The 45539-nt window shown below is 47.8% G+C and carries 38 protein-coding genes, 3 tRNA genes and 1 pseudogene; 10 read left to right on the forward strand and 32 right to left on the reverse strand.

Translation table 11 applies throughout. The features are described from left to right. Positions 1–282: 282 nt before the first annotated feature. The 3 genes from B147_RS0116740 (at position 283) to B147_RS0116750 (ending at position 1945) form a co-directional block, all read left to right on the forward strand. Positions 283–370, forward strand: a tRNA-Ser gene (locus B147_RS0116740). A gap of 14 nt (positions 371–384) precedes the next feature. Further along, positions 385–476, forward strand: a tRNA-Ser gene (locus tag B147_RS0116745). Between the two features lie 200 nt (positions 477–676). Further along, a complete protein-coding gene (locus B147_RS0116750; protein ID WP_020588354.1) occupies positions 677–1945 on the forward strand; it encodes a hypothetical protein in 1269 nt (422 codons plus the stop codon). 25 nt (positions 1946–1970) lie between these two features. On the opposite strand, the gene B147_RS0116755 is transcribed toward B147_RS0116750, so the two are convergent. From B147_RS0116755 to B147_RS0116775, 5 genes are read right to left on the reverse strand one after another with little or no spacing between them, the layout of a single operon-like run. Then, the gene (locus tag B147_RS0116755; protein ID WP_020588355.1) at positions 1971–2603 is read right to left on the reverse strand and encodes a CDP-alcohol phosphatidyltransferase family protein; all 633 of its coding nucleotides are present in this window, start codon (positions 2601–2603) and stop codon (positions 1971–1973) included. Then, positions 2600–3706 carry a pyridoxal phosphate-dependent aminotransferase gene (locus B147_RS0116760; RefSeq protein ID WP_020588356.1) on the reverse strand — a complete coding sequence of 369 codons (1107 nt, stop codon included), beginning with the start codon at positions 3704–3706 and terminating at the stop codon, positions 2600–2602. The genes B147_RS0116755 and B147_RS0116760 overlap by 4 nt, the downstream gene beginning before the upstream one ends. Positions 3707–3714: 8 nt before the next feature. After that, entirely contained in the window at positions 3715–4539 is an 825-nt protein-coding gene (locus B147_RS0116765) for a phosphocholine cytidylyltransferase family protein (RefSeq protein ID WP_020588357.1), read from the reverse strand. Between the two features lie 15 nt (positions 4540–4554). Then, complete coding sequence (locus B147_RS30450; protein WP_169400721.1) at positions 4555–7206, reverse strand: cache domain-containing protein; 2652 nt, start codon at positions 7204–7206, stop codon at positions 4555–4557. A 9-nt stretch (positions 7207–7215) separates the two neighbouring features. Beyond that, positions 7216–9204 (reverse strand): ABC transporter substrate-binding protein, encoded by a 1989-nt coding sequence (locus B147_RS0116775; protein ID WP_020588359.1) that lies wholly within the window; start codon positions 9202–9204, stop codon positions 7216–7218. Positions 9205–9544: 340 nt separating this feature from the next. Between B147_RS0116775 and B147_RS0116780 the strand changes: the two genes are divergently transcribed. Together B147_RS0116780 and B147_RS0116785 are read left to right on the forward strand one after the other, a co-directional pair. After that, a complete protein-coding gene (locus tag B147_RS0116780) occupies positions 9545–10333 on the forward strand; it encodes a TIGR00266 family protein (RefSeq protein WP_020588360.1) in 789 nt (262 codons plus the stop codon). Further along, positions 10333–11382: a ChaN family lipoprotein gene (locus tag B147_RS0116785; RefSeq protein ID WP_020588361.1), complete on the forward strand. Its 1050-nt coding sequence runs from the start codon at positions 10333–10335 to the stop codon at positions 11380–11382. The genes B147_RS0116780 and B147_RS0116785 overlap by 1 nt, the downstream gene beginning before the upstream one ends. A 1-nt stretch (position 11383) precedes the next feature. Here the strand turns inward: B147_RS0116785 and B147_RS28690 are convergent, their stop codons facing one another. The 8 genes from B147_RS28690 to B147_RS32190 all read right to left on the reverse strand — a co-directional run bounded on the left by B147_RS28690 (position 11384) and on the right by B147_RS32190 (position 22563). Then, the gene (locus tag B147_RS28690) at positions 11384–13645 is read right to left on the reverse strand and encodes a CHASE2 domain-containing protein (protein ID WP_020588362.1); all 2262 of its coding nucleotides are present in this window, start codon (positions 13643–13645) and stop codon (positions 11384–11386) included. A gap of 18 nt (positions 13646–13663) precedes the next feature. Then, positions 13664–15859 carry a FecR family protein gene (locus B147_RS0116795; RefSeq protein ID WP_157237927.1) on the reverse strand — a complete coding sequence of 732 codons (2196 nt, stop codon included), beginning with the start codon at positions 15857–15859 and terminating at the stop codon, positions 13664–13666. A 9-nt stretch (positions 15860–15868) separates the two neighbouring features. After that, positions 15869–17191 carry a surface lipoprotein assembly modifier gene (locus B147_RS0116800; RefSeq protein WP_020588364.1) on the reverse strand — a complete coding sequence of 441 codons (1323 nt, stop codon included), beginning with the start codon at positions 17189–17191 and terminating at the stop codon, positions 15869–15871. Positions 17192–17304: 113 nt separating this feature from the next. Further along, the gene (locus B147_RS0116805; RefSeq protein ID WP_020588365.1) at positions 17305–17928 is read right to left on the reverse strand and encodes a class I SAM-dependent methyltransferase; all 624 of its coding nucleotides are present in this window, start codon (positions 17926–17928) and stop codon (positions 17305–17307) included. Next, on the reverse strand, positions 17925–20318 hold the full coding sequence (locus B147_RS0116810) for a DNA translocase FtsK (protein ID WP_020588366.1): 2394 nt from the start codon (positions 20316–20318) through the stop codon (positions 17925–17927). Before B147_RS0116810 ends, B147_RS0116805 begins: the two co-directional genes overlap by 4 nt. After that, a complete protein-coding gene (locus tag B147_RS0116815; protein WP_020588367.1) occupies positions 20315–21967 on the reverse strand; it encodes a ribonuclease J in 1653 nt (550 codons plus the stop codon). The genes B147_RS0116810 and B147_RS0116815 overlap by 4 nt, the downstream gene beginning before the upstream one ends. Positions 21968–21988: 21 nt before the next feature. After that, positions 21989–22321: a hypothetical protein gene (locus B147_RS0116820; RefSeq protein ID WP_020588368.1), complete on the reverse strand. Its 333-nt coding sequence runs from the start codon at positions 22319–22321 to the stop codon at positions 21989–21991. A gap of 74 nt (positions 22322–22395) precedes the next feature. Continuing rightward, positions 22396–22563, reverse strand: a complete 168-nt coding sequence (locus tag B147_RS32190) for a hypothetical protein (RefSeq protein WP_169400722.1) — start codon at positions 22561–22563, stop codon at positions 22396–22398. Positions 22564–22618: 55 nt separating this feature from the next. Here B147_RS32190 and B147_RS0116830 point away from each other — a divergent pair, with 55 nt between their 5' ends. Then, positions 22619–23530, forward strand: coding sequence for a proline dehydrogenase family protein (locus B147_RS0116830; RefSeq protein WP_020588370.1), 912 nt, complete (start codon positions 22619–22621; stop codon positions 23528–23530). A gap of 43 nt (positions 23531–23573) precedes the next feature. Here B147_RS0116830 and B147_RS0116835 read toward each other — a convergent pair whose 3' ends face one another. The 17 genes from B147_RS0116835 to coaE all read right to left on the reverse strand — a co-directional run bounded on the left by B147_RS0116835 (position 23574) and on the right by coaE (position 39980). Next, the gene (locus tag B147_RS0116835; protein WP_020588371.1) at positions 23574–24239 is read right to left on the reverse strand and encodes an endonuclease III domain-containing protein; all 666 of its coding nucleotides are present in this window, start codon (positions 24237–24239) and stop codon (positions 23574–23576) included. 4 nt (positions 24240–24243) lie between these two features. Further along, a complete protein-coding gene (locus B147_RS0116840; protein WP_020588372.1) occupies positions 24244–24939 on the reverse strand; it encodes a DUF554 domain-containing protein in 696 nt (231 codons plus the stop codon). Positions 24940–24948: 9 nt separating this feature from the next. Further along, positions 24949–25776 (reverse strand): phosphoribosylformylglycinamidine synthase subunit PurQ, encoded by an 828-nt coding sequence (locus B147_RS0116845; protein ID WP_020588373.1) that lies wholly within the window; start codon positions 25774–25776, stop codon positions 24949–24951. Beyond that, positions 25773–28775 (reverse strand): AIR synthase-related protein, encoded by a 3003-nt coding sequence (locus B147_RS0116850; protein ID WP_020588374.1) that lies wholly within the window; start codon positions 28773–28775, stop codon positions 25773–25775. The genes B147_RS0116845 and B147_RS0116850 overlap by 4 nt, the downstream gene beginning before the upstream one ends. Then, a complete protein-coding gene (gene rseP, locus B147_RS0116855; protein ID WP_020588375.1) occupies positions 28772–29854 on the reverse strand; it encodes an RIP metalloprotease RseP in 1083 nt (360 codons plus the stop codon). Before rseP ends, B147_RS0116850 begins: the two co-directional genes overlap by 4 nt. Positions 29855–29874: 20 nt before the next feature. Then, the gene (locus B147_RS0116860; protein WP_020588376.1) at positions 29875–31035 is read right to left on the reverse strand and encodes a 1-deoxy-D-xylulose-5-phosphate reductoisomerase; all 1161 of its coding nucleotides are present in this window, start codon (positions 31033–31035) and stop codon (positions 29875–29877) included. Next, the gene (locus B147_RS0116865; protein WP_157237928.1) at positions 31032–31850 is read right to left on the reverse strand and encodes a phosphatidate cytidylyltransferase; all 819 of its coding nucleotides are present in this window, start codon (positions 31848–31850) and stop codon (positions 31032–31034) included. Before B147_RS0116865 ends, B147_RS0116860 begins: the two co-directional genes overlap by 4 nt. Beyond that, positions 31847–32590: an undecaprenyl pyrophosphate synthase gene (locus tag B147_RS0116870; protein ID WP_020588378.1), complete on the reverse strand. Its 744-nt coding sequence runs from the start codon at positions 32588–32590 to the stop codon at positions 31847–31849. Before B147_RS0116870 ends, B147_RS0116865 begins: the two co-directional genes overlap by 4 nt. Beyond that, positions 32580–33137, reverse strand: coding sequence for a ribosome recycling factor (gene frr, locus B147_RS0116875; RefSeq protein WP_020588379.1), 558 nt, complete (start codon positions 33135–33137; stop codon positions 32580–32582). The genes B147_RS0116870 and frr overlap by 11 nt, the downstream gene beginning before the upstream one ends. Positions 33138–33139: 2 nt before the next feature. Continuing rightward, positions 33140–33874 carry a UMP kinase gene (gene pyrH, locus B147_RS0116880; RefSeq protein ID WP_020588380.1) on the reverse strand — a complete coding sequence of 245 codons (735 nt, stop codon included), beginning with the start codon at positions 33872–33874 and terminating at the stop codon, positions 33140–33142. 4 nt (positions 33875–33878) lie between these two features. Beyond that, a complete protein-coding gene (gene tsf / locus B147_RS0116885) occupies positions 33879–34475 on the reverse strand; it encodes a translation elongation factor Ts (protein ID WP_020588381.1) in 597 nt (198 codons plus the stop codon). Positions 34476–34615: 140 nt separating this feature from the next. Then, positions 34616–35485: a 30S ribosomal protein S2 gene (gene rpsB / locus B147_RS0116890; RefSeq protein ID WP_020588382.1), complete on the reverse strand. Its 870-nt coding sequence runs from the start codon at positions 35483–35485 to the stop codon at positions 34616–34618. Between the two features lie 154 nt (positions 35486–35639). Beyond that, positions 35640–36512 carry a peptide chain release factor N(5)-glutamine methyltransferase gene (gene prmC, locus B147_RS0116895; protein WP_020588383.1) on the reverse strand — a complete coding sequence of 291 codons (873 nt, stop codon included), beginning with the start codon at positions 36510–36512 and terminating at the stop codon, positions 35640–35642. A 17-nt stretch (positions 36513–36529) separates the two neighbouring features. Then, on the reverse strand, positions 36530–37591 hold the full coding sequence (gene prfA, locus B147_RS0116900; RefSeq protein ID WP_020588384.1) for a peptide chain release factor 1: 1062 nt from the start codon (positions 37589–37591) through the stop codon (positions 36530–36532). Positions 37592–37668: 77 nt separating this feature from the next. Beyond that, entirely contained in the window at positions 37669–37887 is a 219-nt protein-coding gene (rpmE, locus tag B147_RS0116905; RefSeq protein WP_020588385.1) for a 50S ribosomal protein L31, read from the reverse strand. 70 nt (positions 37888–37957) lie between these two features. Then, positions 37958–39205: a transcription termination factor Rho gene (gene rho, locus B147_RS0116910; RefSeq protein WP_020588386.1), complete on the reverse strand. Its 1248-nt coding sequence runs from the start codon at positions 39203–39205 to the stop codon at positions 37958–37960. 163 nt (positions 39206–39368) lie between these two features. Continuing rightward, positions 39369–39980 carry a dephospho-CoA kinase gene (gene coaE, locus B147_RS0116915; RefSeq protein ID WP_020588387.1) on the reverse strand — a complete coding sequence of 204 codons (612 nt, stop codon included), beginning with the start codon at positions 39978–39980 and terminating at the stop codon, positions 39369–39371. A gap of 144 nt (positions 39981–40124) precedes the next feature. On the opposite strand from coaE, the gene ndk reads away from it, so the two are divergent. Then, positions 40125–40544: a nucleoside-diphosphate kinase gene (gene ndk, locus B147_RS0116920; RefSeq protein ID WP_020588388.1), complete on the forward strand. Its 420-nt coding sequence runs from the start codon at positions 40125–40127 to the stop codon at positions 40542–40544. 62 nt (positions 40545–40606) lie between these two features. Here the strand turns inward: ndk and larE are convergent, their stop codons facing one another. Continuing rightward, positions 40607–41440: an ATP-dependent sacrificial sulfur transferase LarE gene (gene larE, locus B147_RS0116925; protein ID WP_020588389.1), complete on the reverse strand. Its 834-nt coding sequence runs from the start codon at positions 41438–41440 to the stop codon at positions 40607–40609. Between the two features lie 197 nt (positions 41441–41637). On the opposite strand from larE, the gene B147_RS0116930 reads away from it, so the two are divergent. Next, positions 41638–41711, forward strand: a tRNA-Gln gene (locus tag B147_RS0116930). A gap of 533 nt (positions 41712–42244) precedes the next feature. Beyond that, positions 42245–43954, forward strand: coding sequence for a tetratricopeptide repeat protein (locus tag B147_RS0116940; RefSeq protein ID WP_020588391.1), 1710 nt, complete (start codon positions 42245–42247; stop codon positions 43952–43954). Between the two features lie 67 nt (positions 43955–44021). Here the strand turns inward: B147_RS0116940 and B147_RS0116945 are convergent. After that, a protein-coding gene (locus tag B147_RS0116945) for an IS3 family transposase (RefSeq protein ID WP_425387034.1) occupies positions 44022–45184 on the reverse strand; the annotation gives its coding sequence in 2 pieces (ribosomal slippage) (positions 44022–44920 and positions 44920–45184; 1164 coding nt in all). Between the two features lie 73 nt (positions 45185–45257). Between B147_RS0116945 and B147_RS0116955 the strand changes: the two are divergent. Further along, a pseudogene (locus tag B147_RS0116955) lies at positions 45258–45536 on the forward strand (transposase domain-containing protein); the annotation flags it as partial. Between the last annotated feature and the right edge of the window lie 3 nt (positions 45537–45539).

Here is a 45539-nt window from a genome sequence, read left to right on the forward strand (position 1 = left end):
CGTTTTTAATCTGCCGACCACACTGGCTTATCACAGCGTTTTCTCCTCAAATGTAACGTTTCGATTGGTGGGTGAACTCACACACATCCACGTTACATTATCAAAAGACCTGCAGAGTGTCTATTATAATTTTGCGACAAAATAATTTTAGATGTCGCTCCGCCCCCCTGATATCATTGATAATAAATTTTGATGCGTCAGCGCTGATCTATACCGAGATTAAACATAATTTTTTAATTGACCCATCACAGATGGGGTGTTATATTGCTCGGGTTGATTTTTGGAGGAGTGGCCGAGCGGCTGAAGGCGGCGGTCTTGAAAACCGTTAGGTGTTAAAGCCTCGTGGGTTCGAATCCTACCTCCTCCGCCAAAAAGACAATTTGTGGAGAAGTGACCGAGTGGCTGAAGGTGCTCGCCTGCTAAGCGAGTGTATGGGGAAACTTGTACCGAGAGTTCGAATCTCTCCTTCTCCGCCAGTAATAAGGCTTTAAGAGGGGTTGACCGTCCGGTTTCAACCCCTCTTTTTTTTCTTTTTTTCCAGCATAATTGAGAACAAAGCGTTTTTCGCTACCCTTTCCCGATGATAAAACAATCATTCACAGCTAAATCGCTTTTTCCGGCACCGGACAAAATCCGGAAGCACTTCTAAAAAAATGAACCCAGTGGGGACCTGATCATGACAGAAAAAAAAGAGACGTTCAGGCAGAGTATAGTAAATGATGAAGATGAGTGCCTCGTCTTTGGGGCAGATAACCTGTCCCAGTTTACACAGCCGGCAGGTTGTATTGCAGACAAGTGCGAAAGAGCTCTGGCATGCGCAACCCAAAAAGATATTGTCCTGCTCAAAGGCGTGCTTGACCAAGGGTACCAGTCCTGGTTGAGATCCCTGGACTTGGGTACCGATCATGTGGTGGCCTATGGGGCACTTCGGTCTGAGAAACTGCTGTCAGAGCTGATCTTGAAAAATCCAGAGCCGGTAAAGAAGGCCATCCGTAAAACAGGGAAGCGGCCTGTCTATTTCCCATGGCTGTCCGATAAAACCGAAGCCCTGGCCGCAAAAGCCATGGGAGCTGACCTGTTTGGGGCCTCCCCGTCCCTGACCCTTAAGTATAACCATAAAGTCTCTTTTAAGCAGGTCTGCCGAGATCTGGAAATTCCCGTTATTGAAGGAACCTGTTTTAACCCCGGTAAAAGGTCCCATGAAAGTCTTTTCGCCCTTGGGGAGATTGCCGAACCATTTCTGAAAAAATACGACAGAATCATCATCCGGGCCGCTATGGATAACACAGGATTGTCAATGGTATATAAAACAGACGGAAATGACCTTTCACAACTCCATGAAAAGTGGCTGGATCTGGGCATTGACACCCTGATGATTGAACCCTTTTTAACGGCTGACTTCTCTCCCGGTGACCAATGGGTCATCAACAGGAAAGCAGAGATCATCCATAAGGGCATGCGGAACCAGATCCTTAATGGGCTGTGGCATAAGGGAAATATTCGGACCGATACCCCGCCTAAATTTGATTGCAGGACCATAAAAGAGATATCCCATAAAATTGTCACCCGAATGGCCCATGAGGGATATGTGGGAGTCGTGGGTATCGACTATATCCAGACAGGCCAGGGTATTTTCCCGGTGGAAAACAATGCCCGGGTAAACGGGTCAACCTATGTTAAGTTCATTGTTGAAAATATCCAGAACCTGACCGGCACGGTTCCCTGCTGGAAATCCCTGAAAGCAAAGACCGCACCCAATCCATTTCAGCATCTTGCCAAGACCTCGGCCGGCATTTTATATGACGGAAAAAAAAACTGCTCTTATTTCCCCTATAATTGCGATAACCTGGAAAAAACAGGGGCGTATGCCGTCATTCTCATGGCCCCGGACCTTGAAGCCCTTGAGGAACTTGAAGGGGAGATGATACGTGCAGGCCTGATCTAAGAACCGGTAAACAATAAATTCCCGATTAAAATATAAGAGCCCAGGTCATCATAACGCAGTAGACCCCAAGGACGGGAAACCAACGGCTGCTGAACTTCGATGTTTTTACCGGGGCCAGATTCAACCCGCTGAGCAGTAGGAAAAGCACTGCCAGCATCCATGTAAAAGTTCGGGGGTCAAAGCTGCCGCTGAAAAGGAAAAGGGGGGCTGCAATGAGAATATTATTATCCAGGGCAAGGCCGCTGTAGCTTCCATCTTCCGAGAGCCCGAAAACATTGAACCAACTCAGGCGGATAGCCGCTGCCCCGAGTATGATAAAGGCAGGAACGAACCAAAAGAAAGAGAACCCCCCGTAACCCATAAGAATCACTGCCGGACAGACACCGAAACTGATGATGTCGATCAGGGAGTCCAATTGCGCCCCATAAGCACTGTGAATATGAGTCCGCCCTTTGAGCCGCCTGGCAACGATTCCATCGGCCCAGTCGAAAAAAACAGCCCAGAGCAGGGCTGCAACAGCCAGATTAAATTGAGAGGTCACGACGGCATAAATGCTGAGCAAGGCAAAGAACAGCCCAGTAAGGGAGCAGAGGTTGGGAAGGTCCCGGACAAAGGAGAGCATGGAAGGAGGCTCTGTTTTTACCGGTTCTTGACTCATGCCCCCCCTCCCAAGGATTCAAGCAAGGAAAAGAACGCCTCTGTGAATACTTTATTTTCCATAGGCCTTCGGCTGGCAATCCGAAGATACCTGTCACCCTCGGCCATAGTTTTACCGGAACACTCTTTGACCAGAATCTGATGCCTCACAAAAAGCTGTTCAGCGATATCTGCTGCCGGAGGCGCCCAATCCGGCAGCCGGCAAAAAATAAAATTGGCATCCGGCCGGAAGACCTTAAGGTCCCGAATTTGTGAAAGGCCACGGTAAAAATCATCCCGGTCGTTGATCACACGGCGGCAACTGGTTTTAAAGGCGTCTTCAAACCTGGGAAGGAGACGGAGGAACTCTTCGGCAAATCCGTTGATATTCCAAATGTGAACACCGGCTTTAAGGATAGACAACAGCCGTTCATTCTCTGTGGCCAGATACCCGAGACGAAGGCCGCAGATACCATAGGCCTTGCTCATACTTTTGATGACAGCCAGGTTCGGATACCGGGACAAATGGGTTTCCATGCTACGCGCCGAAGCAGTGTCGCAAAAGTCAATAAAGGATTCATCCACAATGAAACAGATCTCTTTGTTCTGGAACCGCTCGGCCATCCAGTGAATTTTTTCCGGGGAAACCCCAAGGGATGTGGGATTGTTCGGGGAGACAATCACAGCCGTATCAGCCCCGGAGGAAACCGCCTGACTGACAAAGCGTTCAGGATCCAGTTCAAATTCGGGGGGATGAAGCATAAATTCAATAGCCCCTGCCCCGGGGGCCGCGTTAATATACTCATTAAATGACGGAACCGGGATGATCAGCCTTCGGGCGACCTGGGTAGAGATAATTTTAATCAATTCGGCGGCCCCGTTGCCCACCACAAGATTTTCACGGGGGATGTATGAAATTTTCTGGACCAGGCCGGCCAGGTCTTTCTGGGCCACAGGATAGTTCCGGACAAGGTTAAGTGTCTCTGCCTTGAGATGATCAATAAGGGCTTCGGGCGGAAAATACAGATTATAGAGGTAGGCGTGATCGGTAAGTCCATAGCGGTGATACCCACCGTGCTGGGTTCTGAGATGTGTATATAACGCTTTGGATGATGGGCGAGTCATTGGCATCCTCAATTTTCAATAAAATGATTGCCGGCAAAAGTTGACCGGCAGCCCCCAAGGCCTGCCCCCACTTCTGGGGTAACGGATTTTAAACAACCGGCAAAAAGCTTTTCCGCTTGGATAAGATCTTCAATGGTATCTATTTCATACCAGGCGGTTTTGTCAAAAAAGACTGGGGTCAACTCAAGTTGTTTTTGACGGACCAATTTACTGAACACATACTCATAGTAGGCCTGAAATTTTTTCTTTCTAATGGCCAGGTCCAGTTCCTGAATAACATACTGCCATGATTCCAGCGATAAACTGTAGATGTTGACGGTCTTATACAAAGGGAGGCGCTGCTCTGTCTCATGAATACCCAGGAACCGGTTTACCTTCCCGTACCGGTCCACAGAGACCATTGTCCCATCCATCCAGGGTTTTACCTGTGCGATGGCGATCCGGTCCGGCGTCAAAAGGGGGCCTATGCACTCGGGATCAAACACCAGATCGCTCTCAAGTAAAAGAAAGGGGTCTTTTATCTCATTTCTGGCCCGCCAGAGGGAATAAATATTATTTGTGGTCCTGTATTGGTCTGAATGAACAAAAGAGATTTCCATCCTTTCCGAATAGGGTTTCAAGAAGGATCGTATGCAATGGTCCATATAGCCGGTGACAACAATGAGGCGGCGGAACCTGTGACGGATAAGACTTGACATCAGGCGCTCCAGTATGGGAATCCCGTTCACCCGGGTAAGGCATTTTGGCATATTAGCGGTTAAAGGGCTCAACCGTGTTCCTGTACCGGCTGCCAGAAGAAGTGCTGTGAAAATTTGTTGATCAGCATGAGACATAATTAGCCCCCCCCCTTAGAGTAAAAGATATAGATTATTTCCGTTTTTAAGGCGGTGAATGATATCCCGCATCAGACCGGGAAGCCGGTCAAGATTATTTTTTATCCGTGTGATGTCGAAAACTGCGGCACTTTCCAAAAGTTCACGGCTGAATATGATTAGAAGGTTTAAATTATGTTTTTCTGCTGTGGCAAGAAGCAATTCTGCGTATTCTGTCACCCGGCTGATAACCAGGGAATCTTCAAATGCGTGGCAGCGTGGAAGAAATTCCGTTTCCAAAAGATGGGCCAGGGATTCAGGGTCGACAATCTCCTCTACACGAAGATCATCCAGAAAGTCCCCCGGCCTGGGAAGGAGGGAGTGATCAGGGGAAGATTCAGGACAATTATTTGCCCCGTATTCTATACTTGGAGCAACATCCTTGAAGCACACCCGAAAGCAACTGCCTTGTCCCGGCGTGCTGGTCACACTGATAATTCCGTTCATGGCGTGAACCAGCCGTTTACAGATATTCAGTCCAAGCCCGGCGCCACCATGCTGTTTGTTCAAATGACTGCCTACCTGCCTAAAAGAATCAAATATGATATCCTGATGGTGAGGTTGGATTCCAGGCCCTGTGTCTGAGACCAGCAGAATGAGGTCAAACCGGCCTTGAGTTTCCCCTGGCCTGGTGTTTGCCGCCAGCCGGATATGTCCTTTACGGGTGAATTTGATGGCATTGCCCACCAGGTTTAATAAAATTTGCCGGATCCGGCTTTCATCAAGTTCTAAATAGGCAGGCATCTCCTGTTCCAGATGCATGATAAATTTAAGATTTTTTTCATGGATTTTCCCCTTAAAAATGTGACCTATTTCATTGAAAAGGCGGTCAATACTTACCGGGCCGTAGCTGAGTTCCATTCTGCCGGCTTCTATCTTGGACAGGTCGAGAATATCGTTTATCAGGGTCAGCAGACTTTTGCCGGATATTTTGATGGCCTCTGTATAAGCATTGTATCTGGAATCCGTCATTTCATTGGCAATTAATTCGCTGAAACCGATTAATGTGTTTAACGGGGTCCTTATTTCATGACTCATATTGGCCAAAAACTCGGATTTTGCCTTGTTGGCAGCTTCAGCAGCCTTTCTCTCACGTTGGGCAATCTCGATCTCCCGGCGCTGGGTGATATCCACCACAAACCCCTCAAAACAGATATAGGGCTCTTCATCATTGAAAATTTTCCTAGCGGCAATGGAACACCAAAAGGGAGTTCCATCGGTTTGAACCAGTCTTGTTTCATAGCCGATGACTTCGTCATGGGCATCAAAATAATCGGACAATGCCTTCCGGGACTCGGCCGGCAGCAATAAAAGGCTGAAAATATTCTTGCCAAGCACCTGTTCAACATTTTCATACCCAAAGATAGTTGCCAGGGCGGGGTTCGCATTGATGAGCAGGCCCTGGTCCGTTATCTGGAATATGCCCTCAACGGCATTGTCAAATATACTCCTGTATTTTTCTTTGGCTTGGGCCAGGTCTGCGGTCCGCTCCTCCACCCTCAACTCCAATTCATCTCTTGCCTTTTTCAAAAGCCTGTTTTGTTCTTTTATTTTAAACTCCGACAATTCAATGTTTTCTGCCATTTTATTGAGGGCCAACCCTATTTCTCCAACCTCATCATCGGGCAGGCGGATGTTCAAACGAAAATCCAAATGGCCTTTTCCCATCAGTTTTAGGCCGGACACCATCTCTCCAATAGGCCTGGAAAGGGATTCGGCGATCACAAAAAGGACAATGGACAGAATAATAACCGCAACAAGGGTGATTATAATATTAAAGGTCTTCAAATTTTCCACCGGCGCAAAAATTTCCGACCGAAAGGCGCAGACCACGATGGTCCAATCCATTTCCCCCAATTTTTTATAGGAAGCAAATATGGGATTTCCCGAGAGTTCATATTCAATCACCCCGGCCCCCTCTGCCAGTATCTGCCTGCCAAACCGGAACTCGGAAATATCTTTACCGAAAATTTCTGTCTGATCGGGATTGGACACAATATGGCCGTCATGGGTAACAATATAGGCATAGCCGTTCTGGCCGATTCCGATGGGGTTGATAAAGGTTTTGGCAAAGGTGTCAACATCAAATACCGCATACAGAACCCCTGCAACAACACCTTTGTCCTTTACAGGCGCCGAAATTATAAAAACCAAGCCCCCGTCCGCCCGGTCTTTAATCACCTGGTCAGACATATAAACCCTCCCTTTCAGGGCCTTTTTAAAAAAGCGGGTTTGGCTGACATTGGCCCGGGGGGGATGGCCTTCCCAGGTAGTGGCAATGATATTGCCGGCGGCATCGGCCAGGAGGATATCCTTATAATATCCATAATCATTTTTAATTCGATTAAGCTGAGTGGCGGCAAAATCCCTTGCAGTAACCCCAAGAAATGAGGTGAGAAGCGCTTTCCTGTAGACCCCTTGCTGACTCCAATTACCCATATCCAGCCGCCGGTTGTAAAGCCAGGTGGACATTGAGTTTGCTATGGTCTGAGTAACATTGTCAATTTCATCTTCGATGATATTTGACAATGCCTTTTTTGCCTTAATATGGGCAAAAACAGATATCGTCCCCATGCCCATCATCATGATGATCAAGGTAGGAAGCAAAAATTTATATTTCAGACTCAAGCGCATTATCTATTTGAAATACCATTGGTCCGGCCGATAAGGATAAGCATATCCATAATAAAAAGAGTTGACCTTCCATTCCGGAACATTTGCCAGCTTATTGGACACGATGGTTATCAGCGGAACTTCGGAAAGGGTGCCGATAGCACTCAAATTTTTAAGATTCAGATCTATTATTTGCCTGCCAAGCGCATTATACCAGTCAGATCCCGGCACTAGGGTGACAAATTCCTCCCCCACTTCCCAAAGGCTCCTTACCCATTGAGGCGGTTCTTCCCCTGTGAGTCCGTTGCTTAGTTTCCATTGCCACCAGGCAATGCCGGTCACGGGATAGGCCGTCCCATAAGGCGGCATAAATGTATTGGGGGAGGCAAACAAGGTGGGCTCAAACGGGGCCACCCACTCATTGGAAATATCGTTGCAGTTTGACAACTGTTTTTCCCTGGCCTCTCTGGTGCTAACCTCCCTTAGGTTAACCTTGAAACCAACAGCATTAAGGTCCTGGGCAATATACTGGGGCAAGTCATGGGACCAGACATATTGAAGACTGTATTCCCAGTTTATAACTAAAATGTCACCGTCCGGACGAAGCCGGTAGCCCCCAGGCCCTTTTTTCAAGCCCATTTCATCCAATAGTTGACTTGCTTTTACCGGGTTGTACTCAGCCATGAACGCCTTATCAGCTTCAGTTACAAAGGAAAGGTTCTGGGGCAAGGCCTGCTGGGGTTTACACAATCCTAAAAACAGAGCTTGATTAAGCCGTTGGCGGTTTATAGCCAGGGACACAGCAAAATTAAATTCCGGGGTTCCGTAAATCCTCTTTTTTACATGATCCCTGTGGGTCTTATTAAAAAAAAGAACCGGTCCCAATCCGGTAATAGGAAGTTGAATGGTATAATTGCCCTTGTCTTTTGATGCCTGGAGCAAAGGGTAGAGATCCAGAGGCATATTCTGGGATTTCTGGTCCACGCGTCCCTGGATAATCTGCCTTGCCCACTCTTTTTTTTCAAGAAACCGCTCATGGTGGTAAGTAATATAGGGAAGCTGATTTCCGCCGGTGTCAATTTTAAAATAATAGGGGTTGGCTTCAAACAACCGGCTGCTCCCGGTGGGTTCCTGTTTGAGGATATGACTTTCCAGTGTCGGTACCTCAAGCCCTTCCGCCTTATTTACAATTGCGTCCTTCCACCGGTCCCAATAAAGTTTAAACCGCTCAACCCAATTTTTATAACCAAGTGACCGGGCTTGTTTGTCAGCATCCGGATTGTATCTGATATGAAATTGTTTGAGAAAATGCTTGGGGGCAAACGGATCGTAGTAAGACCCGTTCCCACCAAGGTAAAACAGCAGCGAGGTATAGGGCTTATTAAAAATTAGGGTCACACTGGTTTCGTCTATTTTCTCAATTCTGACGCCAAACTCGCCCCAGGGAGACGGTATCTTGTCATGGATGGCTTTATTGAGAATAATATCCTCCATATAAAAAAGCATATCGTCGGCTGTAAACGGCTCACCATCGGACCAGCGATGACCTTTCCTGAAAAAAAACGTAATCTGGGAATAGTCTTTATTCCACATCCAGGACTTGGCAACATTGGGCACAATGGTCCGGTTGTCACTGCTGAATCTGACGAGGTTGGCCTGCCGCCAGGAAAGGATTTCCGCGTTCCCGGTTTCATAGGAAAGGGACAGACCTTTCAGGGTCCCCCCGTAGGTTCCCACTGCGGTTTCCGGAATAACCACCAGTGGCTCTTGGGGAAGTCTGTCAGCCACATTTGGCAAACGCCCCGTCTTTACCCGGTCGGCGAATAAAGGATTCTCCTTGACCGTAAAATCCCGGCCCAGGAACCTTCTGAATTCATCGGCTTCCATTTGGTTCCGATACTTTGTTTTAAGGCCTTCTGCAGTCCGAATCGTCAACAAAGGAGCGCAAAAAGCCGGGGTTGTAATCCCCAGGAAAATAAAAAAGAATCCAAAGATGGCAGACAAATAGTTCATAAGAAGTCCGGGCCCCTGTTCCAAACGAAACGTATTCAAATAACAGCCATGGGCTGACCTGGTCCATCAACACCCAGTCTCAACCCACAACAAAACATGAACGTTATTTAAGAAGTTATTTAAGCTTTTATATAAAAGTTCTAATATAGCTAATTGATTTTTACGAAATTTACAAGTTTTTCGGCTAATGAATTTCTCATACGACCTAATGATATTTTGATGACTTTTTATTGGAAAAACAACTAACATATCTGATATACTGTATTTTAAAGTGAAAATTTTATCTACCTGTCAAAAAGACAAAATATTTCATTATACATACGTTTAAAGGAGATCAACGATGCAATGCCATGAAGTGGATTACGAAATTTTCGGGGATGACATGCAGGCCGTTGAGGTGGAACTGGATCCCGGTGAAACCGTGATTGCCGAGGCCGGGGCCATGAACTGGATGGAGCAGGGCATCGCATTTGAAGCCAAAATGGGGGACGGCTCTGAAGCAGACAAAGGGATTATGGGCAAACTCTTCAGTGCAGGCAAACGGGCGCTCACCGGTGAAAGCTTGTTTCTCACCCATTTTACCAACCAGGCACATGACAAAAGAAGAGTGGCTTTTTCGGCCCCCTACCCCGGTAAAATTATTCCCGTTGACATGGCTGCCGTCGGCGGACAGTTGATCTGCCAAAAAGATGCTTTTTTGTGTGCAGCCCTTGGCACAAAAGTTTCCATTACCTTTAACCAAAAACTTGGGGCCGGTTTTTTCGGCGGCGAAGGGTTCATTCTCCAGCGTCTGGAAGGTGACGGTATGGCGTTTGTTCATGCCGGCGGCACCATCGTTAAAAAAGAACTGAACGGCGAAAGGTTGATGGTGGATACCGGCTGCATCGTGGCCTTTTCCCAGGGAATTGATTATGATATCCAGCGGGCAGGCGGGCTTAAGTCCATGTTTTTCGGTGGTGAAGGGTTATTTCTGGCGACACTGGAAGGATACGGCAGCGTTTATCTGCAAAGCCTGCCTTTCTCCCGCTTGGCAGACCGCATTATCAGCCATGCGCCAAGTGCCGGGGGCTCATCTAAAGGGGAAGGTTCCGTTTTGGGTGGTCTTGGACGCCTTCTGGATGGAGATTAATGCAACGTCTGATTTATTTTTTAACAGGGTGCGTCTTTTGTCTGTTCTGCGGTTGTGCCACAACGTCCAAAACTGTCATGCGCGATGATCCGTTAATCGGGGCCCTGGTCAAAGGGGAGACCGGGGAACCTGTCTGCTTTGCCGATCTTGTGGACACTCTTATCCACAGCGATATAGTTTATCTGTCCGAAAAGCATGATAATCCCATGCACCATGCCATTCAGCACCGGGTTCTCCAGGCCATTATTGACCGGGGATACGCACCGGTACTTGGATTTGAATTTTTTTCATACCAGAACACTCCATTGCTGCTCAACCTGGTGGATGCCGGGAAAAAAGTGCATTCACCTAAGATGGAAAAAGCCGTTGAACAACGGATCAGGGAAAAACTGGGATGGAAAAAACAATCCGACACCATGTGGGGTTATTATTGGAATCTGATAAGGCTCGCGGTGGATAACGGGCTGCCTGCCGTAGGCCTTGATCTGTCCGCCACCCAGAAGCGCCGGATAACCCGCAAAGGACTTGACGGCCTGTCCCCCATTGAATTGCAGCAGCTGTTTTCCACAAAACTTTCAAATACAGCCTATGAATCGTACATGAAATCGGTTTTTGTATCGGTTCACTGCGGCATGGATCATGGCCGGATGACAGAGCGGTTGTATGATACCTGGATGACGCGCAATGACCGGATGGCCCTGTCCGTGACTGAACTGTTTAATGCCGTGCAAACCCAAGAGCGCGATGAGGCAGGACGAAAAACAGGGCCTGTCGTCATTATAATAGGCGCGGGCCATACCGAGTATGGTTTAGGTGTCTTGGACCGGGTGCATCACTTGAAACCGAATGCCACCCAAATAAATCTGGCCATAACGGAAATAGAAAGAGAACCGGCTGACCTGGCCCAGTATATAGCACCCCTGTCCCTTGAAGGCTTTGATCCGGTTCCCCCTGCAGACTTCCTGTGGTTCACCCAGCGGGTATCTTATGAAGACCCGTGTGAAAAATTTAAAACCGCGTTGGAAAAAATGAAAAAGCACAAAAAATAAATCACTTCGTGGTCAGTCTATTAACCACCGGCAACCGCTCCCGGCGCTCAACCCCATCCCAGTTCGGGGGAACGGATGCTTTCAGATAACCGTTGATACGATCCAGATAAGACAGATAAAGCCGGCAGGGATTGGTCTGGTCCAATTGTAAAAAAATCTTTTTTGCCACTTTAAAATCCGCCTGCTGAAAGGTGTCAACCCCCTGTTCAAATACACGAATCTCGTTAATAATTTCCTGGGAAGGAAAACCCAGGCACAAGGGTTCATACAAATCTTCCGGCTGTTGCCTGCCCTTAACCTGGACTTTATCAATAAACCGGCAGAAAAACTTATCTTTGATCAGTTCCCGGGTGGCCTTGGAAACCAAAATGGATGTACCGTAATTTTTATTTGCCCCTTCCAGGCGGGATGCCAGATTTACATTATCGCCCATGACAGTATAGTCAAACCGTTGCAGGCTGCCGAAATTACCGACACTCACAGGCCCGGTGTTTATGCCTACACCAACGGATATACCCCTGAGCCCCTTTTTCTGCCATGCCTGGGCCAAATTTTCCAATACACCTTTAAACTCAAGCGCGGTGCGAACCGCATGTAGAGCATGGTCAGGATCAGCTTTAGGTGCGCCCCAGAAGGCCATGACGGCATCTCCAATGAACTTGTCCACGGTGCCGCCGTTTTCCATGATTTTTTCACTCATGGCCGTAAAAAACCGATTCATGAAATGGCCTAACTCCTGGGGATTCATCTTTTCCGAAAGGGTCGTAAATCCCCGGATATCGCAGAACATTACGGTCAATATTTTTTCCTGGCCGCTCAAGGAAAGGGCTTTAGGGGTTTTGATCAAATGGTTAACCACATCCGGGGCCACATACCGGGAAAAGGCGCCCTGGATAAAACGCCTGGACTTGCCTTCCCTGAATGCCTTGAAAATACTCATGATAAGAAGAATGGCTGTCGAAGAAATCAACGGCATACTGATCCCCACATGCTGATGATTCAAGAAAAAATAAAAATAATTTCCCATTATGGTACAGGTTAGAAAGCCTGCCGTTGCAACGCCGCCGGCCACAGGCCCCAGGATACACAGAACAAGGGTCACGGCAAGCCCGCTTAGAACAATCAGGGTATAATTGAGCCCGATCTCCGTCATCCGGTCATAGGTAAACGGGTCTGACCGAATCAGATTGTCCACAATGGTGGCATTCACCTCCACCCCGGGAACCGCAGATCCGAAAGGGGTGGCTTTGAGATCCAAAAGCCCTGTGGCCGAAGCCCCAATAAAAACAAATTTATCTTTCAATTCAGGCACAATCTCTTTGTCCAAGACATCGACGGCACTGATATAACGAAATGTGCCCGAAGGTCCCCTGTAATTGACAAAAATCTGCCCGACACTGTCCGTGGGGATAAACCTGTCACCAAGGGAGATCCCAAGAACCGGCTGCCGGGCAGCTTTAATCCGGGAGGATGCATGAATGGTCATTTCAAGAATGTCCATGCCCACCCTGAACACCTCCAGGGCCAGGGATGGATAGGGTATATTGTCCATAACCATGACAAGGGGAACCTGGCGGGCAGTTCCTGAATCGTCCGTGAGCACATTGATGAACCCTTCGCTCTGGGATGCCGCCACGGATGGGTGATTGAGCACCGCCCTGAAAGCGGGGATCAAGGAGATCCGGTTAAATTGCAACGTTGCGGGCTCCAGGCGGATAACACCCGAGGGAAAGGGCTGGGCGTGGTTGGTTATCAAGCCGCTGTCCACAAACTGAAATCCATACCCCAGAATCGTGGGACCCCGGGAAAGTGCTTCGGCAAACACCCGGTCATAATCCAAGGCCGGATCCTTACCCAATGTGTGAACCAGGGTCTCGGGAATTTTAAGGGCTGTTTTTTTATCCAGATGGGAAATAAAATAGGCAGGAGAGGTCCGGTCCTGTTCGGCAAACAAAATGTCATACCCAACGGCGCGCACACCGCTTTGAATCAGATGGTCGGTAATTTTAGCCATGACGTTTCTAGGCCAGGGCCACTGTCCCAGATAAGAAAGACTTTTTTCATCAATGTCCACGATGAGCACTTGGCCGGAATCCGGACAGGCACCTCTGGCCCTGAACATGATATCCATGGTTCGGTTGTCAATGGCAGCAATCAAGGAAGGTTTTTCGCTGCCGCACATATAAAGGATTACACAAGTTGCGGCAATCAGGCTGCAACCGAGAAAAAAAGCGGGCCAGGAAAAAGACTGATCTTTTAACATGACGGCTTAAAAATACCCTTACCGGTCCCCGGCAAAAATACCAAGGTACTGGGTACCGCTGGCTGTGGCTGAAAAATTTCCCCCGACACCTTGTGCGTTGGAACCGTAAAAGGCGCCTGACACCTGGCTTGTCGTTGCGCCCTGAATTTGGCCGGAAAATCCCGAAGTCGTAACCGAACCGTTGGCAAGATCAAGTGTAATCTCATCAAACTTAATATACCCGTCAACAGTCTTGTTACCGAAATCAATGTCCAAGCTGGTGCTTCCATTGGTCAATTTCGTAAGGCTCATCGAACTGGAGAACATGATCCCCTGGGCCTTTCCTATATAAGTGGCGGTGAAACCACTCGTGATCAGATCTTGTACAGCACCGGTATCAGTGGCCGCACCGGCGATCCAGAAAGATCCCGGAATGTGGATGTGATAATCATTGGATGTGGCAGGATCAACATACGCGGCTTCCCAGTACCCCCACGTGGTGTGCGAAGACAATGGGGTTTCTCTGGACGTGACCATATAGTTACCATAAGACTTCAAGGAAGCGGTGCCGCCATTATAAATGACATTGCTGCCGGTCAGGGTGGCTGCCAGGATACTATCTGTTAAATAAGCCGAATGGGAAGCGTTCCCGCCGATGCCCATGTTACTTATGGTGGCAGACCCGTTTATATCGTCTCCTGACATGGCTCCCAGGAATGTTCCACCGTCCTTATCAATGGTAAAGGAAAACTTACTTTTATCATCATTTAGAAATACCTGACGGTCAGTGAAGGGGTCACTCATATCCTCTCCCACACCGGTAAAAAAGCCGGACCAGGTTGCAATACCGGAAAAAGAATTGGCGGTCTTATTTGAAAGTAGACCGGCCAGGGTGTCGGACCAGTAAGAGGTCTGGGTCTGATTCTGGATATTCACATCCGCGCCTTCCATGGCAAGGCCCACGGCCTCCTGGGCAGTGCCATAGAAAGAGCCGAATGTTTCCGTGCCGTCCAGTGCGAAGACAGGACCATCTGATGAATCCGAACCTAATACCACCACATTATAAATTTCTCCGTGATCCGAAATTTCCCCGAAACCGAACCCTATTCCCTGATTTGATGAACCGGTATTGAACTCCTCAAAAACCATAATGCGGCGGTTGTCCCAGTTAACAACAAATGTCATATCCTGGGCATCTTCCTGCTCCAAAGTGCTTTTCATGTTACCGGTGTATTTCCACAACCCGGTTGAAGGCACACTCGTGGACCTGGACCCCGTAAACCCAAGGGATTTAAGATGGTCAAGAACATCCTGGTTTTCTGTTGCGGCATAGGCGACTTCTTCCAGGGAAATCTGAGCAAAGGTTGATATTGTATCCGACACTACCGATGAACCTGTATCTGTGGAAAAGTAAGTATCCAGAGTATCTGAGCCCTCAACCAACAGGGAAGACGCCTCACTGTCCGATGCTGAAGTATCGGTCTCTGAATCCGACGTGCTTGCGGTTTCCTGGGTCCCATCCGGTTCCTGGGTCTGGGAATTTTCCGCCACACCGATTCCTTCCTCTGCCTGCTCACCCTGTTCCCCCTGCCCTGCCTGGTCTGACGATAAAAGGGTTTCAAGTTCCATCAAATCGGAAGTGGACATTCTGGCCGGAGATGCCGGGGCCTTATCCGCATGCGCTACCAGGGTGGCAAACCCCGGACGGCGGATGTCGACCCGGCCAGCCCGGTTCCGGACGTAAATACCCTTGCCGCCGTGAAACAGTACCGTCAACCGGGTGCCCCGAAGATTTCCGGCATACATGGAGCCCCGGATGCCAATGGTCCCGGACACTGATGTCGTTTTGAATTTTTCAGGTGCCATCCGGGTGATGGCACCTCCCATAATCCTGAAACTGCCTTCCCGGATCTGGGTTTCCATGCCTGCTTTTTTATTTTCAGGATCCCATTCATAGGCGGAAAGCTTCATCTTTGTATTACGGCCCAGGGTGATCAGGGTATTATCCTTGAACATGAGCTGAACGCGCCCGGTCCCTGTTTCAATAACATCCCGGCAAAATACCTGTGCGTTCAAGCCAAGATCTCTTTTCTGCCCGTTTTCCTCGACAGCCATCACCTTTCCCCGCACTGCCACAACTTTTCCGATAAATTCATCCTGACCGCCTATACAAAATACGGGAAAGGTCAGAACCAATAATACCATCAATCCGGTAACTCTATATTTTATCATCATCCTTTCCTTTTAAAAATTATATACAAGACAGGTTTGGACGAGATCCTGGGTATATTCATAAAGGTCCTGGTTTGAAAATGCCCAGATACGCTGGTAGTTCAGCCGCAGCTCAAAATACTGGTCCGGACGTCCGGCACGCTGCCACAATTTCCTGGACAAACCCAGGGAAAGCGTATGCCGGGTATCCTTTCTTCTATCCTCAAACAGATAGCCCGGTTCATCGTAATTGGTCACCCGAAATTCATACCTAAAATAGCCGTTTGTCCTGTTGAACAAAAAACGGGAAGCGGCAAAATTTAAGCGGAACCGTTTATATCCATATTCATCATCATCTGCATCTTCATGCTCCAGACCCACTCCCATGTCAAACCAGGTGTTGAATTTCAAAAAGACCAGGTCTGTGTGAAGGCTTAGGTTGTTGCTGTCCATGGCCGAAAAATCAGGATAATTTTTTTGTTCAAGGGTCGCGCCGGTACGCACCATGACAGAAGGAGAAAACACATAATCCATCGTAGCCCGGGCACCCATGCTGTCCATATACCGTTCATCATCGAGACCAATCTGCCGGGTCAACAATTTGAATCCAAGTTTGCGCCGGCCTGAAATATGTTGGGGGCCGGTTAATATTTCCGCATAGCGGATATCAAGGGCATGGGTCTTATCATACCACCCGGTAAAAAAAGAACCGTCTGTTTTCCAGGCCCATGGCGAACCAAGGAACCGATAGGCATGATCAAGGCTTAGCGCCGTGTAAAAAAACCAGTCTTCAGTCTCCTGGGCCGAAGGTCCGGTCAGCGTTACATCACCGATGACGGTATCAATGGTTTGACTGGATGGTGACGACCAGACATTATTATTCCAATCCATTCCAGCGGTAACACTGCCATGGAAAAAATGGGTCTGCTCGGATTTGTCAATCCTGGCCATGAAGGCCTTGATATTTTCCTTAACGGTTTCAGGCGGATCGCCAGCAAGCACCTGTCGGCAATATCGCCTGGCCGAATTGTTATCACCGATGGCATAAAATGCACGGGCCAGTTCAAGCTTGATCCTGTCATGGCCGGGAGAATAAATCAGAATGCGTTCAAACACCATAATAGCCATCTCAAAATGACCGGATTCAAAGGCAGCGCGGCCCAAATAAAAATTGAGCTCAGGATCGTTTGGAGCCCTATCCGACAAATCAAACAGCATCTGGTAAGCTTGCTCAAATTGCCCGCTTTTAAACAACGCAATACCCTGGGCAACACTGCCCGGACCCGAACCATCCTGCCCAAGCGCTACAGCCCGGCAAAAAAGAAAGACCACCGCAACAAGATAAAGCTTTTTCATGAATATAATCTTTCCCTGGGAAAAATTGAACTAACTGAATTAATAAAAAAAAAGATATCAATAATATGAACCAAAGTCAACGCGAAGATTTCGCCGGATACGACTTTGTTTTTTTACTTTTTTACCCTTAGTGCGCCTAAAGTTTTCGTCATTTCAAGCACATCATAGTTCCCTGTAGCCTGTGCCTGTTCATACACCTGACGCGGTGGCTGCCCCCCTTCTTCGGGATTGAAAAATATATCGTGGATGACCAAAAAACCCCCTGGGATGACATGGGGTGCCCAGGTCAAAAAATCCGTATGTGCCGCTTCAAAGGAATGCCCGCCGTCGATGAACACCATGGAGAGCGGTGTCTTCCACATACGGCCTGCTGTTTCTGAGGTGCAGACAATGGGCACCACCGTGTCTTCTAAACCTGCCCGGGAAATTGTCTGACGAAAAAACGGAAAGGTATTGACAGTTGAAACTTTCTCATCGTAGAGATCCGGATCAAAATATTGTTCATCCGGCTGCTGTTCTTCTGAGCCTGCATGGTGGTCAATGGAAAATAAAATACCGTTGTTTTGCTTGCAGGCAGACCCGATAATGGCAGCAGACCGCCCGCAATAGGAGCCGATTTCAAGTACCGGACCAACCCTGGAAGCCGTCAGGGAAAGATCATATAAACGAAGTGCCTCATCGTCATCCATAAACCCCTTGATGGTATTTAAAAATTCAAAATCAAGCGCCCGGCTCATGAAATTCTTTCCTCATCATAGCTTTTAACCAATATTTCCCTTGGCTTGGAACCGATCTGGGGTCCGACAATCCCTTCATGTTCCATCATTTCAATGAGCCGGGCAGCCCGGTTGTAACCGATTCGCAACCGGCGCTGTACATAGGAGATGGAGGCCTGGCGATCCTTGGTAACCAAGGCCACAGCCTCGTCGTATTTTTCATCATATTCGGATTCGTCAAACACCTTTTCCTGACCGTCGTCATCGCTTTGGATCACCTCTTCGTTATAATCGGGCCGGCGCTGATCTTTAAGAAACGAGGTAACCCGGGAAATCTCTTTTTCGGAAATAAAAGCGCCCTGGATACGCATGATCTTTCCTGTACCCGGCGGACAGAACAGCATGTCTCCGTTGCCAAGCAGGCTTTCCGGCCCTCCCTGGTCAATGATGATCCTGCCGTCAATCTTTGAAGAGGTCTGAAAAGACAGCCGGGTGGGGAAATTAGCCTTGATCGTGCCGGTAAGTACATCAGCGGACGGACGCTGGGTAGCGATGATCAGATGGATACCTGCGGCCCGGGCCATCTGGGCCAGGCGTGTCAGGGCATACTCCACGTCCTTGGAAGCCACCATCATCAAATCCCCGAGTTCGTCCACAATCACCACAATAAAAGGAAGGCGCTCCAGGGGCAGTCCGCCGGGAAGCACAACATCCTCGGGCGAGGTGTCAGGCTCAATATCCCGGAGCCGTTCGTCCACCATCTCATTGAACTGTGTGATATTTCTCAGGCCTGACAATTCCAATAACTCGTACCGGCGCTCCATTTCCCGGACAGCCCAGAAAAGGGCATTGGTGGCTTTTTTCATATCCGTAACCACAGGGGTGATCAGATGGGGAATATCATTATACACGGAGAGTTCAATACGCTTGGGATCAATCATGATCAGCTTGACCTCATCGGGGGTGGCCTTGTACAGCAAACTGATGATCATGGAGTTAAGTCCCACACTTTTACCCGTACCCGTGGCACCGGCAATAAGCAGATGGGGCATTTTATCCATTTTAGTGGCCACGGGCTGGCCCAGAAGATCCTTGCCAAGACCAAGGGTCAGTAAGGATTTGGACTGGACAAACTCCTTGGATGCAATCATTTCCCGTAAATTTACAAGTTCCCGCTCATCATTGGGAATCTCAATCCCAACGACATCCCGGCCCGGAATCGGTGCCACAATGCGAATGGAAATGGCGGCAAGGGCAAGAGCAAGGTCATCGGAGAGCCCTACGATCTTTGACAATTTAATGCCGGGGGCCGGACGATATTCAAAGGTGGTGATAACAGGCCCGGGGAGAATCTCCACCACCTCACCTTTGACATTAAAATCCTCCAGCTTTTTTTTCAAGATACTGGCCTTGTTCTGGAGTTCATTCGTGTCGATCTGTCTGCGGATTTTTAGTTTCTCATCCAGAAAGGACAAACCAGGCAGCACAAAGTCGGGGGTTTCCCGGATATCTTTTATTATGGTATCCGCCACATACTCTTTATCATCGGTTTCCACCTCCACAATTGTGGGGCCAAAGGATTTTTCGGGCTCGGATTTCTTTTTAGGCGAAGAGACATTGTTAGGGCGGGGTATGGAAACAACAGAATCTTCTTGGATCACATCCCCGTTTGTTTCCGGCGCACAAGAAAAATCGTTCGCATCCACAGCAGGGGCAACATCATCCCTTGCATTTTTTTCATTGAATCTTGGCAGGACGGTCAAGGCTTTTAATTTTTCAGCCCGGGCAAGCCAGGCTGCTTTTCTCTCCTGTCTTTTATTTTCCAAGGCCTGTCTTAAATATCCGGCGCCTTCGGCCATATCCCGGGCAATTGTCCGGAAAAACCGGACCAACCAATTCCAGCCCACGTGAAGCACTGATTTTAAAGAAATGCCGGTGATCAGCATAACGCCCAGAAGCACAAAAAAACATAAGAATATGACACAACCGGTGATATTGGCATATTTAATCAAAACCCCTGCAAGCCAACCACCCACTTTTCCGCCGGCAGAAATTGTGGTGTCGGATAATGCATAGGTTTCTTTAAACAGAAAAAAAACACTGCCCGTGGTCATCATCAGGATCAGTCCTCCTGCCAGGGTCAGCCAGATGACTCTCCGGGATTTTTTTCTGATAAGCCACAACCCCAAAAGACAAAGGATCAAAGGAACCCAGAGGGCGCCAATACCAAACAAGAATATAAACAGCCCGGCAACATGTGCACCGATCAGGCCGAACAAATTGTTCACCCGGTCAGGAAAAGTAAAAAAATGATTACCCAGGCACGGATCGCCGGCATGGTATGAAAATAGGCTGATTGATGTCAGAATAATCAGAAATATTAAGAAGATGCCGAGCAGTTCTTTTTTCATACTTCTATGATAATGGGTACAATCAAAGGCCTGCGGTTTATGGCAAAGGCAAAATACTGTTTGAGCGCCCGCTGCAATTTTTTTCGAATCAGTTCCACCCTCGAATCGATCCCGGCTTCAATCTCTTCAACAATCTCCAGGATGACGCACTGGGCGTCGTCCACAAGGTAGCCTGTGGCAGAGTCAAAAACAAACCCTTTGGAAATCAATTCCGGCCCGTACAGCACCACCCCTGTCTCCTCGTCAATGATCATGGTCACCACCACAAGGCCGCCTTCGGACAGTTCCCGGCGCTCTTTAAGCACGGAGCGCCCCACATCACCGATGCCTTTGCCGTCCACAAGTATCCGGCCGGTCTGCACCCGCTCCGCAATCCTGCCCCCGTTTTCCCCGTCAAAGGCAATGACCTGGCCGTTTTCAGCCACAATCACGTTTCTGCGGGGCATACCCAGTTTTTCGGCAAGCCTTGCATGCACCACAAGATGCCGGTATTCACCATGTATGGGGATAAAATATTTAGGTTTTGTCAGGTTGATCATCATCTTAAGCTCTTCCTGGTGGGCATGGCCGGAAGCATGGATCCGGGCGATCTTGGAATAGACCACTTCGGCACCCCTTCGGTAAAGCTTGTTAATAATGCCGGCAATGGCTTTTTCATTACCCGGGATATGCTTGCTTGATAAAAGCACGGTATCCCCTTTGCGGACAGTGATGTGCTTGTGAACGCCCGAGGCCATGCGGGCCAATGCGGACATGGGCTCGCCCTGGCTACCCGTGGTGATGATCACCACTTCATGGTCTTCAAGCTTATGAATCTGTTTAATATCCACCAGCATCCCCGGGGGACACTTAAGATAGCCTAAACGCATGGCCACATCCGTAATCTGTTCCATGCTGCGGCCATTGAATATGACCCGGCGGTTATTATGTCTGGCAATATCAATCACCTGCTGGATACGGAACACATTGGAGGCAAACAGCGCAACAATCACCCGTCCGGGAGAGGCTTCAACCAGTTCGCCCAAATTTTTTGCAACCTCCTGTTCAGACATGGCATAGCCCTCTACTTCCACATTGGTGGAATCGGAAAGCAGCGCCATGACGCCCTTTTCGCCGAACCGGGCAAAACTGGAAATATCGGTATTCTTCATGACGTCCGCGGAGTGGCTGATGCGGAAATCCCCGGTATGAACCACCACCCCTTCAGGCGTTGTGATGGCCATACCCACACCGTCAATGGTGGAATGGCTTACCCGGATAAACTCTATGTCAAAGGGTTCAATGGTGAGCACCTCCCCTGGGTTGACCAGGTTGAGATCCACATGGGTTATGAGATCAAACTCAATGAGCTTGTTGCGTACAATTTCCAGGGTAAAGGCCGTGCCGTATACCGGCAGACGAATCTCGCGCAAAAGGTAGGGTAACGCCCCGATATGGTCTTCATGGGCATGGGTCAGGATGATGCCTTCGATTTTATCCATGTTCTCCCGAAGGTAATCCATGGCCGGGATAACAATATCCACGCCCAGCATATGGTCTTCAGGGAACATGATGCCTGCGTCAATGATGAAGATGACATCATCATACTCCACCACCATCATATTCAGGCCTATTTCGCCAAGTCCCCCAAGGGGTATGAGTTTAAGCATTTAAATTATCCCGACCCGATATCAAATACAGATGGACAGCTTTTCAAGAACGGCGTCTGCCCAGTTAACCAGCCAGTTGCGCTGCTCAACCGTGGCATAGCCCATACAATCACACCGGATATTGGTTTTAATCCTTACCAACAACTCACAGGACAAGGCGTTCTCTTCCAGCATCAGGGCAAACACGTGGGGACCACAGGCCTTATGGGCGGCCTGGGTTTGAGTCAAAATATCCGGATCCAGTTCAAGCCAGTAGATCCCGCCCACAGTGGCAGCCTCAAGATACGTGTCAAAATACTGTTTTAACTCTGTATAATCCTTAAGCGTAAAGCCGTCTATCACATACTGTTTCATGCGCAATAAATTAACACAGAAGTCTTGAAGTATGCAACCGGAACTTATCTTCCATAAAATGGTTGCAAATCAAACTATGAATAGATTAATAAAGCAGTTGATGCCATGGATGTCTTCCAGAAAGCCAGGCAGAAGGGAATCTCTTTCATGCCCGGGGTGCTATGCTCCACCACAGACAGATACAGGCATTGTCTGCGTCTGAACTGCGGGATTTCCTGGTCGGACGAACTTGAAAGCAGCATTGCCCAATTGGGCCGTATTATTTGTACGATGCATAAATAATAACAGGAGAACAATATGCTACATAGAATAATCAGCCATGCCCTGCCCTATTTTCCACCCCAATTAATCTGGCAGTTTTCAAAAAGCTATATCGCGGGCGAGACCACCCAGGACGCCATTAACGCGTCAAAAGCCTTGAACCGGGAAAATGTTATGGTGACCCTGGACATCCTTGGTGAATTTATCAAAACCATTTCCCAAGCCGCAAAGAACCGGGATGCATACCTATCCCTTATCCGCACCATTGAAGCTGCAGGAATTAACGGTAATTATTCTATTAAGCCCACCATGTTCGGTCTTCTGATCGATAAAAAAATATGTTTTGAATATATGAGGGAACTTACGGCTGAGGCGGCGTCCCATGGTAATTTTGTCCGCATTGATATGGAAGACTCTCTTTGTGTGGATGATTCCATTGATATTTTCCGCCGGCTTAAGCAGGAATTTCCCCAGAACATCGGTCTGGTGCTCCAGGCCTACTTGAAACGCACCCTAAACGACCTTGAATCCATGCTGGATTTGCGTCGAGACGATGCAGCTTTGAATTTCAGACTGGTCAAGGGAATCTATGTGGAGCCGGCAGCCATTGCATATAAGGATTACCACGAGATTAATGCCCACTTTCTTGAAGACCTTGAATTCATGTTGAAAAACAATGTATATGCGGCCATCGCCACCCATGACACCCCTTTGATCCGGGGAGCACTTGACCTGATCGACAAATATCAGGTGCCAAAGGACAAATATGAATTCCAGATGCTCTATGGCGTAACCCCCAAAAAACGTTGGGAACTTGTGCAAAACGGTCACAGAATGCGGATTTACGTGCCCTTTGGAGAGCAGTGGTTTGGCTATTCCACCCGGCGGCTTAAAGAGAACCCGGCCATGGTCAAGCATATTCTAAAAGCATTGGTGTATAAGGAATAGCAAAACATAGGCTTAACCTACGGCAAAATTTCCAAATTTTCGTTCAGGCACTATTTGGCGCTTTTGCCGACTTCACCCCATTTTTAGGACAATATTTTTCAAGCACACAACGGTAACAATGAGGCCCAACAGGTCGGCAGGTGCCCTGCCCAAAGGTAACCAGAATGCGATTCACCTCTTTCCAGAATTTTTTTGGCAGTTTTTTTCTTAAGGCTTTTTCCGTATCAAGGGGGGTTTTCGTTTTCACGTATCCCCAGATATTCATGATCCGGTGTACATGGGTGTCCACACAGATGGCCTCCTTGTCAAAGGCTACCGCCCTGACCAGATTGGCGGTTTTACGTCCCACCCCCGGAAGTGTTACTAAATCGTCAATTTCATCGGGGACTTGTCCCTGGAAGGCATCCAAGGCCTGGGGAAGTTTTGATAAATATTGCGCTTTGGATTTATAAAATCCCACCGGAAAAATCAGTTTCTGAATCTGAGCAATGGAAAGCGCCCGCAATGCTTCAGGGTCCGGGGCCTGTTCCAGCAGCCGCTGTGCGGCCACCGCCGTCACCTCGTCTTTGGTTCTTGCGGACAGGATGGTAGCCACAAGCACTTTAAAGGCAGAACGGCTCTGGACGGCAATCAAATCCACCACCGGCACCTGGTAGGTCTCAACCTCCTGTTTAAGCGTCTCAAGAAAAAATGCAATATCAATGGCCATGACACTACTTGAACAGGGTAGTTGCAAAATAATAGATCAACGGCAGAAATATGGCCGGCAGCATGTTGCCCACGGCAATCTTTTTTTCCCGGATCATGTTCAATCCAATGGCTGCGATGAGCAGCCCCCCTGCCCCGGACATCTGACTAACCACCGAAGGAATCAAATAGGGTTTAATAAATCCCGCAGCAAGGGTTATGGCGCCCTGGTAAACCAGAACAGCTCCAGCGGAAAGTCCCACTCCGATGCCCAAAGACGCGGTCAGGATAATTGACGTTACACCGTCTAAAAAGGATTTGGCAAACAATGTATCATGGTTGCCGGTGAGCCCACTTTCAAGGGAACCCACAATGGCCATGGAGCCTACGCAAAATAAAAGGGACGCCGTAACAAAGGCCGTGGACATGGAAGGGGTTGTGGCGTTTGGATCGGTAAATTTTTTTTCCAAAAAATCCCCAAGTTTTTTCAAATGCGCTTCGATAGCTAAAAACTCACCGATAATGGCACCAACGGCGAGGCTGATAATGATCACCAGAATGTCCGGGCACCCCAAAGCACTTTTCAGCCCGATGAGAATGACGGACAGGGCAATGGCCTGGAGCACCGTGATATTGTACTTTTCAGGAATACCGTTTCGAAACAGCATGCCGATGGTTGTCCCCGCCAGAATGGCAAGGACATTTACAATGGTTCCCAGCATGATTAAGAATTACAGGCTTTGGATATATTTTACACCGTTTTCAAACAGCCTGATCCCGGTGGTGATGGTCTCTTCCATGGATTTCCCCTGGCGTGCTGCCGCAGCTTTCTGCCTGGGCCAGTCCGGGTGGTTGCCAAAATGGTTGTAGCCTTCGGGATGGGGCATCAGGCCGAATATGCGGCCTGTGGGATCACAGATTCCTGCGATATCATCCACGGCCCCATTAGGATTGGCTGGGAAGGCACCGTTTGCAGGCGCGCCGTTTTCGTCTGCGTACCGGAACACCACCTGACGGTTGGCAACAAGGCGTTCAATCACGTCAGGATCGGCAACCACTTTTCCTTCACCATGGCGTACCGGATAGTCAGATACACCCAACCCCTTTGTAAACACACAGGGACTGTCGGCATCGGGCACAAGCCGGACCCACTGGTCCCTGAAATTACCGCAGTCATTATAGGTAAGTGCCACGGATCTGCGGGTATAATCCTGGTCCAGTCCGGGCAAAAGGCCTAGGTTCACAAGGGCCTGAAAGCCATTGCAGATGCCAATGACCAGCTTGCCGGCATCCACGAAATCCAGTAAATCTTTGCCGATATTGTTCTTCAGTTTCAGGGCCTGGATCACCCCTGCCCCATGGTCGTCCCCCCAGGAAAAACCACCGCCGAATGCAAGAATCTGGAAATCCGCCAACCGGACATCGCCGCGGATCAGACTGTTAATATGCACCCGGTGCGCACCAGCGCCCGCCTTTTCAAAGGCAAAGGCGGTTTCATAGTCACAGTTCAGGCCAAATCCCGTCAGTATCAGCGCGTTTACAGCGCTTGCGCCGCTCATATTTTATCTCCAAAGGTCTTGTTGAATGCTGAATCAAGGGTTGCCACCGGCAAGTCAGCTACAGAATTGCCGCCTGATGAAATTTTGAGCCGGTCATGGCTGTCGGTTACCATGCCCAGGCATGCACAGGGCAGTCCCTTACACAATTTTTCAAAGGTTTGTTTTTTAGTCGGCTCCACAGTGACGATAAACCGCCCTGCAGACTCGGAAAATAAGGCTTTTTCACTGGAAAGCGGCAGATCATCCGTCAGGGGCAACCCTGCCAGATCAATATCAAGTCCAAGTCCGCCGGCCATCGCCACAAGACTGAAGTGAATGCCCAAACCACCGCGCCCCACTGCGTGGCAAGAAGACACCAGTTCTGTGTGAATGGCTTTTTCCAGGACCTTATACAAAGTTTTAAATTTTGAAAAGTCAACCTGGGGCACATTGATACCGGTTTTACCAAACATCTCGTAATATTCCGATGCCCCCAGTTCATCTCCGGTGCGGCCCAGCACATATAAAAAATCCCCTGCTGTTTTAGGTTCCAGGGTCACACAACGGCTGACATCGGTAACCAGGGAAACGGCTGAGAATTGAACCGTTTCAAGGGCAGACACTTTGATACGCTCCCCAAACGCCCCTTCCAGGTGGCCGTCCACATACATGGAGTCCTTGCCCGAGAGCAATGGAATGCCATAGGCCATGCAGGCATCTTTCAAGGCCCGACAGGCCCGGACAAGCTGGGCAGCCTTAAATTTCCCGTCCGGATTAGACGTGGCGTCATATCCGATGTCCGGCCAGCAGAAATTGTCCACACCACCGATGTGATCCAAAGAACCACCCACGGCAATCAGCCGACGGACCGCCTCATCAATGGTACAGGCCATCATTTGATACGCATCAATTTTTGAATACCAGGGCAAAATACTCTGGGAAAAGGCAAGCCCGCGTTCGCTGGTCAGCACAGGCCGGGTCACCGACGCATCCGTAGGGATATTCCGGTTGACGCCCACCAGGGGCTTGATCACCGAGCCGCCCTGGACTTCGTGATCGTACTGGCGGATGATCCACTCTTTACCGCAGATATTGGGTCTGCCCAACATCTGCTCAAGCAGGCCGTTAAAATTTGTTGGCGTGGAAATCACAGGCTCCGTCATTCCACGGCCGGCAGGCGGCGTCCATACCGCCTCAAATTCCCAGGCCGGGAACCCTTTGTCGAGAAGATCCATATCCACATAAGCACAGGTTTGATCGTTATACTTGATATGCAATTTGCCTGAATCCGTATATGTGCCGATGACTGTGGATTCCACCTCATGAAGATCAGACAAAGCCATGAACCGGTCCAGGTTTTCAGGCTTAACGGCAATGGTCATGCGTTCCTGGGATTCGGAAATCCAGATTTCCCACATGTCCAGACCCTCGTATTTCAAAGGGACTTTATCCAGCCAAACCTCACACCCATTGGAGAGCATGGCCGATTCGCCCACGGAAGAGGACAGCCCTCCGCCACCGTTATCCGTAATAAAGGTGATTAAACCCTCGTCCCGGCACACCAGCAAGAAATCGTGCATTTTTTTTTGGGTATACGGATCGCCGATTTGGACATGTCCGGCCGGGGTGTTCTCGGAAAAGCTTTGAGAAGAGGCCGTAACGCCGTGGATACCGTCTTTGCCCACACGACCGCCGCTCATAATGATCAATTCGCCGGGGGAGGTGGTTTTTTCATGGCTTGGCCGACCATTCACGGTTTTGGGCATAATACCCAATGCGGTGACAAAAACCAGGGCTTTGCCCATGTAACCCGGATCAAACAGGGTCTGCCCAAAGGTCGTCGGCACCCCGCTTTTGTTTCCCCCGTCCTTGACCCCTTCAATAATTCCGTCAAGCAAGCGCCGGGGGTGAAGGGGCGGCTTTAACGGACCGTCATAATTAATATCGCCCACGCAAAACCCGAAACTGCCCATGAACAATTTAGAACCTAAACCCGTTCCCATGGGATCACGGTAAACCCCAACGATTCCGGTAATGGCACCGCCGTAGGCTTCCATATTGGAGGGCGAGTTATGGGTTTCCCCTGTGATGACATAATTGCTCTGATCATCAAAAGATCCCACACCGGCATTATCCCACAACACGGAAACCACCCACTCTTTGGACTCTTTCAGGGCCAGGGTAGGTGCTTTGATATAGGTTTTAAACAGCGAATTTTCCACCGTGGTTTCACCGGTTTCCGTGTCCATATACCTGAAAATGCCGTTAAAGGTGTTGTGACAGCAATGGTCGGACCGGGACTGGGAAATATATTCAAGCTCCACATCGGTGGGTTTTGACAATCCCATTTGATTCCGCTCTGCCAGGACCTTTTTATCCAAAAAATACTCCCGGATCACAGGGATATCCCTGGGATTCAAAGACAGACTGCGCTCATGGGAAATTTGGGCAAGGATCTCATCGGTATCAATATCCATGGTATCAAACATAGGCGTATGATTTAAAATAACCTTGGCCGGTTTGACATCCGCGCCTATATTTTTGTCCCATTCCCCTTTGCTGAACACTTTGTACTGCTGGATGATACTGTTGGACAGAATCTGCCCGGCAATCTTTTCAGCATCTTCCCGGGTCAATTCAGCACCGCTTAGGCAATACCGTTTAGATGTATAAATATTTTCATGGGCCAAAAAATCTTTTTTAAGAAGATCCCTGACCGCTTCCACAGCCGTGGCCCCGGCATTGTCCCGAACCCCCGGACGAAACCCCACCCAGATGCAAAAATGAAAGTCAATATCTAAAGGGCAAAGACTGGATTCTTGAATAACAGGGTTGGTAAACACCTCCCGGCGTATGGTTTCCAGTTCATCTTGACCTAAATCAGACTCCACGGTCACGATATTGATGCAGCGGGCATCATCTATTTTAATACCGAAGTAGGTATTGGCCTTTTTCACCAGGGACTGGCCTTCGGCATCCCTTAAATCCTGCTTTAACGTGATTTCGATGTTGGAAATCATTGTAATCCACCGTTGAATAGTTTGACTATGTCGTTATAAAAAGCAAAAATCATTAAAGTCATCAGCAAAGCTGCCCCGACCTGAACCATTTTCTCACGCACCCGGGTACTGACAGGGCTGCCTTTAACTGCTTCAATGCTTAAAAACAAAAGATGCCCCCCATCTAAAACCGGGATGGGGAACAAATTAATGATGCCAAGATTGACGGAAATGAGCGCGACAAACCATACAAAGTTTTCAAACCCGGCTTTGGCCTGGTCCCCGGCCATCTTGGCAATCATAATCGGACCGCCCAGATTATCGGCAGACACGGCCCCTGTGAACATTTTCACCACGGACAAAATCGTCAGTTTCACCATCCCGTAGGTGTCGGATACGGAACGAATCGCAGCTTCAACAGGGTTTAAAGGATGATGAAAGGTTTCACCGGTGCCGATGATACCAATCACATACCGGGTCACGTTCTCCCCGAACAGATTTTTCTCTTCCCGGGTGCGGGGTGTAATTGTAAAGGCATGTACTTCACCTTCCCGTTCCACAAGAATATCCAAGGGCTTACCGTCACTTTTTGATACGATCCGGGAAATGTCTTCAAAAGACTGAACAGGGGCACTGTCAATTTCTTTGATGACATCCCCCTTTTTAATGCCGGCAGCCATGGCCGCAGAATTTTCCACCACCTGCCCCACCTGGGGCAGTCCCATGTACACGCCAATGGATTGATATAAAAAGTAAAAAATCACGATGGCCAAAAAGAAGTTGAATGCCGGTCCGGCAGCGGCGATCAACGCCCTTTGCCCCACAGTTTTATGGGTAAAGGAAAGATGACGGTCTTTTTCATCCAGAACCTGGGCTGCGCCAGGCTCTTCCCCGGTCATTTTAACGTACCCGCCCAAAGGAATGGCTGAGATACAATAGTCGGTCATTCCCCGTTTAATTTTGAAAATCTTTGGCCCAAACCCAAGGGAAAAAACCTCAACCCCCACACCGCAGGCCCGGGCGACAAGAAAATGCCCCAATTCATGGACAAAAACCAATACGCCAATAACAATGATAAATGCAAAAAGGGAGTACCCCATATCGATTTTCCTAAAGTTTGTTACACAAGACTTTGGATCAGAGAGTGTGCCTTCTCCCTGGCCCAGCAATCGGCTTCAATAATACCTGAAAGCTCAGGATTGTCAATGCAGGTATGGGCACCCATAACCTCACGAACCAGGGTGAAAATATCTGAAAACCCGATACTTTCTTTAAGAAAAGCGTCCACGGCAACTTCATTGGCCGCATTCATAACAGCAGGCAAAGTCCCGCCCCTGCGGCAAGCTTCGTAGGCAAATCCAAGGGATGGAAAGCGTTTTGTGTCAGGATCGTCAAAGGTTAATCCATTCATGGCTGCAAAATCAGGAAAATTCAGGTTAAGATCCATGCGATCCGGATAGGAAAAAGCATAGGCAATGGCGTGCATCATGTCGGGTTCGCCCAATTGCGCCATAACACCGCCGTCTTTGAATCCCACCATGGAATGGACAATGCTCTGGGGATGAATTAACACCTGGATCTGCTCAACACTGACATCAAAAAGCCAGACCGCTTCAATGACCTCCAGGGCCTTGTTCATAAGGGTAGCCGAATCAATGGATATCTTAGCACCCATATTCCAGGTAGGATGATCCAGAGCCATAGCAGGTGTAATACGCTTAAACCGGTCATGGGATAAATTTCTGAAAGGGCCGCCTGATGCCGTGAGAAAAATCTTTTTAAGATCACGGTTTCGGTTTCCCTGCAGGCATTGAAAAATGGCGCAGTGCTCGGAATCCACGGGCAGGATATCCACCCCTTTTTCACGTGCCCGTGCCATAACAATCTCCCCGGCCATGACCAGAGTTTCCTTGTTGGCAAGGGCCAGTTGCTTGCCGGCGTCAATAGCGGCAAGGGCCGGGGCAAGGCCTGCGGCACCCACCATGGCGGCAAGCACCATATCCGTATCGACATATTGGGCTGCGGCAATAAAACCGGATTCCCCCCACAGAATTTCGGGGCAGAACCGGCCTGAAAGCATTTTCTCCAGACGGCCGGCAGACTGTTCGTCCAGCACGGCTACCATAGCTGGCTTAAACTGTTTTATCTGGGCTGCCAGAAGATCAATATTCGTGGCACAGGTCAGACATTTGATGCTGAATTTGTCCGGGTGCAGGCCCACCACTTTAAGGGCAGATGTGCCTATGGAGCCTGTGGAGCCCAGTATGGTGAGCGATTTCAAAGGACAAATACCGTAAAAAAATAAAATGCCGGGATGGCCAGAAGCACCCCGTCGATGCGGTCCAGCATGCCACCGTGACCCGGCAAAATTTTTCCCGAATCTTTGATATGACCAACCCGTTTCATGGCAGACTCAAAAAGGTCACCGATCTGAGCGGCAACGGCAACGCACACAGCACAGAGTATACTCCCCAAGGCAAGGGATATATCCTGGAAAAAAATAAGATTAAATACAAGCCCGGCCGTCAAGGAGATCGCCAGCCCCCCCACAGCCCCTTCAATGGTTTTATTGGGACTTATTTTAGGCGCAAGTTTATGTTTTCCCTTAAACGTCCCCACATACAGCGCACCGGTATCGTTGGCAAAACAGACAATGAGGAACCAAATCACCCACAAAGCCCCGCCTTCTGTGTTCCGGATGAAAACCAGAAGGGCCAGAGATAAAGGGATATAGACAACGCCGAGCACCAGACGGGCCACCAGATCAAAAATATGGGGCAAGGTAGAAAAACGAACCAGTACAAACACACAAAGGGCCATCATATCCAGGGCAAGAATGAAAAAAAGAATCGGCCAGGATCCAAGGCATGCGCCCATGATCAATACCAGACAGGCCCCATAGGCGATCAATCGAGTGGTCTGGGAAATGGGTTCGGTATCATTGGCACAGATGATTTCAAGATATTCATGTATCGCAAAAATAGAAACCACACAGACCAAGACGCCAAATAACAGTATAGACCCTCTAATAATAGCCCAAAGCAATAGGGGGGTAAGAATTAATGCAGTGAGCCATCGTTTTAAGTGCTGCATCATACTTTCCCGAAACGCCGATCCCGCTGCTGGTAATCGATTAAAACCTGATAAAACTCCTGTTTGGTGAAATCCGGCCAAAGCGTCGGTATAAATGCGAATTCAGAATATGCAGCCTGCCACATCAGAAAATTGGACAGCCTGAACTCTGCAGAGGTACGGATTATAAGGTCCGGGTCCGGCATGCCGGCAGTATATAGGTGATCAGAAACCGTGTTATCCGTAATATCTTTGGGATCAAGGCTTCCGGACTTGACTTTAGCGGCAATCTGTTGAACCGCCATGGTAATTTCTTCACGTGCCCCGTAGCTGATGGCCAGATTTAGAATCATGGCCGAATTTTTTTCTGTGGCAGCCATGGCTTGTTCCGCTTGCTTTCGGACATCGTCAGGCAGCCGTTGAATCTGACCAATGAGATTAAGCCGAATATCCTTTTTTCGGAGTTCTTCGGTTTTATTTTTAAGGAAGCGCTTAAGCAGATGCATCAGGGCCTTGACTTCTTCCTTGGGTCTGGCCCAGTTTTCCGTGGAGAAAGCATACAAGGTGAGCACGTCAATGCCTATTTCTCTAGAAGCCATGACGATTTCTTCTACAGTTTGCGCCCCCTGCTCATGACCTTTAACCCGGTTCATCAGCCTTTTTTTTGCCCAACGGCCATTTCCGTCCATGATGCACGCCACATGGGCAGGAATCGCATTTAAATCCAGTCCGTCGGGTACCTGAATCTTAGAATCAGACTTCAAGGATCTCTTTTTCCTTGGCGGCAAAAATGTCGTCCAATTTCTTGATGGAAGCGTCGGTGAACTCTTGGACCTGTTTTTGGGCTTTGAAGCTGTCGTCTTCGGAAATATCACTCTCTTTCTGCAGATCCTTTAGCATCTCGTTGGCATCCCGTCGAATATTTCTGACGGCGACCTTGAATTCCTCACAGGTTTTGGCCACACTTTTTACGATCTCTTTTCTGCGCTCTTCGGTCAGCGGCGGGATGGAAATACGGATCAGCTTACCATCATTGGAAGGCGTAAGCCCAATATTTGCCTTTAATATTGCTTTTTCCACCTCATTGATCACTGAAGCGTCCCATGGCTTTACGGTGAGTAGCCTGCTTTCGGGAACGGATACAGTGGCCATTTGGGGAAGGGGGGTCTGTGTGCCGTAGTAATCTACCCTGACGTTGTCAAGCATGGATTGGGAAGCTCTTCCTGTCCGCACTTTGCCAAGTTCTGTTTCAAAGGCTTTCTCGGATTTGCCCATTCGGTCTTTGGTTTCTTCAAGCACCTCATTAATCATATTCACACGTCCTTTAAATTATTATAAATCCGTGTACCGATTCCCCCGCCCGTGGCCGCTTTATAAATATTATCGGCCTTGTGCAGGTTGAGTACCTGTAAAGGAAGATCATGTTCCATAGCAAGGGATATGGCTGTCATATCCATGACATGAAGCTGCTTTTCAATCACCCGCATATACGACAGCTTATCAAACATCACAGCATCATCATGGACCAGGGGATCCTTGTCATACACGCCATCCACCTGGGTGGCCTTGAAAAGGATCTGGGCACGGACCTCATTGGCGCGAAGAACTGCCGCCGTGTCCGTCGTAAAGTAAGGGTTTCCGGTACCGGCGGCAAAAATCACCACCCTGCCCTTTTCCAGGTGGCGAATGGCTCTTCTGCGGATAAAAGGTTCCGCCACCCTGTCCATACGGATAGCGGACTGAACCCGTGTGGGGATATCGTGCTTTTCCAGGGCATCGCACAGGGCCAGACTGTTAATCACAGTGGCCAGCATACCCATATTGTCGGCAGACGTCCGGTCCATGCCGGCAGAAGATCCCGCCACCCCGCGAAAAATGTTGCCGCCCCCCACAACAATTGAAATTTCCAAGCCCAGATGAAATACCTTGGCCACTTCACCAGCCACATAGTTTATCATCTCGGGCGTAATGCCGAAGCCCTGATTACCCATCAGGGCTTCGCCACTCAACTTGATCAGAACCCGTTGAAACTCAGGTTTCGTATCCAAGCGTTTATTCTCCTATCTGGAAGCGTGCAAATCTTTTGATCTGGATATTTTCGCCGATCTTGCCAATGGTTTCTTTGAGGATATCTTCAACGGTTTTCTGGGGATCTTTAATGTACTGCTGGCTTAACAGGCAGACTTCTTTGTAGAATTTTTCCACCTTGCCGTCCACAATTTTGTCGATGATATTTTCGGGCTTTCCTTCTTCCAGCATCTGGGCGCGATAGATTTCACGCTCTTTTTCAATAACGGACTGATCTACGTCTTCGGGAACCAGACCAGCCGGATTGGCAGCAGCAATGTGCATGGCGATATCTTTGGCAAAATTTTCAAAATCTTCATTCTTTGCCACAAAATCAGATTCGCAGTTCACTTCAAGCAGTACACCCAGTTTTGCACCGGTATGGATGTAGGAGTAAATAATGCCTTCGCTGGTTGAACGCCCTGCACGCTTGGCTGCTTTAGCCAGGCCTTTTTTACGCAGAAGCTCAATTGCCTTATCCATATTCCCGTCAGCCTCAGCCAGGACTCTTTTGCAGTCCATAATCCCCGACCCGGTGGCAGCACGTAGCTCCTTCACCATTTGTGCAGTAATCTCAGCCATTCTGTATGCTCCTTTATTTCGAAATATTTAAATATCTTAATTTTTTTATGTAAAAATAATAGCAACTTAATTGAATTACATTTTTGTTTTATCGCGGGCGACCTCTCGGGGGCTAAATAGACGACTTCACCCCATGGCTGTTATTCAGCAGCGGCAGATTCCTGGGCTTCTGCGCCTTCCGCAGCAGCTGTTTTTCTTTTGATTTTTTCAATCACAGGCCCGTCCGTACCATCAGAAACAACCTCAATACCGATCTGTTCACCTGAATTGTCAGATGCCTTACCTTCGCCGTCATCCTTATCTGACTTTGCACGCTGCCGTTCTTCCCATATCTGATGGCCTTCAATTACGGCATCAGCAACCCGGGAAGCAAATAAACGAATGGAACGGATGGCGTCATCGTTGCCTGGAATAACATAATCAATATCATCAGGGTCACAATTGGTATCAACCACTGCAACAATGGGAATTCCCAGGCGTTTCGCTTCCTTAACAGCAATCGTCTCATTTTTGGAGTCAATAATAAACAAGGCTGCAGGCAGCTTTTTCATGTTGGAAATGCCGCCAATGGCAAACTCCAGCTTTGCCTTGTCCTTAAGCATTTTTGCCTGTTCTTTTTTGGGATAATTTTCCAGTGTACCATCATTTTCAATGGAATTTAAAAAATGAAAACGGGAAATATTGTTTTTTATGGTCTGGAAATTGGTCAGCATGCCGCCTAACCACCGGTTTTCAACATAAAAGCTTTCCGCTCTGTTGGCTTCTTCATAAATGGCTTCGGAAGCCTGTTTTTTTGTACCCACAAACATTACATCGCCACCGTTTGCAGCAATATTTTTAATAAAATCGTGGGCCTGTCTGTACAATTTGACGGTCTGCTGAAGATCTATAATGTAAATTCCGTTTCTGGCACCAAAAATGTACCGTTTCATCTTGGGGTTCCAGCGCTTGGTCTGATGACCGAAATGTACACCTGCTTCCAGTAATTCTTTAATCGTAATGTAAGCCATTTTTTCTCCAATTTTTCAATGGTTTTAATGTTCATCCGCCTGCCTCATCCCCGAAATCGACTTTTCAAAAGCACCGGATCACAGGTCCGCAAGCGTGTGTTATATGTTTGCAAAAGCAAAATCCAAATTTCTATATCAAAAAGGGCGGAAACAATCAATTTATTTTTTTGAAAACTGCCAGCCGGTAATGCCCGGCAAGATCTTTTATAAAATCCAGTTCAGCCACCCAGGAAAACCCTTTGGCAAGACTCTTGACCAAAGGTTTATGGTCATATCCGATCTCAAGGATCAAATAGCCGGAAGGTAAAAGCCGCTCACCGGCCTGGGCAAGAATCACCCTGACAGCATCCAAGCCGTCAACGCCCCCGTCCAATGCTTGGCGGGGCTCATGGTCCTTAACCTCAGGCGCCAGGGTTTCAATGTCGGAACTGGGGATATAAGGCGGGTTGGACAAAATCAGATCAAACAGCGGCTGCGGCGCCACCGCTGCAAGCCAATCCCCTCTAAATAATGGCACCGAAACCCGGGCAAAGGCCTTTACATTGGCACAGGCCACGGAAAGTGCAACCAAAGAGAGGTCACAGCCAAAATAGAGATGATCTTTACAGGCATTGGCAATTGAGATAATTACCGCCCCGGACCCAACGCCAAGCTCCATTACCCGGGCCTGCCTGCCGTCCTGTTTTATTTCCGACAATATCTCCACAGCCGTTTCCACCAGTGTTTCCGTATCCGGCCTGGGGATGAGCACACCCGGGGCGACCTTAAATTGCTCTTTGAAAAACCCCTTGCGACCTGTGATATAAGCCACAGGCTCCCTTGCAGCCCTGCGCCGGATAAGCGTTTTAAACGCCGCAAGCTCCTGCTGTTCCAAAGGCCGGTCATGCTGGAGGTAAAGATCAAGGCGCCGCAGCCCCAGAGCCTGGGCCAAAAGGATCTCGGCTGTCAGCCTGGGGCTGTCAATATCACGCTGCGAAAAATAGGTATCTGTCCAGGAAAGAATGGATTTTATGGTCCAGACATCCACAGATCAGCTCTCCTAAGCTAGTTCTCTTTTAGCGCCAGGGCCTGGTCGTGAGCTCTCAAGGCATCAATAATCTCCTGGATATCGCCTTCCATGATACTATCCAGCCTATACAAGGTCAGACCGATACGATGGTCGGTCATCCGGCCTTGGGGAAAATTGTAAGTGCGAATGCGGCCGGATCTGTCACCCGTACCCACCTGCCCTTTGCGATCCGCAGCCCGCTTGGCCTCTTCTTCCTGGATCTTAGCGTCCAGAAGACGGGATTTAAGAACATTTAAGGCCTTGGCCTTGTTTTTATGTTGGGATTTTTCATCCTGGCAGGTAGCCACAACGCCTGTGGGAATATGGGTAATGCGGACAGCTGAATCTGTAGTATTTACGGACTGGCCGCCGGGCCCTGAAGAACGGAACACATCCACTTTCAAATCTGCAGGATTGATGTCAATATCGACATCCTCGGCTTCGGGCAGCACGGCCACGGTTACCGCAGAGGTGTGAACCCGGCCCTGGGTTTCAGTTTCAGGCACCCGCTGAACCCTATGAATACCACTTTCATATTTGAACTGGGAATAAACGCCTTTGCCCTGCACCATGGAAACCACTTCCTTAAACCCCCCGGCGGCTGAGTCGTTTTTCTCAATGATTTCAATCTTCCAGTGCTTGGACTCCGCATACCTTGTGTACATGCGAAAAAGATCTCCGGTAAAAATACCGGCCTCTTCACCGCCGGTACCGGCTCGGATTTCCAGAATAACATTTTTCTCATCCCGGGGATCTTTGGGCATCAAAAGAACATTAAGTTGCTCATGCAGCTGTGCAATCCTGGATTCAAGTATAGGTATCTCTTCCTTGGCCATGGCACGGATGTCGGGGTCACTGTCCTTGAGAAGTTCCTTGGCTTCCTTAAGCTCCCCTCCCGCGCCCTCATATTCCCGAAACACCGGCACAATCTTGTTCAATTCACCGTGCTCCTTGAGATATTCCTGGTACTTTTTCTGATCCGCCATGACGGCCGGATCACTGAGCAGATGCTCAATCTTTATGAATCGTTCTTCAATGCCTTTTAATTTTTCAATCATGGTCAAATTGTCCCGGATGAAAATTCAAAAAGGGGTCTTTGTTCAAGACCCCTTTTACATACCTGCCGATAAAACAGCTAAACCAGTTTGCTTGCGTCAAACCCTGCGTATTTTTTCTTGAAGCGGTCAATACGGCCGGCAGAGTCAACCAGTTTCTGCTTGCCGGTGAAAAAGGGATGGCACTGGGAGCAGATTTCCACCTTGATATTCTCTTTTGTGGAACTGATATCAAATGTTGCGCCACAGGCACAGGTTGCTGTTGTTTTTGTGTAGTTCGGATGGATGTCTTTTTTCATCTTACACGTTACTCCTTGTAGTCTTCGTTATAAAAGACCGTAATAGTTAAATATAAAAAAAAGCTTCCCGTTATGAATTCATCATTTCAAGAAACTCTTTATTATCCTTTGTTCCGTCCATTTTTTCAAGCAAAAACTGCATTGCATCCACAGAATTTAAACTTGAAAGCAATTTTCTTAAGATCCAGACCCGGTTCAGGACTTCAGGGTCAAGAAGCAACTCCTCTTTCCGGGTACCGGACCGGTTCATATCAATGGCAGGAAATACACGCTTGTCCGCAAGTTTTCGATCAAGCACCAGTTCCATGTTACCCGTACCCTTGAATTCTTCAAAAATAACCTCATCCATTCTGGATCCGGTGTCAACAAGCGCCGTGGCAATAATTGTCAAACTGCCGCCCTCCTCAATATTTCGGGCTGCCCCGAAGAACCTCTTGGGACGATCCAGCGCATTGGAATCCACACCACCGGACAAAATTTTTCCGGAAGGCGGCATCACCGCATTGTAAGCCCTTGCAAGACGCGTAATACTGTCTAAAAGGATCACGACATCATGGCCCTGCTCCACAATTCTTTTGGCTTTTTCAATGACCATTTCAGCCACCTGCACATGGCGCTCGGCAGGCTCGTCAAAGGTGGAGGATATCACTTCCGCATTTACGGAACGGGCCATATCCGTTACCTCTTCGGGACGTTCATCAATAAGCAGGATCATGGGAACAATATTTTTGTGGGCCCGGATCATGGAATTGGCAATGTTCTGAAGCAGCATGGTCTTACCGGCCTTAGGCGGCGAAACGATAAGACCGCGCTGGCCGAATCCGATGGGGGACATCAGGTCAATGACCCGCATGGAATAGTTATCAGGCTCAGCCTCAAGGTTCATTTTACGGTCCGGGTACAACGGCAGAAGGTTGTCAAACAAAATTGTCTCTGCCGCCATTTCAGGATTCATGAAATTAACGGCTTCCACTTTCAGCAATGCAAAATATCGTTCGGAATCCTTTGGCTGGCGAACCTGTCCGGAAATGGTATCTCCGGTGCGCAGATTAAACCGTCTGATCTGGGAGGGAGAGACATAAATATCGTCGGGACCGGGCAGATAATTATACCCTGGCGCCCTCAAAAAACCAAATCCATCCGGAAGGATTTCAAGGGTGCCCTCGCCGTAAATCTGTCCACTTTCTTCAATATTGGCCTGGAGCAGGGCAAAAATCAGTTCCTGCTTCTTAAGGCCGCCAATACCCTGAATATTGTATTTCTTGGCAAGCTTGGTCAGCTCACTGATTTTCATCTTATTGAGTTCTACAAGATTCATGCAATCTCCTGGTCTGATCCATCCGTCTGGTTAAAAGTGTATGAATTCACAATGCAATTTTTTGGGGATGCCTTTTTGACAATCTGGAGGCCAAACGGCCCTGTGTGAAGAAAAAGACAGATAATGTGAAACGTCAGTAATCAAAAAATCTATTAAGATATTATTATTTTTTTGTCAAGCGCTGATTGACAAGTTTTTGATACAAATCACCCACTAATTTGAAAACTGCTTCCGGCTCACCTCTATTTTCAATGATACATTCAGCTTTTTTGATCTTTTCAGACTGGGGCATCTGAAGGGCTAAAAGCTTTTGGGCGTTTTCCCGGTCCACCCCGTCCCTGAGGGAAATCCGGTCAACAAGAGCGTCATCTGCAGCCGTCACCACCACAACCACATCGAAAAGATCTTCCATGCCAAGCTCAAACAGAAGAGGCACTTCAACAGCACATGATTTTTGCTTTAAATGAACCGCTTCATCCATCAACCTGACCGTTTCACTGATAATCACCGGATGCAGAATGGATTCAAGTTTCTCCCGGCTGCCTTTTGTGGTTATAATCATACGTCTCAGGGCCGGGCGATCCAACGTACGGTCCGGGGCTACAATTTGGGACCCAAATGCCTTGACCACCTGATTATATGCAGCCTGACCCGGCTCAACTACCTGCCTTGCAATTTCATCACAATCCAGGGTTACCAGGCCGATACGTCGGAACCCTTCACACACCAGGCTTTTGCCCGATCCTGCCGATCCTGTCACGCCTATTTTAAGCATTATATCCACTCGTTACATTAAATTATTTTTCCCCTTCAATTCCCAGCGTTTATCTAATTTGACTTATAATATACTCCTGTGATATTTATCAAGCCCGTTAAATCGACCAATTAACCTTATTTTTAATTTTAAAGGGGAACATACGTGGAAAGAACCTTATCCATTATCAAGCCTGATGGAGTAGAAAAAAACGTCATCGGCGAAGTCATCAAGCGCTTTGAAACCAACGGCATTAAAATCGCAGCCATGAAAATGATTCATCTAAGCAAATCCCAGGCCCAGGGGTTCTATGCCGTCCATAAGGAACGTCCTTTTTTCAACAGCCTGACTGATTTTATGACATCGGGCCCCATTGTTGTAATGGTGCTAGAAGGCGAAGATGTTATCGCAAAAAATAGAAAACTAATGGGTGCCACAAACTTCAAAGAAGCAGAGGAAGGCACCATCCGCAAAGAATATGCCACGGACATTGAGAAAAACGTTGTCCACGGTTCCGATGCCCCGGAAACCGCTGCATTTGAAATTGGTTATTTCTTCAATGACCTGGAACTACACGCCCGTTAGTGCGGTTCAAAAATTTTCATCCCCGGCAGCCTGTTGTCGCCGGGGATGATTCAACCTGTTTTCTATTTTTGCAGGCCGGACGCTGGCACATAACCATCCAGATCAAGACATACGGAAGAAAACCCCACACCCTTAAACGTCTGTAATATTTCCTGCCTTACAGCTGGCTCCCCAAAGCGGTGTAATTCATCAGGGCCGGCTTCAATTCGCGCCAGAGCCCCATGACACCGGACCCGCACCTGGCCAAAGCCCAGCCCATGAAGACACGCTTCTGCCAGTTCAACCTTTTTAAGCTTTTCTTTGGTGATGATATCCCCCTGGGGGATACGGGTAGCCAGGCAGGACTGGGCAGGCAAATTCCAGGTCTCGAGCCCCAGTTTTTTTGAGCACGCACGAATTTTATCCTTTGTAAAACCAACCTCCACCAAAGGCGCTTTAAAACCCAGCTCCCGTGCCGCATCCATGCCAGGCCGAAATTCCTGCAAATCGTCCAGATTTGCACCGTGCAAAAAAGTATGAACCCCGTGTTTTTTTGCCACCTCCACGACTTTGGAAAACAAAAATGATTTACAAAAATAACAGCGCCTATCCGTATTTTGGGTTACTCTGGTATCCTCCAGAATGTTTGCCGAAACAAAAATGGGGGATATACCCAAATAGTGTCCCAAACGAATCACCCGTTCTTTTTCTCCAGCTGTAAGAAAGTCAGAGACAATGGTAACAGGCAATACCGATTTCACCCCTGAAATAAGTGCACTCGCTAGCAAAAAGGCTGAATCTGCACCACCTGAAAATGCAATGGCCAGCCCGGAAGCATCTCTTAACAAATCAAGAAGATGAGAAAATTCTTTATTTTTGGCCAACAAATCTTTGCCAGCATCTCTCCAATTAACCATATTGTTGTTCATCTATTTTAACTGATTAAAAAAATTTGTTTTTTGAGTCGGTACGTTAGGTTTAAACGACTTCTCATTATTTTCAATACAATTGACTAAAATGAGAACAATAGCCCAATTCAATCTCAACTTTCAACGAATATTTTCTTGACTTCGATCATCTCCTTAGTGTATATACCCTGACGTTGTTCATCTGCTGGCTGATCGTCCAACGGCAGGACTACGGACTCTGACTCCGTCAATCTAGGTTCGAATCCTAGTCAGCCAGCCACTAATACCAAGGGTTTCCGGCTTTTAGTTGGGGGCCTTTTTTATTTGGCTTGATTATTTTGCCCACTTTTTGCCCACTTTTGAATCCTGGATCAATCAATTCACCCCAAAACCCAAAATGGATAGACTTCTCCGGCATAATTTTACCGGCCTAATTCTTTTTTTGATCTCAGATGCCGGGTTAATCTCTAATTAAACTGATTCTTGGCTTTTGAGGGGAGGCTCAATATATGGCCGGATAATTTCCTAAAAAGAATTCAATCATACCATTTTTGAGGACCTTGGTATTTCTCATCTGGATTGTTGAATATTATTAAAACAACACAATTTAATGGTGTTACTAATACAAGAAATCTGAGTTTAAAAAGGCTGTATAGCTTTGTTTAGGGTAATGATCTGGCTTGACGAATCAACTAAGATTTGTAATGAAACGTTATTTGTCAGGGTTCTTTGTTTCTATTGTCTCATATGGAACATGCTCATGCTTAAAATCATCTTAGGTTGCCCCTCTAAGAAATTCATAATGGTGGCTATATGACTTTGAATGGTAAAATCCTGCTTATCGATTCAATCGCTATCATTTTGTCATTTGTTGTGGTCGGACTGAATTACAAAAAGGCTATAGAAGGAGACGGTTCTGCCCAAATTTTGACTTTAATTTTCGTGGTCAGCTCTATCGTCGCAATTGCGCATTTGGTAAAAGCTTACTTGAATGCCCAGCAACCTGAATCTTCAACCAAAGGCGACGTTGATAGGGCTGCAAATGGAGTTAAGGATCATTTCAATAAAACTGTAGATACATTAAAAGAGAAATTAGATCATCCTGATGCACCTTTATTTCTGGTACCGTACCCACAAAACACCTTTCTTAAAAACGGTGATGTTTGGACAGCTAAAATCAGAGAAGCGTTTTCCAAAGGATACCAGGCGGCCGTCTGCCAAGCTGCAGCTGTCGGTCAGGGAGGAATCGGTAAAACTGCTATGGCCGTTGAATATGCCTATAAATACAGCGGAGAATATCCTGGTGGCGTGTTCTGGTTAGGCATGGAAACGGAATTGATAGGAGCGGTATCAACCTTTTTGCAGGCGGCTGAAGCAAAAAGTCTTATCAGTAAAGGCTGGGAAGATCTTGACGAAAAAAGTCAGATCAATCTACTTCTGTCACAGCTTCGGACAGTTGGTAAAAAGCTCATTATTTTAGACAACCTTGAAACTGATCAGATCCCTAAAGAAATTTTCACTATCAGTGATTCCGATCTGCTTATAACCACAAGAAATCAAAAGTTGGCCGTTCCTCATGTAAATATGGAATTGCCTGCTCCTGACACAGCTTTGGACATTTTTTTAGGATACGCTCACTTGGAAACGGAGAAAATCACTACACATGATTTAAGTCTTATTAAAGGCATTTGTAAAAAAGTGGAGTTTCTGCCCTTGGCTCTGGAGATTATGGGAAGCCTTTCTCGGGGATATCCATTGGAAAAACTTGCTGCTGATTTGCTTAAAGAACTGATCATCAGAGAGCGGCCAACCTGTAATAAAGAATGCACGAGCATCTTGGCTTCTTTGAATCTGGCTGGATATCAATTCTCACTCCCAAAAACAAAAGAAGCACTTTGCTCAGTCGCATATCTTGACCCGGACTACATAGATCCAGAGCTATTGGCGGATATCTTGAAAATTCCATTAAATCGGATTTTTGAGATTCTATCCAATTTAACCGAATTATCTATCCTGAAAAAAACGGTCACAGGGTATGGCGTAAATCGTATTGTCCAGCATGCAACCATGTTCTTGGATGACCGAACTACATGGGGCGAGACGGTTCTTAAATATATTCATAGCAAAATAAATGAACTGATGGAGTCAGGCCAGTACATTAGAGGATATGGATTGATTCACCATATTGTCCACATAGCCAATATGGCCGATAGGGAGCAGCCTGAGGATGAATTTCCGGAAAACAAAAAAATATCTTATTTAGGCAGGTATTTAGAGATTACAGGGAGATACGTCTCAGGTGAAACCATCGTTTTAAATTGTTTGAAAAGAGCAGAGAAGGCAAACGGCCCTGACCATCCAGATGTAGCAACCATCTTGGACAACCTATCCGAGCTTTATAAGTCCCAGGGCAAATATGAAGAAGCAGAGCCCCTTTATCAAAGGTCGCTGAAGATATTCAAGGCTCGGCTTGGGGAAAATCATCCAGAGACCAAATTGTGCAGGGGAATTATGATGAATTAAAAGGGGAGAGGATATATTATTAAATTTAGACGGTGGTGACCTGGTCAAGTAAAAATGGACACTTTTGTTAAGCGGCTTTTTCTAAAAACCACAGTTTTTCAAATTCTTTTGGACTGATATACCCCAAATAGGAATGACGTCTGTTGCAATTGTAAAACATTTCGATGTAATCAATGATGTCTCTCCGGGCTTCTTCTCGGGTCATGTAGTTTGTAAAAAAGACTCTCTCAGTCTTCAAACTACCGAAAAAGCTCTCTGCCACGGCATTGTCCCAACAATTCCCTTTCCGGCTCATGCTGCTAACCATCCCAAGGGTATTCAACATTTTCTGGAAGTTTTTACTGCAATACTGACTTCCCCTGTCTGAATGAAATAGCAGGCCAGGGGCAGGCATTCGACGCCTGATTGCCATGTGCAGGGCATCCATGATCAGCTTTGTGGTCATTCGATTACTCAGGGACCAGCCGACAACCCGGCGTGAAAAAAGGTCTATAACGACGGCCAAATACAACCACCCTTCGTGGGTCCAAATGTATGTAATGTCAGAGACATAAACCTTGTCCGCTTCGACAACTTCAAACTGTCTGTCCAGTAAATTCGGTGCAACTGGCAAATTGTGTTTGCTGTCTGTCGTCGCTTTAAATTTCTTTTTCTGCTTGGCGGCAACACCGGCCATTTTCATCAATGACCCAGCTTTGTACCGCCCGCAAGGACTGCCGGATGCTTTTATCTCTTCTGCAATCCGGCGGGCGCCATAGGTACCCCTTGATGCTTGATGAGCCGCTTTAACAATAGGAATTAGTCTCTCTACTTCCCTCTGCCTCAATGATTTTTTACATTTACGCCAGGCATAATATCCACTCCGGGATATGAGCATGACAATACATATCAGAGCTACTGGGTAAGCCTTCCTCACAGCATCAACGAATTGATACTTCAGCTCATTTCTTTCGCGAAGAAGGCTGCTGCCTTTTTTAAGATTTCACGTTCCATCTTCAAACGGTTGTTTTCTTTTCGAAGACGGCTCAACTCTGCCTTCATTGCCACACTTCCTTGTAAACCAGTGGCACTCTCTCCACTACCTTCAATCTCACGTTTCCAGCGACCCAGCATGGTTGGATTTACTCCGAGATTTCGGGCTGCCTCGGTAATCTGATATCCCTGTTCGGTTATCAGTTTAACTGCTTCTTCTTTGAATTCAGGTGCATACTTCTTTCTGTCTTTCTTCATTTGACACCTCCGTGTGGATTATTAACCCACTTTTAGAGAAGTGTCCATAATTACCCTACCACCTCAGGTAATGCCGGACAATAATGTGGTTGAAAATGCCATAAGACCCTTTGTGGTCGGTAGAAAAAACTGGTTATTTTCCTGTACACCCGAGGGCGCCAGGGCCAGTGCCTGCATTTACAGCCTAATCGAAACCGCCAAGGCCAGTGGACTTGAACCTTATTGGTACCTCAAATTTCTTTTTGAAAATTTACCGGAAGCAATGACAGCAGACGAATTTAAAGCCTTGATGCCACAAAACTTAGATAAAAATTTGTTGGAATTCAACGATATAACACCCAGCCAGGCTTAAAAA

Origin of the sequence: Desulfobacter curvatus DSM 3379 (assembly GCF_000373985.1) — a bacterium.
GTDB classification, from domain to species: Bacteria; Desulfobacterota; Desulfobacteria; order Desulfobacterales; family Desulfobacteraceae; genus Desulfobacter; species Desulfobacter curvatus.

Excerpts from the sequence above, each read along its gene's own strand:
- B147_RS0116750 (WP_020588354.1), top strand. The coding sequence starts at position 677 with ATGACAGAAAAAAAAGAGACGTTCAGGCAGAGTATAGTAAATGATGAA.
- B147_RS0116755 (WP_020588355.1), bottom strand. The coding sequence starts at position 2,603 with ATGAGTCAAGAACCGGTAAAAACAGAGCCTCCTTCCATGCTCTCCTTT.
- B147_RS0116760 (WP_020588356.1), bottom strand. The coding sequence starts at position 3,706 with ATGACTCGCCCATCATCCAAAGCGTTATATACACATCTCAGAACCCAG.
- B147_RS0116765 (WP_020588357.1), bottom strand. The coding sequence starts at position 4,539 with ATGTCTCATGCTGATCAACAAATTTTCACAGCACTTCTTCTGGCAGCC.
- B147_RS0116775 (WP_020588359.1), bottom strand. The coding sequence starts at position 9,204 with ATGAACTATTTGTCTGCCATCTTTGGATTCTTTTTTATTTTCCTGGGG.
- B147_RS0116780 (WP_020588360.1), top strand. The coding sequence starts at position 9,545 with ATGCAATGCCATGAAGTGGATTACGAAATTTTCGGGGATGACATGCAG.
- B147_RS0116785 (WP_020588361.1), top strand. The coding sequence starts at position 10,333 with ATGCAACGTCTGATTTATTTTTTAACAGGGTGCGTCTTTTGTCTGTTC.
- B147_RS28690 (WP_020588362.1), bottom strand. The coding sequence starts at position 13,645 with ATGTTAAAAGATCAGTCTTTTTCCTGGCCCGCTTTTTTTCTCGGTTGC.
- B147_RS0116795 (WP_157237927.1), bottom strand. The coding sequence starts at position 15,859 with ATGATGATAAAATATAGAGTTACCGGATTGATGGTATTATTGGTTCTG.
- B147_RS0116800 (WP_020588364.1), bottom strand. The coding sequence starts at position 17,191 with ATGAAAAAGCTTTATCTTGTTGCGGTGGTCTTTCTTTTTTGCCGGGCT.
- B147_RS0116805 (WP_020588365.1), bottom strand. The coding sequence starts at position 17,928 with ATGAGCCGGGCGCTTGATTTTGAATTTTTAAATACCATCAAGGGGTTT.
- B147_RS0116810 (WP_020588366.1), bottom strand. The coding sequence starts at position 20,318 with ATGAAAAAAGAACTGCTCGGCATCTTCTTAATATTTCTGATTATTCTG.
- B147_RS0116815 (WP_020588367.1), bottom strand. The coding sequence starts at position 21,967 with ATGCTTAAACTCATACCCCTTGGGGGACTTGGCGAAATAGGCCTGAAT.
- B147_RS0116820 (WP_020588368.1), bottom strand. The coding sequence starts at position 22,321 with ATGAAACAGTATGTGATAGACGGCTTTACGCTTAAGGATTATACAGAG.
- B147_RS32190 (WP_169400722.1), bottom strand. The coding sequence starts at position 22,563 with ATGCTGCTTTCAAGTTCGTCCGACCAGGAAATCCCGCAGTTCAGACGC.
- B147_RS0116830 (WP_020588370.1), top strand. The coding sequence starts at position 22,619 with ATGCTACATAGAATAATCAGCCATGCCCTGCCCTATTTTCCACCCCAA.
- B147_RS0116835 (WP_020588371.1), bottom strand. The coding sequence starts at position 24,239 with ATGGCCATTGATATTGCATTTTTTCTTGAGACGCTTAAACAGGAGGTT.
- B147_RS0116840 (WP_020588372.1), bottom strand. The coding sequence starts at position 24,939 with ATGCTGGGAACCATTGTAAATGTCCTTGCCATTCTGGCGGGGACAACC.
- B147_RS0116845 (WP_020588373.1), bottom strand. The coding sequence starts at position 25,776 with ATGAGCGGCGCAAGCGCTGTAAACGCGCTGATACTGACGGGATTTGGC.
- B147_RS0116850 (WP_020588374.1), bottom strand. The coding sequence starts at position 28,775 with ATGATTTCCAACATCGAAATCACGTTAAAGCAGGATTTAAGGGATGCC.
- rseP (WP_020588375.1), bottom strand. The coding sequence starts at position 29,854 with ATGGGGTACTCCCTTTTTGCATTTATCATTGTTATTGGCGTATTGGTT.
- B147_RS0116865 (WP_157237928.1), bottom strand. The coding sequence starts at position 31,850 with ATGATGCAGCACTTAAAACGATGGCTCACTGCATTAATTCTTACCCCC.
- frr (WP_020588379.1), bottom strand. The coding sequence starts at position 33,137 with ATGATTAATGAGGTGCTTGAAGAAACCAAAGACCGAATGGGCAAATCC.
- tsf (WP_020588381.1), bottom strand. The coding sequence starts at position 34,475 with ATGGCTGAGATTACTGCACAAATGGTGAAGGAGCTACGTGCTGCCACC.
- rpsB (WP_020588382.1), bottom strand. The coding sequence starts at position 35,485 with ATGGCTTACATTACGATTAAAGAATTACTGGAAGCAGGTGTACATTTC.
- prfA (WP_020588384.1), bottom strand. The coding sequence starts at position 37,591 with ATGATTGAAAAATTAAAAGGCATTGAAGAACGATTCATAAAGATTGAG.
- rpmE (WP_020588385.1), bottom strand. The coding sequence starts at position 37,887 with ATGAAAAAAGACATCCATCCGAACTACACAAAAACAACAGCAACCTGT.
- rho (WP_020588386.1), bottom strand. The coding sequence starts at position 39,205 with ATGAATCTTGTAGAACTCAATAAGATGAAAATCAGTGAGCTGACCAAG.
- coaE (WP_020588387.1), bottom strand. The coding sequence starts at position 39,980 with ATGCTTAAAATAGGCGTGACAGGATCGGCAGGATCGGGCAAAAGCCTG.
- larE (WP_020588389.1), bottom strand. The coding sequence starts at position 41,440 with ATGGTTAATTGGAGAGATGCTGGCAAAGATTTGTTGGCCAAAAATAAA.
- B147_RS0116940 (WP_020588391.1), top strand. The coding sequence starts at position 42,245 with ATGACTTTGAATGGTAAAATCCTGCTTATCGATTCAATCGCTATCATT.